The organism is Chryseobacterium sp. II3a, assembly GCF_057815135.1.
This window is the reverse complement of record NZ_JBYPZJ010000016.1, coordinates 1-48,205: the sequence shown is the minus strand read 5'-3', so window position 1 is coordinate 48,205 and position 48,205 is coordinate 1. Positions and strand designations below refer to the sequence as shown.

Below are 48,205 nucleotides of genomic sequence, written 5' to 3'. Positions count from 1 at the left end.
CTGCTGAATCCTTTAATGCCAAGATTAAAAACTTTAGATTACAGCTTAGAGGTGTAAAAGATAAAACTTTCTTTATCTTCAGATTAACCAAACTTTTTGCTTAGCCCCCAGATTTTGTGCTTGATCCGTTTTCATGGGTTGTTCATTTAGTTTTTAAATGAAAAAAGGTACAAATCATATGATTTGTACCTTTTTTTGCGGAGAGTGAGGGATTCGAACCCCCGGACCTGTTACAGTCAACAGTTTTCAAGACTGCCGCAATCGACCACTCTGCCAACTCTCCTTAAACTCCGATAGTATCGTTGTTTTTTAGTGGTGCAAATATAGGGAGTTTTTAATTTGTGGCAAAATTTTTTTTGAGAAAATTTAATATTTTTTTGAACAAGTCAACAGATAAGACTTTTCATAAGATTTAGGTTTAAGGGAATAGAGGTATTAAAGTATTTTTGACTATCATTATTTGGAAGAGAGATTATACATGGGCTTTAATTTTAATGAAATTAAACTAAAAATAGGGTGTTTGTCGATAGTTGAGTGTATTTGGATAAAAAAAGTCGTAGAATTACGACAATTTATGAATTTGTGTCCAATTCATTTGTCCGTGAGATTTATTGCTACTATATTGCATATTAAATCACTAAGTAACATGAAAAACATCAAAGAAAATTGAAAGAAAAATACTATTGCCTGTAGAATAGAAGTATTCTGCTTTCTTTCTGATTATACTTCTAAAGACAAGCAGTTTATTGACCTAAGTTTGGAATAAAGGTTTTATTCTTAAGATAGATAAAATCAAAGGGCATCAGCCCATTCGAAAAATGTTTTATGATTTTATCAATGAGATCTTTTCCAAATACGAAATAGATATTCAAAATCAATAGAGTAAGATTAATGATATAAAATAAAATCATGAAAAAAATGCACAGGAAATATCAGGTAGAGGCTGGAGATACGCCTTCAACTGTTGCTGGTAAATTGGGATTACCTGTTGCTGAACTTGTGTATTATCATAATCTTCATTGTGGAATAGTAGATGAATACATCTATGGAGATATGCTGCCTAAACAACTCAAAAATATTTTGATTCCGATAAGCTATGACCAGGAAATTCCTACTTCTTCCAAAGTTGCATACTCAAACAATAAAGTGACAAAGGCCATTGGAAGAACAACGAAGAAATATGGAATAACCCAACGTTATTTTAATCATAAAGAATTGGCGAGTGTATTGGATTTTGAAGTTGATATCACGGAAGAAGCAGATGAAGAACGTTGTATAACAACATTCAATAAACATTTTGTGAGAGTAAATAACAGCGATAACTTCCGATTGGTAGAGCAGCTGTATGATAAGATTGACCATTGTCTTTATCCGCTTATGATCGGTTGTAATAAAGATGGAAGTTTTAAAAATATTGTTAATAGTAAAGAGATTAAAGAGCGATGGATCCTATTGAGGCCAGTATTAGAGGATTATTATCAAGGAGAAACAGGCCAAGAGATTTTATCCAAAGCAGAAGAGGCGGTATGCAATACAGAGATGTATGGAGGCAGGCTTTTGAACAGCATTTTTTTCAAAATATGGCATACTCCATTGTATAGAAATTATGTAGAAGGACAAACAATAGAGTTTGAAGATCGTTATCTTATCTTTCCGAAACATACAGGGATAAAATTTAAAATGAAACTAGAGACGGATCTGAAGATTAGTGAAAGTAATAAGTTTATGATCCGTCTTACAGGAACCTGTACAGATAACAGGTCGGAACTGGAACTTTGGAATGCCCCTTCTCATGCTTTGATCAGCAGAAACCCGGATAATAAGGTAAAGGGAAGTATGGATATTCTATTTAAAATGGATGAAACAGATAAAAGGATTTTTTCAGTAACAGGTTTTATTGAATTACAAGGGAAAATTCATCATAAAAGAATTGAAATAGGAATTTATGAATTATAAATGGCCTGTTAAAGTATACAGGAATAAGGTCCTGTCTGCTGTTTGGAATTTTTCTATATTGGGTTCACCAACCATAGAATTTTTACACTAAATCAACACAAATAGAATAATATGAGTGAAAAACACTTGGTTTGTCAAGGGGCAATCTGCAAGTGCAATTTCGGGACAACCCCCGATAAACTTAAAGTAAATACCCAAAGCAGACGTTACATCAACGATAAGGACGGCAAAAAAAAATTGACCGCAACACATGTAGATATAGGCTCAACTTTCGAAAAGAATACCTTCGGAAGCTGTTCTAAAAAAAATAATAGTCCCTGTACTGCTGTGGTGACACAGTGGAGTGGATATTACGATAAAATAATTATTGAAGATAATGGCGGAATGGTTTTGCTGGAAGACAGCAAAGCAACCTGTCCCATTGGAGGTACAGATTGTATTACGATTGTCAATCATGGACAAATTGCAGAATTAGGCCCTAAAAATAAAGAGAAGTCGGATCCGGATACTTTGAATGAACTTTGTCCTATGCTTACAGAGCCCGAAAAACCAAGACATTCCTTAACTTTTAATACCAAACAAGATCATGGCCAGGATAGTAGCCAGTAATCATAAGATTGAAAACAACAGAATCGTTGTTAATTTCGATACGATCAGACAAGATTCCTTCAATCTTGAAATGGAACTTATAGAGACCCCGGCTGCTTCTAAAGCAATTTGGGCGATTTTCAGCAATGGAGAGCAATTGGATTCGGGAGATCTTACCAAAGGAAATAAAGCAGAACTTATTGTGTTGAAATCCTATGCCGGATCACATGAAAGACCTCATCTCTTTACCATTTCCACTAAAGATGAAAATGGAAATCCTATTGCTTCCATACAGCTTATAGTAGTAGCTAAGCCCAGAATTATTGAAGCAAAATGGTGGAATAGCAAAGAAGATAGGGAAGCCTATGAGGTGGGTATTAATAACAATAGTACTGCTCATATCAGTGGGGTTGGACTATTTGGACACCCTCTGAAAATAGATGTTTATTTTAAAAGAAGAGACGGCGAATCTAAACTGGTGTTTACCAGTATTTTTACTATTACAGAGCTTTATAGTATACAAGGATTTTATCTCTCACATGAAGAGTTTCTCAAAAATAAGAGTTTTTATGCTGCCCTTCTGCCTATTCTGCTTGCAGATATGCTGCCTGATACATTGGCCATTACAGGAAAAGTGAAACATAAATCTTTAGGAAAATTATATTTTATAATTTCCTATGACAATTTATTGCTATTTGATGGTGATAAGAGAAAGAAATATCTTGATGTATTTTTTGATTTCAATCTGCAGGATAAACCTGTCACCAATCTAAGTCCTGTCACAATATATGATGAAAAATACTTTACCCAGAAATATGAACCTTGTAAATATGAAAAAGTATTTTACAAATATGGAAACGCTCCGGAAGTAAAACTTTTTGATGAAAAAGAGCCCGTAAGAAAAGATCAGAATGGACAATTGGGAAACATGAAATTTCTGGTTTCTGCTATTGCTCCTCCTAAAGATAGTAAAAATATCAAAGAACTCAGTATAAGGCTTGAAAATGTAAATACCAAAGAATGTCAGCATACTGAAGAAAATATGAAGCAGACTTTCTTTTCAGAGAATGATGTTCGGGATAGGAAGACACCGCATAAAGGCCGGGTAATAGACACCCAGATATTGAAAGAAAGTCAGATAAAAGTTAAAGTGGTAAAAGAAGATGAGAACGTTACCATTTATCCCTCTTTCAATTATGAGTATGATGAAAAAAGCAGCTGGGATTTTTTAAAGAATTATTTTCTGTTTTCCAGTATGATGTCTAGTACAGATCCTGCCTATTCTACATTGAAAAGCGTATTAATGGATTGGGAGATCAGCAGTAAAGATCTTATACAATATTATAGAATACCCGTAGAAACCTGCCGCTATCATAAAAGTCTGTATTTGAAAACATTTGCGGATGTTGCATGGGGATTTCATGCATTGTTTGATGATCCATATATTCCTGAATACTATCTTTTTGGCCAGCAAAAAACAATAAAAACCGTAAAGGGGCTGAGTGAAGAATTGGATTGGATTAAAAACAGTCCTATAGCAGATCGTCTTTCAGCAACGATTATTAGCCCTGTAATTGGAACTGCTTTTATTCGTAATTTTATTCTTGATATCATAAAAGATATGGCTGATAGATACGAGTTTGGATTTACTGCTTACTATGATTTTGATAATGCAGGCAAAAAGAATTCAAAACAGATTGACTATGCAGAAAAATACCCCGCAGTATTTAAGGCTATGGTTGCTGGTGTGGTTACTTTGGAAATTCTTATTGATGTCCTGCTCATTATTCTTACGGAAGGAGCTGCACTTGCTAATTTTATTTCGAAAGCGGGAAAAGTAGCTAGTGTTGTCAATAAAGGAGCAAAGATTGCAAATGCTGGAAAAAAAGCAGGAAATATATTGACTAAGTATTCGAAAACTTTTGAAACTGCAAGAAACGTAAATATGGCAAAAAATACTCTTGAAATGATGAAAGGATCATATTTTAGAGGCTATAGATTTGCAGATGATCCCAATATTGGGGTTCAGCCAGTTATGGAAGAGCGAATAAAAATTAGTCCGCTCCTCAATATGGGAGTAAAGCAAAAGAAGAGTCTGGGAGAATTATTACTGGATAAAACTCCTGCTGGAATGACTCTTAATATGGCGAAAGCAGCAACAGGAGGATTTGGTCTAGGTGTTAGCAGAATGTTTCTTACAAAAGTGAAAGGAGGAAAGGAGGCTGTTGGCTGGTACGGAGCTATTACTTATCCTTTACATGTTGCCAACACGGCCTTGGATGGAGTGTATAAACTTTTGGCGTTTGCTACAGATACAGCGCTGAAAGAGGTTTTTGGTGCTGAAGCAGAATTTGAAAAAGATATTACAGCCCATATAGACCTTGATTTTTGGTTAAAAATTCATAATGCTGAAAAGAGCCTCAATATGGTAACTCTTGCCAAAGGTGAAAGTAAAAAAGATCATTCTTCAATCAGTGTTGCGCCTTCAGGAGCTTTTACTGTAAGGTTAAAACTTTCGGGAAGTATCACCAATCAGAATCTATTGGTAAGAGGTATGCATGTACTAACATGGAATAATAATGAAGAAAAAGAAATGCAAAATTTAAATGCAAAGGGAGCGTTTGAAGTAAATGGTAATGTTTTTATTGAAAGACGGTACTATTTTAAAGCGGATAGTAAGCCTTATCATGAAGATAAAATTGCTTTTACAGGACTAGCAGGAGAATATGAGTATACTGCTGAAGTGGTAGGACAAAGGGGTAAAGGTAAAAGTACTGTCTTGGCAAAAAAGGAACCTACTCAGTTTATGTTAATGGAGCCTTGTCAATTAGTATTTAATTCTTCAGAAATGACTAAAAATCCATCAGAAAGATAATATGAAAAAACTATTTTTAATAATAATAGCTAATACTTGTTTATTAAGTTGTGCTCAGAAAAAAGAAAATAATCAACCAACAACAATAAATAATTCTAAAAATATGTATGATATCAATCAATATATCTTTCCAGAAGCAAAGGATATTACGGAAACTAATTTTGTGGCAAAAGTAAGTTCACAAATTAAGCACTATGATAAAGAACCCATGTATTATGTTAGAATTAATAAGGAGAATTGTTTGATTGAAGTATATATTAATGATGTTTTTAATAATAGTGATTATGAATTATCAAATGTAATTACTCCTATCAGAATATATCCGGTTTTGAAATCAGGCTCACAGAAAGTTACTGTAAAAATGTATCCCGTTGGAGATTTAATTAATAAAGATTTAGGATTAGAAAATCAAGTGCCAACTACCAAATTATCAGACAAAGCAAAGGTTGATATTTCAGTAGTCATGATGGATAATAAATCTAAAAAAAGCTTTGATGATGAAAAAGTAATTACAACACAAGTAAGTCCAAAAGAAGCTGCTGGAAAAGAATTTTATGAGTTCAGCTTTACATTTAATGCCGAAGTTCCCTATGAGTTTGAAGGGTGGACAAAAGGACAGGATTTGAGAAAGCTAGATCAGGATTTGGTAAGAAAGAAAGCATTAGAATTTTATAAAATGATTGGCCAAATCCATGTAAATAATGATATAAATGCTGAATTAAAACTGGTTTATCCGTCTACAGCTAGGATTCAACAAGTATTATATAAAGACAATAATATAAAGAATATATTAGAAGAATATAGAGGGTATGTGATAGATAATTATAAGCAGCTTCCTATTACTACATATAAGATGGATTATATGGGGGATGGGAAATTATTATGCCTTATCACCGATAGCCTAGATCCTAAATTAAGAGGTGGGGGAGCATTAATGCTTGAGTATGGAGAAGACAAGAGTATTTATCAACCCGGCATTACGCTCTACCTTCCAGAAGGCAGAGACTTGGCAACACAAGGATTTATGATGTGGAAGTAAAAAGATAGATAATATGATTATATTAGTTTTATTCATTCAGGTAATGAGTATCGTATTTTTTTTCAAAATTATAATAGAAAGTGAGATAGAGTCATACAGGTATTATTGGTATAGTATTGCAGTTCTTCATTTTCTTTTTATCCTGCGTTTTATCTATGTAGAGACTCATTTTTCCTATTCGTGGTATGATCATATTATGGAATTTATTTCATTAGCGATGGCTTTATTAATTGTGATTCCAACCTCAATTTATTATCTTATTAGGCGTAATAGAAAAGAAAAGAAGAAATAGTAGCTTTATGCAGATTGGTATTTAGTTTTGCAATATCAATTTTAGAATCATAAGCAATATATATAAATACTTTATGCTCCCTCTCCAGAGGCTCAATATCCTTTAACAATTAATCAGATGTGCTGTAACACAATGAGTCACTGAGCACGGGAAAAAAATTGGGGTAAAGGGAAAGAACCTTGCTCTTGAAGAGTGTGAGTAGAAGAGTATCAAAATATTTTTAGAAACAACACCAGATCATTTTTGAGCTGGTGTTGTTATTTAAAAAAGAGTTATTTTGATTTTTCGTGAAAATATTGAGAAGCTTTCTAATTCTTCAGTGTATCTCTCTTCTTTCTTCGGAATACAAAATGGAGAATGATTACACTCATGATCATCAAAATAGAGGCAAAGAGAAAAGGTGCTCCTGGAAATTTGAATGGCGCTTCATCATGGGTGAAATAATAAAATAAATTAGTCATGATTGGAGGCCCTAAAATAGAGGTGGCACTTACTAAACTCGTTAATGCCCCCTGAAGTTCGCCTTGTTCATTCGATGGGATATTTTTGGTGATGACTGATTGCAAAGCAGGACCGCAAATTCCACCTAAACTATAGGGGATAAGGAAGATAAACATCATCCATTCCTGTGTAGCAAAAGCAAATAAAGACAATCCTACGGCATAGCCCATCAACCCATAGAAAATACTTTTATATTCCCCCAATTTAGGAGTTGTCCATCTTATTAGAATACCTTGAACCAATCCTAATAATAATCCAAGTACCCCAAGAGAAATTCCGACCATTCGTTCAGTCCAGCCAAATGTATACATGGTAAAAAAATGCCAGTTGCTCTGTACAGCATGAATTCCAATATAGATTAGAATTAAAACAATAACCAAACCGGAGATTTCGTGGTGCTTGCCCAAAAACTGGAGGGACCCGATCGGATTTGCCCGTTTCCATTCAAATTTTCTTCTCTTTTCTTTATCCAAACTTTCAGGAAGAATAAAATATCCATAAAGGAAATTTAAAATACAAAGACAGGCAGCTGCATAGAAAGGAATTCTTGACCCATAATGCCCCAGTAGCCCTCCAATAACAGGTCCGATAATGAATCCCATCCCCAGGGCAGCCCCAATCATCCCAAAGTTTTTAGCTCTGTCTTTATCTGTTGAAATATCAGCGATATAGGCGCTTGCTGTAGATATACTTGCTCCAGTAAATCCAGCAATGATTCTTCCTAAAAATAACCACCCGATAGAAGGAGCAAGCGCCAGAAAAATATAATCTACAGCAAATCCAAAAAGAGAAATTAAAATAATAGGACGTCTTCCGTACCGGTCACTGAGATTTCCTACCACGGGAGAAAATATAAACTGGGTAAAAGCATAAGCGAAACCAAGCCAGCCGCTATATTGAGCAGCTTCGCTGATGTCTCCATGAATAAGTTCTTTAATGAGCTTAGGTATTACCGGAAGAATAATTCCCCAGCCTGTAATGTCGATCAGTAAGGTTACAAATATAAACCCGATAGCCGCTTTTTTTGTTGAATTTTTCATGGTGTAAAAGTAGAATTAGATAATCTCTATTTCTTTTACACTTTGATGGTATTGATGTGCTATTTTTAATGTTGTTTTTGATCTTATTGTTGAATATTATCCTGAAATTTGTCTTTTTTGTAATATTGCATAACATATCATCTAAAGATAGGTGCTGTGCATTATCCATTCCTGAAACTTCTTGGTGAAACCCCGGTAATTCTTTTGAAAAATCTACAGAAGACACTGGAATCTTCAAAATTTAATTCATGGCCAATCTGTTTAACAGATAAATTGGTGGATTTGAGTAATGTTTTAGCATGCAGAATCATCGCATGGTCAATCCATTGCAATACTGATTTGCCTGTTTTTTGTTTCAAAAAAGTGGAGAGGTATTGTGGAGTTAAATGAAGTTTTTCTGCATAAAATTTAACACTTCGCTGCTGGGTTGCATATTTTGAAATCAAAACATAAAAATCATCAATGATTTCATGAGTGCGGTTTTTAGTAAAGCTGTTTTGATGTGCTAATCCGGAATAGGCTTCCGAAATCATACACATGAGAGCAATCACAAGATGACGTAACATTTCCGCCTTTTTGGGAGTGGAATTTTTATGATAAAAATTTTGTATCAGGGTTATCAATTCCTTTTGTAAACCTATTTCTTCAGATTGAAGCCTGATCACAGGCTGCCATCGGACCTCATTGTTCATCACAAATTCACGCAGGACTGGGAATGCTGTAATAAAGTCTAAAGACAGCCCAATCGTAACGATTTCTGCATCTTCGCTTAAGGATTTTGTGTCGATCATGAGTTTTGGCTGTAATACAGCAATATCACCTGCATTGAGTTCATATTCCTGAAAGTGGATTTGAGCTTTCATAGATCCCTTAATCATAAAGCCTAACAATAGCCCATCAAATATACGGGTATGCTTTGTATATTCCTTTTCTGGATGATTGTGTTGATGCAGAATAACAATACCTTCTATCTTTTTTGAGGGATCAATATGGTACAGATTATAGACATTGTCAGGAGTTAAGAATAAAGCCATACTCAAAGTTCGGAAAAAATGCACATTTATTATAGTAATATAGGGCTGATATTTAATGGGATATTACAAATTGTATATAATTTCCATGAAAGCATAAACAAAACCCGTTTTCAAAGGAACATGGTCTTTTGATATGTTCTATTCTTTTTTCGTGAAAAAATTGAATAAGCAGGTTTCTCTTCCTCATAGAACTTTAAAGGAGTCAGGTTGATAAAAACCTCTTTTTGATTCTTTTTGAAAATAACTATTTTTGTTCAAAAGCATTCAAAAAATAAAGATGGGAGCCAAGGAATTTATGACCAATGAAATTGAAAAACTGAACAACTTAATCAACGAAGGAATAAACAAAGAAGCAAATGTGCAGTTAAAGAAAGAATTGTCAGAACTTGTTCATTTATTGGATATTTTTCATCGTTATCAGATCAGTAAAAATACAATTGATACCATTTTTGTACTGCCGGATTCTCATAGCGGCTATTCAGATTATCGGATTATGAATGATTGTGAATCGGATGATCCAGCTCAATGGGCTGAACTGAAAATCAATGATAAAGATGTAAGGTTATCAGAAGGAGATATCATTATCAGAAAGAAATAAACTCCAATATTTTTTTAATTAAAAAAAGCCTGATAACCGAATGTAAGAACTCAACTATCAGACTTGAAAATTTATATTTCTATTATAGTTTAACCTAACAAATTTTTACGGTTATTGTCAAGAATATCAGGGATATTACCAGCAATCAGTAAGTCGAAAAACTTACCATAACCATTTTCTATTTTATATTCCAGTTCATTTTGGTAGAGTGGAAAAAGGGTATAGAGATTAATAATTCTATCATCACTGGTGATCTGCATAAAATCGTCATCAAAAGTAGCAGAAGGCAATAAAATACAGCTTGTAAACTGAGTGTTTTCGTCATATGGTTCTGAAATATCACTCCATGCCTGTAGAGAATGTCCTTCCGTTAAGAATGTATCCTGATGATGTGGAAATCTTGCCATATCTTTTATCATGCCTATGATCCAATCATTTTCTCCTTCACTTGGAAACGTTTTTTCAAATTTCAGATCTTTAGGAAGCAAGATCAAAAGTTCTGCAAAAGTATAATCTTCTTTATTTTCGATGGCATCGGGAACCTGCATTTCCAGCAGACTCATACCAGAAGTTATCAACAGATTAAAGTCTTCATCTTTAGGTTGGATAAAGTAGACATCCAGGTGAAAATCAAGAGAAAGCATCTCATGAAAAACAGTCATTTCCTCACTTTTGAAATGTTGGTCCAGATGTTTCTCCAATGCTTCAACATTTTCATGATAGTGTTTTTTATCCTGTATTTTTTTGATAAGTTCTTTGTCCATATTTATTTTCTTTGTTTTAATCTCTCTGAGTTCTGCGTTTAAAAATCGTTTTTTCTTCGGGTTTATTATTAGTATTGACTATATTTCCTTTATCATCCCATGTTACCTGTTTAACCCTTAAATGCAGTCCCCCTTTTATAACTTCCAGCTCTATATAATCATTTGTATGCTGCTGGGCAGGGATAATTAATAAATTTCCTTTCATTACAGCCTGAAAGATGCGGGGTGGTGCTTCACCGGTTCCAATATCTGTGAAAATAGCAAAATCCTTTCCTTGTTCAAAATCAATGATTAAAGAGTTTGTGAAATATTTATTTTTATACACCCAATATCCTTTAAAGGCATCCTTAGTACTTTGAAGAATTTCGTGAGTTTGTGCATTGTATATACCCATCAATAGAAATAATAAAGTATAGCACAGTCTTTTTATAACTTTCATACATTAGATTATTGGGTTGTTTCTTATAGTAACAGAAGGCATATTGTTTCTTTAAATATAATGTTATTTTTCAAATTCTACACTTCTGAAACCGTTAATTGGAAGTGTGATTATAGATAATTACGGAATGCCAAAAGTCCTATTATATTCGGAGGCCATGAAATTTTCAAAAAGAATTTGAAAGTGCTTTAAAGCAGCAAAAGTACAAATCATAAGCTTGCCAATTTTAATGATGATGATATCGCAGGTTTATATTAAATTTATGGTCATCATATAATGGGAACTAAATACCAAATCATGAAACAATTTACATTCAAATACCAGAATAGCAAAGGTGCTTTATATGTTTTGCTGTTTCTTTTTGGAATTCCTTTGGTTGTAATTTTGTTGAGTATTGCTCTTCTGGATACTATTCCATGGAGTTTATGGATCATCATTCCGCTCGGAATCGGAGCCATACTGTATTGTATAGCCCAGTTTATCAAAATATCAAGTGAAACAGATACGCTTACAGTAGATATTGAAGGTTTTACTTCAGAAAAGTATGGCCGTATTCGTTATGAAGATATACACAGCATTCCACCATATAATTTTCTGCAGGCTCCGCCACCTTCTATGCGGATCAAGCTGAAAAATGGAAAAAAGCTGGTATGGCAATTTAATCCCCGGAATCAAAAATCAGCAGATGATATTGAAACATTCATTGCATTCAGGGATGAGCTTCTCATGAATCTGGAACAGAATGCTCAACAGTCTTTTCATACCAATGAAGAAGAGATAGGGAAAAATAAACAGGAAAAAGAGTCCCATCTTGTAAAACAGCTGCAAGTCTCCAAAAATCGGAATTATAAATATATTGGCATTTCTTTGTCAGTGGTATCTGCTCTGTTAATACTGGCCCGTACCTGTGGCTCAGATATTATTCAAAACAAAAGAAATGAAGACGCAAGATCGCTCACAAGAGCCATGCTCCAAATAGAATCTGATTATGAGAAAAATCTTGAGCGGGCTCAAAAAGCAGCAGCTGATTATGCACTGAAATTTGGTCCGATAGCACTTCTTACTAATGATCCGAAAGCCTCTATAGAATTTGTTCCGGAGATAGGAGGCAATCCATATACGCCGAAAATAGAAATCATAGGCTTACGGCGTACAGAAGATAATGAAATTCTTGAAAAATATATTAAACATCCTGATAGTGTTGCCTATCACATGGCGGTTATCAATAAACCTGGAAAATTCTTTGCTGTAATGAATAAAAGTATATTCAGTAAGGATGATGAAAATGCTGTTCCTGTTTATTTGACTGTCTATAATCCACATGAGGAATTTCCACCTTCCAATTTCAAGACATCAAAAGATACTGCATTTAGACCCATTGAGTTCAGTTCTTCCATTAGTTTGCCTCTCAAGGGTGATTTTACAGATGAAATCCTTACAAATATGGACTATGCATCAGTTCGTTCAGTTCTTCAGAAATATAAGGGGACATTTTTTTATATGGCAGTAAAAGAATGGGATGGAGTATCCGCAGAAAGATTTCAAAAATTGAAAGAAATGATCATTTCTGATTTTGAAAAACATGGGATTTCAACAGAGTCATTTCTGGAACATAGGTTTAATATCAATGAAAAGTAATAGAAATTTAAAAATCTGAAACAAAATATTTATACCATGGAATTTTCGCCATTTAATAATGTTGTTAAGCTCTGTATCCAGGGGATGAGCAGAGAAGAACAAAATAATCCTCAAGAAGCAGAGAAATTATTTGAGCAAGCCTGGAATGAGGCGACAAACGATTTTGAAAAATTTCTTGCGGCGTATTATATTGCCCGAAATCAAACTATACCTTCTGATGGGTTGAAGTGGTTTGAAACAGCCTTATCACATGCTTTAAAAACAAATGATGATACTGCTAAAAGTGCTTTTTATACTCTTTATTTAAAGATGGCTGAAAGCTATGAAGCACTTTCTGATCCGGAAAAATCAAAGGAATATCAAGCGCTTGCTTTGTCAATAAAAGATAAAATTTTTGATCAAGGTCCTTTCTATCATGGTACAAAAGCCGATTTACCGATAGGAGGCCTGCTAACACCGGGCGGTAATTCCAACTATAAAGATGAATTCAGGATGAATCATATTTATTTCACAGCATTACCTAATGGTGCAGGGCTCGCTGCTGCTTTAGCAAAAGGAGATGGCGTTGAAAGAGTGTATATCGTAGAACCCACGGGGCCTTTTGAAAATGATCCGAATCTAACCGATAAAAAATTTCCAGGTAATTTGACCCGTTCTTATCGTTCAGATCTTCCCTTGAAAATTATTGGAAAAGTGACAGAATGGAGTAAACCCAACCCTGAAGAGCTTCAGAACTTCCGTGGAAAACTGAAAGATGGTAAAGGGGAAATAATCAATTAGTCGAAATACAAATATAAGAACGATGAGACATCAGTTTCATCGCTCTTTATGACTATGGTAAGTTAATTCTTTTGCCCTGTTCCGGGAAAATATATTTTAATTTTAAAGGATTGTTTTTCAATAGTTCCTGTTTGATGATCTCAGGATTGTTACCTGTAGGTTTTCTATGCGTAATCACGATATTCAGGCCTTCCAGATCTTTTTGCCCCGTTTTTTCCTTCAGATTTTCCAGTTCCTTCACCAACAGGTTAGGAGTAAGGTGGCCAAACAAAAGATTTTCAGGCTGGCTGTTTGGGAAAGAAACTTCGATCAATATGGTGTTCAATTGCTTGCTTTGTACCAATGGGGCTACATTTTTCCAGAGGTTATCCATGCGGTCAGATTTCTCGATTTTATCTGCACCGGTATCACCCAGATAAAGCAGGTAATGGTCTTCATTTCTGACAAGTGCAGCACTGCTTTTATAAGGATTAACATGGCTAAGCTCATATCCTGTTAAGAAAAAAGAGGTTTTTGGGGTTGGGATTTCTACTCCTTCCTTGAGCTCATTATAATGGTATTTTCCAAGGATGGGCTTCTGGCCCTGATCGGCAAAATTGATCCATGTATCTGTGATAAAATAATGATTCTGAAGGATTTGAATTACCGATGGGATTGCAAAAATATCTTTTTTAGAATCAGCCGGAGAGTTGATGATAAGACCAGCTAAATGATCCAAATGACCGTGAGAAATAAAATATCCTTTAATCTGATCTTTTAGAACAGTTTCTTCTGGACCGATGAGGCTTTTTTCTTGAATTGCTTTTCGGATTCCGGTGTTTACAGTTCCGGCATCAAGGCAAAGAAATGTATTATCATTAGTTGTTCCTACCAAATAAGCAGATAAATTATCTTCCTGTTCTCCGCCATAGATCCCTAATGGAATAACGTCAAAATTTTGTGCCTGGCATGCAAAATGAAACAAAAGCGCCAGTAAAGAAAATGCTGTTTTTTTCATGATATTAAAGACTAAATCCTGCCTTTATCGCAGGATGGTACAAATTTACATTATTTTTTCCCGGTTCTGCTTATCAATAGCCTGTCATTATTGAAGAAAAAGAGTTCAAGGGCAAAAGATTTAAGCTAAACAAAAAGTTGATTTGATAAGTCAGATAAAATGATAGGTTATGCATATGCTTAGAAAGAGTCAATGAAATTGATTCCATCTTTGCCTCCTTAAAAATATACAATCAGTATCATAAAACTTTGCGTTTCCTTAAAAAGTGATACAGTAATGGCTCGTTAAATAGTAACTTCCAGCTTCCAACCTCCAACTTATTACTGTATTTTTAATATCTTTAAACCCGAAAACCATCAAAATAATCAACATGAAAATAAAACCTTTCACCTTAGTTCTTGCCGTATTTTTTCAATTATTAAGTATGAGTGTCTTTTCTCAAAAAACAGCTGCGCTCAATTCTTTACTGAATAAAAAATCTGAATTTATTTTTCCACAAACCCCAGATAAAATGTCGAAGGCTTTGAATACAAAAACGATATTCTATGAAGATGCCAATGGTGAAAAATATGCCAAATGGCCAACAAAATCAGGATTAGAGCTTTATTCAGGACTTGGAAAGAATAATATTATTAATGAAATGTTTTTTGATATATCGGAACATAATGCTTTGGTCATCGGAGGATTGCCTTATGGCCTTACAATGAACAAAACAACATTAGATGAAGCAAAAAGCCAATTCAAAAAGAATGGAGCAAAAGTTCAAAAATTGGTTGCCGATAGTGAATTTTCCGGAGGATCAAAACTTATTTTCAAAAATGAAAAGCACTTCACAACATTATTTTTTGATGATAAAAATCTTTTGAAATCTTTAAGTATTACTACTGAACTGATTGATCCTGCTGCTAACTAATTAAAAATTGTTATTGACAAAATACAAAACTTTTGTAAGTTAGCTGGAGCTCAAATAAAAAACTAAAAACGATACCCATGAATGAAAAAGAGTTCAATAAATTAACTGACCAGGAATTATTAGAAAAAAAGAAAAAATCCAAATCTGATAAAATAATCAATGCTGTTCTTATAGGTTTCTTTGTTGGTGTTGCTGTGTATAGCAGTGTGAACCACGGAATCGGATTTTTTACCTTTTTCCCCTTATTTTTTGCAGGCTTCCTGGGAATTCAATGGAACAAACGTAATCAGGAATTAGAAAAAGAACTGGAATCCAGAAATTTGAAATAGAAAAATAGGATCTTATACTTTTTAATAAACTAAGCCAGAAATAATCATATTTTCTGGCTATTTTTCTGGTATATTCTAAACTTTTTTGAAAACCGATATTTTCATATACTCACTTTTATTGAATCATACTTTTATAGGTAAAAAGCCTGTCTTCTTCGTTGAACATATTGGATAACAGAACAAGATTCTGGGTTCCGTATTGCAATGCTTTTTCTTCAAGTTTTAAATGAATAGTGTCCGGAGTACCCATCACTACCTTATTCAATAAAATATTGAAAAGGTTTTGATCTTCAGTCTCATGAATAAGAGATTGCACTTCTTCAGAGGGCTTTAATGCAGCTGGTGCTAAAATATTTCTGGATTCAAGGAACTGATATACCATTCCAAATGCATTATAACGTGCCTGTTCCAGAGTCTCCGCAACAGAAACTGAGATCGCTACCTGAAATGAAGGATGTTTGTTATATCCGTACTGATTAAATTCTTTCTGATATAGGGTATGGATTTCCGTATTGGATCCGTCTGCAATGAAATCGGCCATAGAGTAGGATATACCGTATTTAGCCGCTTCTTTCGCAGAATTTTCTCCGGAACCCAACCAGGTGATCTCAGGTAATGCTGAAACATAAGTAGGTTGGGCAAAGAGATCAGTATCCTTATAATTTTGCTCTTTTAAATAATCTATAATTTCTTCCAGCTTATCATTGATACTGTTAAGAATAGGAAGTTTATGACCATTCAAAGCCAATACAGCATCCTTTAGCCCACCGGGAGCTTTTCCCAAACCCAGTATAAAACGATTGGGATAAAGTATGGCAAGCATTTTGGCCCACTCAGCAATTTTAAATGCAGAATAATTACGGAGCATAATTCCTCCGGTGCCTACCTTAATGTTTTTTGTATTGGCAAGAACTGTTGCTGCAAGGATTTCCGGACTGGAACTTCCATACGCTTCCACACCATGATGTTCTGAATACAGAATACTGTGATAGCCTTGTTTATCAGCTATTCCTGCCAATGCCAGACTGTTCTTGAGAGCCAGAGCAGCATTTCCGCCTTTAATAATGGGAGTCTGATCCAGGATACTTAATTTCAGTTCCATTGTAATGATTTATCTTGTATCAATTTAAGATAAAAAAAGAGAGACCTTCAAAAGATCTCCTGTTTTTTATAACGAATTTTATCCTTAATTTAGTTGATCTCCACAAAGAGCTCTTCCTTCGATCTTCTTACTCTATCCAGTTTTCCCCACCAGTCGGTTTCTTCATCTTTATAGCCAAGAGCCATTACAACAGTACTTTTTAAACCTTGTTCAGGTAGGCTAAGCAGTTTATCTACCGCTTCATTATTAAAGCCTTCTATTGGAGTAGCATCTATTCTAAGATCAGCTGCTGCCAAAAGTCCAAAACCTAAAGCAATATAAGTTTGTTTGGAAGCATTATTAAAATGCTGGTCTCTGGTTTGTTTTTCCAGCATGCCCAATAAGTTCAAGCGATAATCATCTGTAGCATTGTTGGGCAGTTTTCTTACCTGATTACTGAATTCAAAAAATGAATCCACTCTTTCTGTGGTATATTCATCCCACGCAGCAAAGACCAGGATATGAGAAGCTTGTACAATCTGATCCTGATGGCAAGAAATAGGCTGTAATTTTTTTCTTAATTCCTTATTTGTAATAACTAAAACTTTAAATGGCTGTAATCCTGAGCTTGAAGGGGCAAGACGGATAGCTTCCAGTATTTGCTCCATTTTATCATCTTCAATGGTTTTTCCATTATACGCTTTCGTAGCAGATCTCCAGTTTAGTGTTTCCTGTAGTGACATAAATTGTATTATTACTGATTGATGATGCAAAATTACATCAAAAGCAGTTGCTTATATATACCTGTTACCCATAGGTAACTAGTTACCTGTAAGTAACCAAGTTTCAATATTTTTGAATAATTACCTAATTTTGTGATCTAATGATTCAATATGAAAAAGGAAAGATTGGAATTGGGACCAGAGTGCAAAAACCATATCCGTGGCGTAAAGGATACTGTATATTTATTGGAAGGAAAATGGAAAACCATTATCATCAGCCATCTGTATTTTGGGGGTAAAATGCGTTTCATGGATCTGAAAAGACAACTTGAAGGTATTGCTGCTAAAACCCTTTCAAAGGAACTGAAGGATTTGGAAATGAATAATCTGGTGAGCCGAACCCAAAATAATACTATGCCTGTAACAGTAGATTATGAACTTACAGACTTTGGAAAAAGCCTGCATGATATTATTGATACTATGGCCAAATGGGGAATAGAATACAGAGAACAGCTGCTTAAAAGTTAAGCATAACTTACATTGTCAAAAATATAGAACCCTTAATATTTATAGGTAATGAGAGTTTGTTCTTTAGTTCGCTGTATTATAAAAAAGAAGACCAGGATACTATGCATATTCTGGAACTTAATGGGCGGATGTTTCCTCCTATTTATAAAAGCAAAGAAAGATGTTCTCAAAGACACTGTGCTTATATTGAATGTGATATTTTGAGAGTATTGGATTATCAAAAAACAGATTGAACAATTCACAGCTCATAAGTCATTTTAAAATAGGCAGAAAAAAGGCTGAAGCAGTTTGTAAAGTAAAGTTAAAGAAACGACAGTTCTTAGAGTTGCAGTTTTATATATTCTCAGTTAATGAGATAGTGCTTTATTGATTGTTTTTTTCAACGTAGATGGACTTACTTGAGTCAGAAGTAATGATTCACAACCATTAAAAGAAGCAAAACGTCTTACTGCTTTGGAAAAAGAAGGTAACCAAAGCTCAGGAGAAATGGCTGTATTTTCAATATGTAGATGAATGAGTTCTAATTTTTTTTCCTTTCTATGAGCTTTACAATCCACTCTTCCGATAAATGTGCTTCCAAACAAGATAGGCAGACAGAAATAACCATACTGCCTTTTTTCCTTAGGAACATAACATTCAAGACGGAAATCAAAATCAAAAATAAGTTTGATTCGGTCACGATGAATAACAGAATTGTCAAAGGGAGATAGTAACCTGATCTCTGGATTATCAATATCATTAGATTTTTCAAACAAACCACTTTGAATAAAGACAGAAGGAAGCCCTTCAATAGAGATTTTTTGTATTTCACCCTTTTCAAGCAATGACTGTAAAACCAAATTCACATTTTTTTTCAACACATCACCTTTCCGGAGATGGGTGATCTGTTTTAAAGTGGTAAAACCATACGCATTGAGCGTTGTTTTTACCAGATATTCAGCAAACTCAAATGGAGTGGGAGCTGTTGTATTAATAGATGAAGGTAATACCTTTTCTGTAAGATCATAGGTTTTCTGCATACCACTGCGCCCGCTTATCATTAGGTCTCCCTGCATAAAGAGTCTTTCAAGAGCTAATTTTGTAGGTTTCCAGTTCCACCAGCTTCCGGTTTTATGCTTTTTACTCTCAAAATCTCTTGCCATTTTGGGGCCTTCTGCGCGAATCGTATCTACTACATATTCCATGATCTTTTTATCTGCTTTATAATAATGAGAATCACTTTGCTTTACATGAAGCATTTGAGGCAATGCATAGCGAAAATCTTGCATAGGAAGGTAAGAGGCAGCATGAAACCAGTATTCAAATATTCTACGTTCCTCCACCAGTTCTTCCAGATCATTTGTCTGAAAATCAGGAATCCTTGTCCACAAAGTGTGATGATGGGCTCTCTCTATTACAGATAATGTATCAATCTGTATATATCCTAGACGCTCCATAGCAGTAAGCACAGCCTCTTTTCCGGTTCCAAAAGGAGTAGATTGTGTTAGTCCCTGGCGCTCTAATGTAATAAGCTGTAAGGTTTGTAATAAAGACATTGCTTTCATTTTCATGGAATTACAAAAGTATTTGATTCATATTTAGGAGGAATAAATGTAAATTTATACTACTTGAAATTATAGCAAATTTAAAAACTTATTACTATGAAAAAAATAATGTATCTGCTGAGTATATTATTGTGTCATTTCCTATTAAGCCAGAAAGTAAAAGAAAATCTGAAAGGATTGGATAAAGAAATCAATAAAATTTTAAATGATTACAAAGGAGTAGGTTTATCAGTAGCAATTGTAAAGAATGATGAAATAATATATACCAAAGGATATGGGTATAGGGATTATGAAAATAAACTTCCGGTGACTCCTCATACCATTTTTGGTATTGGAAGTAATACCAAGGCATTTACGTCAGCTTTAATAGGAATGCTGGAAGATGAAAAGAAACTATCTCTTCAGGATAAACCTTCCAAATATATCCCCGGTCTTACATTTCCAACAGATAGGATGAATAGTTTAATTACCATTGAAGATTTGCTGGAACATCGAAGTGGATTGGGGAGTATAGATGGTACTTATGTTTTTTTTCCTGCTGCCAAAAGAATTGATCTAATGCAGAGGCTTCCTTTTTTAAAAGAAAATGGAGAACCTAGGAATAGCTGGAAATACAGCAATTTTGGCTATCTGATGTTAGGAACCATTGCAGAACAGCTTAATAATAAAAACTGGGATGATCTGATCATGGAGAAGATATTGAATCCTTTAAAAATGAATAGCAGTAATACATCAGTGGATGAGGTTATAAAACAGAAAGACTTTTCTTATCCCTATGGACTTTACCATAACAGTATTGAAAAGGTATTATTTCAAAAACCTGATAATGATAAACCTGGAGCAGCTATTAACAGCTCTGCAGCAGATATGGGGAATTGGATCAGACTTTGGCTAAATAATGGTAGTTTTGAAAATAAAGCAATCATTTCAAAAAAGTATGTGAATAATGCAATAAGTACCAAGACAGTGATTGATGGAACACCTCCTGTGAATCCGGATCAGAAAAACTTTTTATTTGGACATGGCTATGGTTGGTTTACCCAGATTTTCAAAGGCCATTATAAAGTATGGCATGCTGGGGCAGTATCAGGTTTTAACTCCAGTGTTTTTCTATTTCCGGCAGAAAAATTTGGAATCGTTGTATTAGCGAATCAGCATAACTCGGACCTTTCCAGTACAATTGCCAATATGATTTCTATAAGGATGTTGGGATTGGACGATCATAAACCATATCTTTATGAAAAAGAATTATATGATATCATAAAGCCTGATAAGGTATTGAGTACAGCTATTAATGAAAAGAAAAAGCCAACTCATGAGCTGGATTCGTATTGTGGTGAATATTCCAATAAAGGATATGGAAATTTTATTATTTCAAGAATAGGAAATAGTTTGTATATAACTTTTCCTACATTCAAATTTATATTGGTTCATAAGCAGTATGATCTTTTCTCTTCAAAACTTACAGAAGATGTTCCTCAGCAAATGAATCCTGATTTTGACTTCAATTTCAATCTTGATGACAAAGGTAATGTGAGTGGAGTGATGATGGATATACAGGGTGGAACACTATTTAAAAAAGTGAAATGATTTAATTAAAAGTTGTCTATCATACGGTAATTATTCTAATAAAGTTGCTTTTTGAGCAGATGATTGGTATTTTTAGGAAATTAAAATTATAAATCTAATCAATCTACCATGAATACAATGACACTGAGCTTTAATGAAAAAACAATGTTGGACAGTTTACTCTACGAAGCCTCAAAATCAGATGAAGTGAAACAGTCAAAAAAGGTAAGTGGCTACATTTTTGCCGGAATGATTGCCGTAATCGGGCTGTTGATGATGCTTTTCGAACCCATATTAGGCGTAGCAATGCTTATTGTAGGCGGCCTTTTTTATCTGATTTATCCAAAATTTGCAAGCCGTTACTATAAACGTTATTATACAACCATTGCTTTGGGAAAGCAATATAAAAGTAGTGTAGCCAATACTTTTGATGTAGAATTCAATAAAGAGTATATTCTGATTAAAAATGCTCAGCTTGAGGCTAAACATGCAATAACTCATTTTGAATGGATTTCAGAGACCGGTGAAAATTTTTTTATTAAGATGAATGCAGGAAGCTATCTGATATTTCCCAAGAAACAGGTTCACGATCTTATGGAGCTAAAAAACTATTTCCATGAAATCTGTAGCAGCCAGAAAATTCCCTATCATGAAGAATTGAATTGGGAATGGAAATAGTAAAAAATAATATTTTAATGATTAAGACTCATTCTGGTTACTTTGAAAGCATAAATAGTAAAACTAAAGCTTTGCTCTCATTTCAGATCCATATTTTTCCTGTTTTAAAATATTACAATACTTTTCCCGATTCTGAATGACGTTTTCTTTCTGAAATTTTATTTTAAAGAATATATGGAATAAAACGCTCTATGAACAAGCTTCATGGAGCGTTTATTTTTAAACTCCACTTTAAAGATTCTTAATTTTTTTAAAAATTAGCATACTTAAGTATAATTGTTTGTTTTTCAATGTTTTGTGTTTTGTTATTTGATAGCGAACGTATCTGTGACGTATCTTATGATGAACTTGTAGTGTATCTGTAGCGTATAGGTTTTCTTGGGTTGTGGACAGAATAACTCTAATCTTGCATTGAAATTTTAATCGATCAATAGGTGTTTAGAAAAAGCAGTCTCGAGTTATGAAAAAGTATTCAATATACTCTATATAGCAGAAAACTTCTTTGGCTAAAACCATTGTAATACTCAATTTAAATACAATAAACACAGAATGAAAAAGTATCTACTACCATTATTTGTAATGGCTTACTCACTCAACTATTCACAGGTTGGCATCAATACACCTAATCCTCAGGGAATCTTTAATATTGATGGAAAAAAAGACAATAGTACAATAGGAAGTCCTACAGTAGGGCAGCAAGCCAATGATTTTGCTGTAATGGCTGATGGAAGTGTAGGAGTAGGAACTACATCTCCTGATCTGTCAGCAATATTAGAGCTTAATGTGAGCCAATTGGTATCAGGAAAACAGAAAGGTTTTCTGGGGCCAAGAGTAGCTTTAACGGCCTACAACGATTCCTCTACAATTCCGAATCCTGCTACCGGATTATTGGTTTATAATCTGGGAACACAATCTACATTTAGCTATGCCGGATATGTATATTGGGATGGTACTCAATGGAGACCTTTGGATGGACGTTCATTGCAGCAGGGTACTATAGGAGCTTTGCGATGTACTGATGCTAATCTTGACCCGCTAACCTATACAGCTGGTACTGCTTTTCAAGGAACAATGACTATTCCTTACACTGGTGGAAACGGCGGAATATATGCTGCACAGACCTTAGGACCGGTAAACGGACTTACCGCAACCATTACCCAAGGGAATTTTGCACAAGGATCAGGTACTTTAATCTATACCATTTCCGGAACCCCCACGGTATCTAGTCCTAATACAACGGTGTTTCCTATCTCCATCGGGGGACAGACATGTAATGCTGAAGTAGGCGGAGGCAAAAAGCTAAGCCCGGGAGAATACCAGTTTTTCACCTATGAAGTTTCGGCAACCACAACAGGCTTGCTAAGCACGATGATTTCGAATCCACCTATTTTAGGCGGAAAAGTCAGGCTTGATCTTAGTTTCTTATCAAGTTCTAATACAGGATCGGGTGGGGTGACCTATAATCCTAGATTAGTGAATGTTTCCTCTAGTAATGTTAAAATGTGGTATTCGGCATTGTCCAGTGTAGACCGTTTCCGTAGAGCCAATATTTTAGTCGCTCCTGGAGGGTATGTGGAAACGGATAACGGGATCTATCTTAACTGGGGTGATAATATGAACAGCAGTTCTACCCCTATAACTTCTACAAGCAGTACTGATGATTCTCAGGAAATAGAAACCATAGACCTGGCTATTGATGGAATTTGGTATCGATTAACCATTTTTGTGTATGTAGATAATTTAAATGATACTATTGCAGCCAATAATATCAGACGCATTCATATTACAGCACAGAGAATGTCTTCCTAATGTTTAGTTCCGGCGGGGCTCCGCCCCGCCGGAACTTTTAAATATCCTGTCTGATAAGAATAAGAACTATCAAAATATTTTTTACAGACCTAGTTGACCTATTAAAAAAAACACAAACCGATAATAAATACTGTTTCCTTTCTGGGTACTGGTATTTAAAAGAAAAAATAAATATGAATTATAAAAACATTCATATAGGAAACCTGATTAAAATTGCTGTTTCCGAGAGCAATATAGAATTATCCCGTATCTGTAATTTTTTTCACTGTACTGAAAAAGAGGTAGGTGAAATGTATACCCGCATCAGTCTGGATACTGAAATTCTACTTAAATGGAGTAAACTCTTGGAATATGATTTTTTTAGAATCTATACTCAACATTTGATTCTTTATGCTCCTACTTCTCCTAAAATTAAGAATACTCTATCCGAAGGTAAAAAAACGGGATTGCCCCAGTTTCGCAAAAATATTTATACCAGAGAAGTCATAGATTTTATTCTTGAACAAATAAAAAATGGTGAAATGACGAGGGAAGAAATTATTATACGATATAAAATTCCTAAAACAACTCTCCATAAATGGATAGGTAAATACAGCCGGTAAGTTATTGTGAAATTTTGTTGACATTGGCTGATATGGCAGTAAAAAGGTATTTTATATAGACATTGATACTGTTCCTAAAACAGTAATCCATTAATATATTGCAACAGAATATGGAAAAATATATACAACCTGATTTTAAACAGATTTACAAAGATATCATTACAATTAAATATCCTGATAAATATGATCTGTGCGAATATTTATTGTTGAAAGATGAACTTTTAGCCTTAGATATTCTGAAACTTAACACTATTATTTTTGGAGCTTCTGAAAAGAAAAACAGTCAATATCATTCTTATAAAAGAACAGATGTTCTTAGAATTCTGGATTATCAGAAAAAAAATAAACTGAATAATACTCAGCTGGCCCATCATTTTAAACTAAGCAGGAATACCATCGCAAAATGGAAAAAGATCTTTTGGGTGTAAATGACTTTGTAACAATCAAGCAGTTTTTAATATAACAGGAGAATTTTATAAATATACTTTTAATTAAAATTGACCATTTGAATAAAATATAAAAGCATTTTAATTATTTTTGTATTGAATTTCATGTTTTTTGCTCAATTCTATAAATTATGTTTCGAAAAATCTGGGATTATATAGCGAACAGACATATTGCTCCCAATACAGGTCCGCTTGAGCGTATTGAAGCTCAGAGAATGAATTTATTTGCATTTTCCATCGGAGCTGTTCTGTTGTTTAACGGCTGCAGAGATCTGATATTCGGATTGAAGATCAACTTTTTTGTTTTATCGGCGCTGGGAATATTTTATCTCTTCCTTTTCTTTTTTACAAAATTGCGGTACAATCATTTTGTGACTTTGTTTAGCCTTGAACTTTTGCTGTTGCTGGTTTTCTTCTTTTCTTCCACTACAGGTTTTGGAAATGGTCTTTCATTATATTATTTTGTCATTATGCTGGCCTCGCTGTTTATTTTTAATTCCAAAAAGACAGTATGGTATAATCTGATTGTGTATCTCTCTGTACTTATTCTTTTCAGTATCAGCCATTATTATGATTTCAGAATATTTGCCGTTGAAGGGGCAGATAATGTACTGTTTTCAGAAAACCAAAGACTGATTACCTTTTTACAGGTGTTTTTAGGAGTGAGTATCCTGGGATACTTCATACTTTCAAAACAGTTTAAAATAGTGAAACTATACCAACAGGCACTGAGAAGTGAAAAGATTATTGCTGACATGAGGGCAAAACTGAATAATAAGGACCAGATAGATCTTGAGGGCATTGTAAAGCTGGCTATGAATGATGATATTGCCTTCATTCCTAAAGTTAAACAAATGTTTCCTGATTTATATGATAACCTCATGAAACTTAATACTGATATGAGCGCAGACGAATTTAAGCTTTGTGCTTTGATTAAACTAGGTTTCACAACAAAAGATATTGCGGAGTATAATCACCTTGCAGTACGTACTATTCAAACCAGGAAAAGCAGACTCAGAAAATCATTTGGAATCTCTGCTGATGTTGATCTTTACAAATGGATTGACACAGTATAGTGTTGAATAATGATTTATAAAACTGTATCCGTATTATGATGATATTCTTTGCTAAACGAAGTGGTTTAGCGCCCGAAAATAATATTCACCAACCTTTCTCTTCAGGCCTCCTCCTTTATATTCTCATTAGAAAATGACTACTGCTCAAAGATCAAAACCACAGTGCCTATAATAATCAATAAAGCTCCAATTGCTGTTTTTAAAGTAAGAGATTCCCCAAGAAATATAACGGAAAGAACAATCGTTAAAGCAACACTTAATTTATCAACAGGAGCCACCTGGGTCACTTTACCAATCTGCAGAGCTTTAAAATAAAATATCCATGAAAGCCCCGTTGCCAGCCCGGAAACTACAAGATAAATAAGATTATGACGGGAAAGGGCAGGGATGCCTTTGTATTCACTCCGTGCTAAAACAATTCCCCATGCTACCATTAGGATAATCACACTTCTGATAGCGGTAGCAAGGTTCGAATTTACTCCTGTAATCCCTATTTTGGCAAAAATAGCAGTCAGTGAAGCAAAAAATGCTGAAAGAATTGCATATACCCACCACATACGGCCTAGTTTTAAATGATTGATTAAAATAATAACGCTCTATAATACTGAAATCTAAGCTACAAAATAATGTTGAGTTTTTCCTTGATCTAATGGCTTAATATGATTTCTATCTAATTTGTTAATCTTCCTCTTCATACTCATCATCCATATCTTCATAGGAAGTATACGACCAGTCAATATCAGGAATATCCAGTATTTTTTTAAATCTTTCTTCCATAGAGGTACCCACAAAAACAGCAGTACATTGATCCGCTTCATCAAACGAAAGACTAATGACTTCTAAATAATCGTCAGTATAAATTTTTTGTCTCTCCCAGGAAATTTCAAGAATTTCAGACCAATTTTGCTGTATAATTTTTACGGTTTCTGTATCTACAGATAAAAAAGAATTGGCATTATAGAGAAGTCCGCCAAAGGTTCCGTTATATATAGACATAGATAGAAAAAAATCTTCAAGTGTTTTTGTTTCCTGCTGCCAGTCGGATTCATAAACCGTATCATAATTTCCCCACACAGAAGGATTTTCAAGAGGAAGATCGGCTTCTTTGATTCCCCATTGTACAACCCCTTGATTCTCTTCATAGAATACAAGATATCTGTCTTTAGTAAAATAAATAGCCTCAGGACTTAGAAGCCTGTTGTACGAATTATTGACTACTTCATTTTTGCCGATAGCAAGATAATACTCACGAAGAACATCCGGAAATTTGAGATTCAGGGATTGTTCAGCTGCTGTAATTTCTGTTTCTGAAAAACCAGCAGATTCATCCTGAGATAATTGGTATAAACGTTCTATTTTTTCGAGATAATTCATGTTCATGATACATGTTTTTATTGAATAGAAGCAAATTTGCAGCTTTTTATTGACTTCATGCTGCTTTCCTCTGTTTTTATATTAGAACTGTTATCATATTCCAGGCCTTACCAGCACGCTTCATCAAATCGATTGAAAATCGATTACTCTCTTAGCTCCCTCAAAATTCATCATAATTAAAAATCAACTTTGCGTTTATGAAAAAACATTCCGTTTCAAGGAAATGATATCAATTTTGTTTATGAATGCTATACTGTAATTTTGATTTTTAAATAAAAAGTGAATAAAATTCTTTGTTTTTGTCCAGAATTAATTAATTTTATCCCAACCAAGTAAACAATCTGTTTTGAGAACAACTCTTAAACCTGTTATCGCTTAATATTAGCCTCCAAAAACCGCAGGCTAATAATTCTTTCGTTCGGGTAACTCTACCTGAACAGGTTTTCATTTAACCCTATTATTTTTATTGCATTGCCAATGAGGCAACTGTATCTGCTATTTCTATTTTGAAAATTTTATTGTTCAGAAGGGAATAGTTGAGTGTACTTCTATTCAGTATATTTTGTACAGGCTCTTGTAATGCGTGGATAATAGGGGAAAAATTACTAAAGAATATTATTAAGCACAAATTATAATGAGTATAGAGTATACTTGGGCAGTAAAAGCCCAGAACAGCCCCCTTTTGAAAAAGAAATGCAATCATTGTGACAGCGATAGGTTTTACTGTAGTGATAAATTCAGACTGAATGCCCAAAAAAAGAATATCGATATCTGGTTAATTTACCGATGCGTAAAATGCCACAACCGATACAATATGACCCTGTTTTCCAGGATAAGAACCGAATCTATCAGCAAGGAAATTTTTAACAGGTTTTCAGAAAATGATACCGATCTTGCCTGGGAATATGCCTTTTCCCATGAAACAAGAAGAAAAAATAATGCAGAAGCAGATTTAGACAGTGTGGAATATGAAATTCAGTTTGATGAGATTCCGCTGGAGCAGATGATGGCTTCAGATAGTGAAATGCTGAGTTTTAGAATCAGTTGTCCTTTTGAATTTAATCTTAGATTATCAACGGTAATCAGAGCCTGCTTAAATCTTTCATCAAACAAAATGAATCAATTGATTGACGCTGATGCTGTTTTCGTTAATGGAAGACCATTACAGAAAAAACATAAAGTTCAGAACGGAGCTGTGATCAGGATTCATAGAGATAAACTGATGAATATCCTGTACAATGAAGAAAAACAGGTTGAAGTTATTCTGAAGGAATAAATCCGAATAAAAGATGGACCACTTCCTTTGAAATGGTCCATTTATTTTATAAGTTATATGAATAGATTTATCCAGAAAACTCATCCAGCATATCCGCTGAAGGAACAAAAAATAAAGTTCCTGTCTGGGCCGTACTGAAATCCAAAATTCGGTCGTAATTCCCTGTAGGATCCCCAATGAACATATTCGTCAGCATTTTTTCTACAGTACTGAAGGTGCTGGCATAACAGATAAAATAAGTTCCCATTTCATTTGTGGAAACGTTCCCGAAAGGCATATTGTCTCTCACTACTTTGAAATCATCTCCTACATTGGCCAGAGCAATATGTGAGTTTTTAGGTTTTACCTCATCATCCATTTCAATATCCTGTTCTTTGGATCTTCCAATCACTTTCTCCTGATCTTCAACAGAAAGAGATTTCCATGCATTCATATTATGGATATATTTCTGAACAAAAAGATAACTTCCGCCTTCATATTCAGGATCTGTATCTCCAATAATGGCAAAATAATCACGGTCTTTCCCATGTGGATTTTCCGTACCATCCACAAAGCCTAAAATGGATCTGCTGTCCCAATAACGGAATCCCTGTACTTCTACAATACAGTCTGCAATTTCAGTCATGAAATCAGAAATCGTAGAAGCCATATCATACGCTAAACTTTTTTCATCAGAACGGATATGAAAATGAAGATCTCCTCTTGTACTTACCGCAGTATATTTACTGCCTTTTATCTCTTCAAATTTTTTAAATTCTTTAGGCATCGGACTGGGTAACTCAAGTTGTAGCCATGCTTCGTAGCCGATTCCCATCACACAGCTTGCTTTAGAATTCGGAAAACGGTCCAAAGCCGAATTATTCAGATTCGTAACCAAAGCACAGATTCTCTGGAATACAGATTTAATTTTTGCAGGATCTGCATCCTTTTTAAAATTCCAGACCAGAAAGTAGGTATTGTTGTTAGGATAATCAGTGACATTCTGAGAATTCATGTTTTTTTGTGTTTCGTTTGCGGGCATTTTTTACTGTTTCTAATGAATCAAATTTAATAAATGATAATCGTACCACACCACTTTATTTCTGAGATAAACAATTTATGACATTTTTTTCACAAATTACTGCAGAGACTTTTAGATTTTCTATCCGTAATCAAGCTCTAAAATGAGTATTATTGTAATAAAATAAACCGTCAATAAAATAATATGGGCCATTGGGAGATTTTTCTGCTGTTTTTGATTATTGCATTTGTATACTCGTCCGTAGGATTTGGCGGTGGTTCCAGTTATCTGGCTGTATTGGCCATGTATAGCCTGCCTTATCAGGAAATCCGTTTAACAGCATTAATCTGTAACGTTATTGTTGTAGTGGGAGGAGTATACATCTATGTTAAAAATAAACAGATCAATTGGAGAAAAGTGCTGCCCATAACGCTGGTAAGTGTTCCCATGGCTTATTTGGGAGCCATACTGAAAATAAGCCAGGAAACCTTTTTCCTGATCTTAGGAGCCACTCTTATCATAGCAGCCATCTTATTATGGATTAAAACAGACACTATAAACGAAGAAAAGATGCAGCAGGAATCAAAATCTGCAATCTTTGGAAACAGTCTTTTGGGAGGTGGAATTGGTTTTTTATCCGGGCTGGTAGGTATTGGAGGCGGAATTTTTCTTTCCCCTTTATTGAATCTGATGAAATGGGATACGCCAAGAAAAATAGCTGCTACTTCCAGTGTATTTATATTGGTGAATTCTGTGTCGGGCATTTTCGGACAATTATCGAAACTGTCTGTGGAGATGGATTATTTCAGAATTTTAAGCTTATGTCTGGCAGTTTTGATAGGCGGGCAGATAGGTTCCAGAATGTCCCTGAAATGGAATCCTCTGGTGATAAAAAGAATGACAGCAGTTCTGGTATTAGTGGCCGGAATAAATGTCCTGATGAAATATTTATAAAAACTTGTTGAAAAATAAAATGAAACTTAAAATATTAGCTTTTGGAATAACGAAAGATATTTTCGGAGCATCAGAAAAAGAATTGGAAGTTCAGGATGATTTGAACATTAGGCAATTAAAAGAAAAATTGGAAGAAGACTTCCCATCACTCATAAAGTTGAAATCCTATTTCATTGCAGTAAATGAAGAATACGCTGAGGACGATCAGATCATTGTAAATACAGACGAAATAGCAATTATTCCCCCAGTAAGTGGTGGATAATCTTTATGAATATTCAAAAAAATATTCGTGCATTCGTGGCAAAAAAACTTTGTGGAATTAAAGTCAAAAATGAAAAGAAATGATTGACATCAGAATAACAGAAGATGCATTAGATATAACAGAATGCCTTACTCTGGCTCAGGACTTGAGCAGTGGAGGCGTTGCAACATTTATAGGAACCGTCCGCAATATTACTAAAAATAAACCTGTCATCCGTTTGGAATATGAAGGTTATCAACCTATGGCGGTAAAAGAAATCAAGAAAATTATACATCAGGCTATAGAATTGTTTTCCGTGCGTAATATTGTGGTACATCATCGTATTGGAATTTTATTTCCCGGTGAGGTTGCGGTAATTATTGTGGTGAGTGATGGGCATCGGGATGCTGTTTTCGATGCGTGCCGTTATATTATTGATACCATAAAGAAAACCGTTCCTATATGGAAAAAAGAGATTTTTGAAGATGGTGAAGAATGGGTTTCAGCACACCCATAATTAAAGAACGAAAATTAGTATATTTACTATAACAGATTATTCAGATATGAAAACCAATACATTAGAAAATAAATCTGTACAGAAGATAGATATTATCAAAGTAAAAGAAAATAAGAGTTTTCCCTATTCTGATGATCTTTCTGTAGAAGAACCGCTGGAAATCCGGATTTCTTATGGTCCAAAAGACCAAAGGATTACTAAGAATATTTCTGTGACCATGAGAACTCCCGGTAATGATGCCGAACTGGCAGCCGGTTTTTTATTCACCGAAGGAATAATTTCCGGAGACCATCAGATTCAGAATATAGATCATCCACAGGCAGAATGTTCCAGAAACCGGGAAAATATCATTGAAGTGGAATTGACTGAAGATTTTACTCCCCACCTTCAAAATGCTGACAGGAATTTTTATACTACATCCAGCTGTGGAGTATGTGGAAAAGGGTCCATCGAATCTATAAAAACCGTAAGTACTTTTCAGGATATCAAACATGAAGAACGTATCTTATTATTTGATGTTTTGTATCAGTTATCTGATAATCTGAAGTCTTTTCAGAATAATTTCAGTGCTACTGGAGGAATTCATGCCTCAGGAATTTTCGATTTTAATGGACAGTTGTTGGCTTTACGGGAAGATGTAGGAAGACACAATGCACTAGATAAACTGATTGGCCATGCATTATTCACAGGACAGCTTCCTCTGAAAGATAAGATTTTAGTACTTAGTGGCAGGGCTAGCTTTGAACTTATTCAGAAGGCGGCGATGGCTGGAATTACCATAGTGGCAGCAATTGGAGCCCCATCCAGCCTTGCAGTAGATATAGCAAAAGAGTTTGATATGACGCTGTTAGGATTTCTTAGAGACAACAGATTTAATATTTATAACGAAAGCAGCTTTCACAAAATCGTTGAAAAGTAAATTTTAAAGGCCACGAATGCACGAATAAGATTAAATACATCTACAAACCTATGTATCTATGTGGTTTAAAAAAAATATTTTTACCACATAGGTGTATAGATAAAGCGAATTAATAATTAAAAAGAAACTAATGAAAATAAGAATAAAAGACAATTCCATCAGATTTCGTTTAACCCAATCCGAAGTTTCAGAATTAGGAAAAAACGGAATAGTTTCCAGTTTTACAGAATTTGTAGACCGTCCCTTTATCTATGCCATAGAAAAGACAACTGATACTACACTGTCTGCGGTATTCATTGAAAATAGAATGGTAATGAAAATGCCGGAAGCCATGGTAGAAGAGTGGATCTCTACAGATATTGTTGGATTTGACGGTCAGGTAGGGCTGGTAAAGCTTTTGGTGGAAAAAGACTTTGTATGTATAGACAATACGATGGAAGATCAAAGCGACAACTACCCGAATCCCAATCTTAAATGTTAATCACTTTACAAAATAAAAGGTTATGGAAGACAATAATAAAAAGAAAGTAGAAGAAGAAATCAGCAGAGAACCCAATGCTGAGAATCCATTCACTTTACTTGACCTTAAGCTAACACACGTAGAAAAAGCGGCTGCAGGAGTTCCAGCTGTAATGGCTGCTTTTAGTGATTTATTTGAAGAAAAAACACCAGTTCGGGGTATGAGAGCTCTGTTCAAAATGAATCAGATGGGAGGTTTCGATTGTCCAAGTTGTGCCTGGCCCGATCCTGATGATGAACGTTCTGTCCTTGGAGAATACTGTGAAAACGGAGCGAAAGCTCTTGCAGAAGAAGCTACAACTAAAAAAGTAACTCCTGAGTTTTTCAAACAGAATTCTGTATATGATCTGGCGAAATTAGATGATTATCAGATCGGAAAAATGGGAAGACTTACTGATCCGATGTATCTGGCTCCCGGAGCAACTCATTATGAACCTATCAGTTGGGATAATGCCTTCAAAAAGATCGCAGAACATTTCAATGCACTGGAATCTCCGGATCAGGCAGCTTTTTATACATCTGGTAGAACAAGTAATGAAGCCTCTTTTGTTTATCAGTTATTTGCGAAAGAATTCGGAACGAATAATATGCCTGACTGTTCCAATATGTGTCATGAAACTTCAGGTTCAGCACTCCGCCCAACCATAGGAATTGGTAAAGGAACTGTAACTCTGGAAGATTTTTATGATGCCGAAGTGATTGTAATCATTGGACAAAATCCAGGAACCAATGCCCCAAGAATGATGAGTGCTTTGGCAAAGGGAAAGAAAAATGGAGCTAAAATCATAGCGATCAATCCATTACCTGAAGCAGGGTTGATGGGATTTATTAACCCTCAGAGCGTGAGAGAAGTCCTTACCGGTGGTGTACAGCTTGCAGATCTTTATTTACCTGTAAAGATTAATGGAGATATGGCTTTATTGAAAGCCCTGGAAATCCTTTTAATTGAATTTGAAAAACAAAATCCAGGTAAAGTTTTTGATGAAGATTTCATTAAAAATAAAACAGTAGGATATGAGGACTTCATGAAGCAGTTTGACCAGTACAAATTGGAAGAACTGGCTGAACTTTCAGGAGTATCCCAGGAAGCGCTTCGCCAGGCAGCAGAAATGATGGCTTTCAAAAAGAAAATTATCGTGAGTTGGGGAATGGGGCTTACCCAGCAGCCTAATGGGGTAGATATGATCCGTGAAATACTGAATATCCTTTTACTGAAAGGCAGTATTGGTAAACCGGGAGCAGGAGTTTGTCCTGTAAGAGGTCACAGTAATGTTCAGGGAAACAGAACGATGATGATTGATGAAAAACCTACGGATGAACAGCTTGACCGTCTTGAAAATTTCTATGGTTTTAAAGTTCCCCGCAAACATGGATATGATGTAGTGCGTGCCATAAAAGCCATTCATGAAGAAAAAATAAAAGTAATGTTCTGTATGGGCGGAAATTTCCTTTCTGCAACTCCGGATACAACCTATACGGCAAATGCTTTGAGAAAACTTAATCTGTTGGTGTGCGTTTCCACTAAACTGAACCGGGGACATCTAGTTCACGGAAAAGAAGCTCTAATACTTCCCACTTACGGAAGAAGCGACAAAGATATCGTTAATGGAGAGATACAGATCATCAGCACTGAAAACTCAATGGGCGTTGTTCAGAGTTCAAAAGGAATGTTAGATGCCGTTTCAGATAATCTTATTAATGAAACTCAGATCGTATGCCGTATGGCTATGGCTACTTTAGGGGATCGTTCTGTGGTGAACTGGCAACGTTTCCATAATAGTTATGATGCCGTAAGAGATGATATTGAGCAATGTATCCCTGGTTTTACAGACTATAATGTTCGTGTCAGACAAAAAGGAGGATTCTATCTTCCCAATGCTGCAAGAGATCACCAGAGTTTTGCTAAGGAATTTGGGGGACGAGCTCCGTTTACTTTAACGGAAATCCCAGATAATACACTGGCTCATGATGAATATATGATGGCTACAACCCGTACTCACGATCAGTTTAACACAACCATTTATGGATTAGATGACCGTTATCGTGGAATTAAAAATGAGCGCCGCGTTATATTCATGAACCAAAAAGATATTGATAAAGCAGGGTTTAAAGCAGGTGATAAGGTAGATCTTTTCAACTATGATGACGGAATAGAAAGAGTTGCTCCTCTGTTTATCATTGTTTCTTATCAGATTCCTGAAAAAAATACAGTGACCTATTTTCCGGAGACCAATGTTTTAGTATCCGTAAATAATGTGGTAAAGGAAAGTAATATGCCGGCTTCCAAATATGTGAAAATCAAGATTAAAAAACACGACCCTGAAGTGTATAAAAAAGTAGATGAAATGTTATATCAGGGAGCCATTCAAAGACCATAATTATTCTTATATTGTTGTATGAAAAAAATACTGCCTGTAGCGCTGTTATTGCTTTCCGGTTGGGTATATTGTCAGTCCGGATTCAAATTGAAAGTGAGTGGGGAAGTTCCTACTCCTTTAGAACTGAGTCTGAATGATTTATCAAAGATGCCGAGAAAAGAAGCCTCTCTTAAAGATAAAGATGGAAAAACCCATATATATACTGGAGTTTCTATCCGCGATATTCTTGCAAAGGCTGGTGCTCCTTCAGGAAAGGAACTTCACGGTGAAAATATCTCAAAATATCTGCTGGCAAAATGTACAGACGGATATCAGGTTTTGTTTTCATTGGCTGAGCTGGATGCTTCCATTGCAGATAAAAATGTTATTGTAGCAGATACGATGGATGGGAAACCTTTAGCAGAGTCAAAAGGTCCGCTTCGCATCGTTGCAGAAGGCGAGAAAAAACCTGCACGCAGCTCTTATCAATTGGAATCTCTGGTAATAGGACAGATCAGAAAATAAAATTTTAAATAAAGGCTTTACAACAAACGGTATGATTATAAGGAAGAAGGAACATTGGTTTAAAATGCTTTTTGTCTGGCATGGTTCAGTTTTGCCTGGACTGTTGCCGCGTCTTTTTTTGCTTTTTATTTTATCATTGGGCGTAGTTTATCTGCGAGGGGTTATTTTTTCCTTTAAAATTCCGCTTAATCCGGCACCATTAACGCTATTCGGGTTTGTACTGGCTTTATTTTTAGGATTCAAGAATAACGCCAGCTATGATAGATTTTGGGAGGGACGTAAATTGTGGGGCGCTTTATTAAATACTGCGCGTTCCTTAACCCGCCAGGCTTTAACCTTGAAAAATAGAAAAGAAAGCAGTGTTTCTGTATCTGAATTTATCACATTATTAGGTGCTTTTATTTTCGCATTGAAACATCAGCTGAGAGGTACAGATGCTCATGAAGATCTAAAAGAAAGATTGAATGAGGATCAGTTAAAAATAGTTTCTGCTGCAAAGTATAAACCGGCTGTCATTATGCGATTCTTGGCAGAATGGGTTCAGAAAGCAAAAGAAGAAGGAAGTATAGATACCATTCAACAGACTCGTTTTGATGAAAATTTTGATAAACTTTCCGATATTGTAGGAGGGTGTGAAAGGATTGTTTCTACACCGCTTCCTTACAGTTACCGCGTTTTATTGCACCGTACCGTATATATTTACTGTTTCCTTTTGCCGTTTGGATTGGTAGATACACTAAGGTGGTTTACCCCGCTTATTGTTGTGTTTGTGGCCTATACATTCGTGGCATTTGAGGCCATAGCAGATGAAATTGAAGAACCGTTTGGTACAGAAGCCAATGATTTAGCTCTGAACAGTATGTCTGTAATGATTGATGAAACCATTCATGAAATGGCAGGAGAAGAATTTACTGTTTCTAAGAAAGAAAAACACAATATCATAGACTAATTACAGACCTATGGAATCTTTGGAAAAAACAGCTATTTATACGATAGGACACTCTACTCGTTCTTTGGAAGAATTTATGGAGATGTTGAAATCATTCAACATTGAAGTTCTTGCTGATGTACGCAGATTTGCCGGTTCAAAGAGATATCCGTGGTTCAGTAAAGAAAATCTGGAGAAAGTATTGCCTGAAAATTCTATTGAATATATCCATTTTGAAACCTTGGGTGGACGAAGAAAAGTACAGCCCAATTCAGTCAACAGCCGTTGGAAAAATGAATCTTTCCGTGGTTATGCTGATTATATGCAGTCTGAAGAATTCATTAAAGCCATTAAAAAACTTGAAACAATAGCAAGATTAAAAACAACTGCATTCATGTGCTCAGAAGCTGTATGGTGGAGCTGTCACAGATCAATGATCTCAGATTATCTAAAAGCAAAAGGATGGGACGTAGAACATATTATGAAGATTGGAAAATCAGAAGAACATCCCTACACAGCACCTGCAAGAATCAGTGACGGAAAGGTTTTCTATTCAGATGCAAGTTTATTTGACTAAAAAAAATATTGGTGGCAGATAAAACCTATGTATCTATGTGGTAAAAATATAAACCACATAGATACATAGGCTAAGAATAAAGAGAAAGAATCAATTATTTCTAAAGTGAATCTATGTTTTAAAATAAAACTTAGTGGGTGAAAATTATGGTTGTATCCCATCAATACCATTTTGTAAAGAAAACACTTCCTTTTCAGGAAACATTTTTTTAATTTTTCTCACAGCTTCCCTACTTCGTTTACCGGACTGGCAGTACATCACTATAGGGGTTGAAACCGAAGAAAGAAAAGGGATGTGCTTATCCAATTCATCCAGTGGAATATTTTTTCCACCAATATTAAACTGTTGATGTTCCTCATTTGTTCGTACATCTATAATTTCAAAGTTTTTCTGATTTGGTATAAATTCTTCATAACTTACAAGCTGAACAGTCTGTGGAAGAGCGGTGATCTGAACAGAAGTTTTTCTAAGTTTAATGACTTGGGTTCTGCCATTCATGACATCCATCATCCATAGTTTTCCGGCTAAAGTTTCTTCAGACCTGATGAGGTATTTTATAGCCTCGTTAGCCTGCATACAGCCTACAATTCCGGCCAAAGTAGGAATTACACCACCTTCTCTGCAGTTAGGAACCTGAGATTCTTCCGCATTGGGGAAAACATCGCGATAATTAGGAGAATAAGTACCATCTTTTTGTAAAACATTCCAGATGCTTACCTGACCTTCATCTTGATAAATAGCTCCATACACCAAAGGTTTTCCTGCTAAAACACAGGCATCATTCAACAGACATTTGGTTTCAAAATTATCTGTTCCCTCAATGATGAGGTCAAATTCTGAAATCAGTTCCATCACATTGGAAGAAGTGATGCGTACTTTATAGGGAATAATGGATACAGAAGGGTTTTGTTGTTGTAATCTTTTGGCTGCAACATCAACTTTATAAGCTCCTACATCTTCAGGACTGTATAAAATCTGACGATGGAGATTACTCAAAGAAACAATATCATCATCTGCAATAGCAATTGTACCGATACCGGAAGAAGTAAGATATTGGGCCGTAGGACAGCCAAGTCCACCCATACCCACAATAAGAACTTTTGCATTTTTCAACAGTTCCTGGGATGCCATACCAAATCCCGGTAAAGCCATCTGACACTGATAACGTTCAAAAGATGTACTCATAGTTTGTTTCTTTTTTTACTTTTCTTTTAGCCATGAATGCACAAATTTTTTAATGTTTACGATTCTGTTTATTTCTATTAATTTATCTATAAGAATTCTTGATTCTAATCATTACATCTGATAGTCTTATTCGTGCATTCGTGGCGTTTAATATTCCCTCGCAGATCATGCAGATGGCGCAGATTTTTCACAATCATCTGCTTAATTTGCATCATCTGCGAGATATAAAATTATATTCACAAGAATACAGTATTCAATTTTATCGCAGATAAAATCCTTGCGCCTTGAAAACACAAAGAAGAAAACAATTGGCGCCTTTGCGTTTTCCAACAAAATTAACTTTTTAGAATCCGGTGAGCTTTTTCAGCATCCTCAGGCGTATTCACATTCATTAAAGCATCTGGATTATGAGGTTTCAAAATCAATGTATCACTATTGATTAGAACCTTTCGCGGACACATATTTCCGATTCCCAGAAATTGAAGCAGCAAAGGATAGCTTTTAGGCTCCCAAATAGTGATTAAAGGTTCTGGCAATCCATCAAAAGGACTTTCATAAGTAGTTGCAGCTTTTTCAGGATCTCGTGACTGTACTAAGAATTCCAAAGATTTTGGATCCAGTAAAGGAAGATCACAAGCTACCACCAACCATGCCTTATCTCTTTGAGAACGTAGTGCTGAGAGGATTCCGCCAAAAGGTCCCATATTCAGGAATGTGTCGGTAAGAGCTTTATAATTGGGATCAAAGTTTTCCAACTGATCCTGTCTGCAGGAGATGAAAACCTCATCACAAAATGGAGCCAGAAGATCTGCCGCAAAATAACGCTGTTCTTTTCCATGCCATTGAAGAAGATCTTTAGCTTTTCCCATTCTTACACTCTTTCCACCAGCGAGAACAAGACCATTAATTTTAGGAACGGCATCAGACTCTTTTGAAATCATTTTTTCCACCTGATTTTTCTATTAATTTTATTTCTTTGATAATAATATCATGGCTTAATGCTTTGCACATGTCATAAATAGTCAGTGCTGCAACAGAGGCACCAGTAAGAGCTTCCATTTCTACTCCTGTTTTAGATTCTATGCTGGCAGTACATTCTATGACAATATCGTTTTGCTCGTTCAGTTCTATCTGTAAATTACAGTTATCAAGTCCGATGGGATGGCAAAGAGGAATGAGCTCACTCGTTTTTTTAGCTCCCATAATTCCTGCGATAATGGCAATCTGGAATACAGACCCTTTTTTTGTGTTGAAATCGTCCTGTTGTAAAGCTTCCAATACATTTTCAGGCAAAGAGATTATGGCTTGTGCAACAGCTTTTCTTTTGGTTACACATTTTCCACCAACATCTACAATAACAGGCTGTCCGTTTTTATTAAGATGAGTAAATTCTGACATATCTTCTTTTTTAACCACAGATGCGGTGTTTTTGGGCCACGAATTCAAGAATTTCTATTTACATGCTTTTTTAATTGAATAATATATTCAGCTATTTTTGCATGATCATCTATGTGCCCATGTGGTTTAATTATTTTTTTGAACCACCTAGATACATAGGCTTTTAGAAGTTATACTTTATGCATTGTATTCGTGCATTCGTGGTATTTTATACGTTATTTTAGTTATTATATTTCCATACCCGGTATACTTCTCCTTTTTTAAAGGTGTTCTTTTCCAAAGGAAGTTCCATAAAAGCATTAGTATCCGCAAGGTGGGAAAAATCTCCTGAACCATTTGTATTTACCGATTCAGCAGTGAGCTGCCCCAATTCATTTGTCCCCAATTTCACCTGAACAAAATACTGGAGCGAAAAAGGTACCTCAATATCATTCTGTAATACTGCAAACTGAGGCGGGTTTCCTGATATTTCCAAAGACTTTTCCAGCCACGGAATAAAGTATCTGTGTAGACACATAAATACCGAAACAGGATTTCCCGGAAATGCAAATACAAGTTTCTGTGTATCATTTTTGCCAAACCAAAATGGCTTTCCTGGTCTTTGTTTTATTTTGTGAAAAAGCTTTTCAATCCCCAGTTCTTCACAAACCTGAGGAAGATAATCAAATTTTCCCATAGATACACCGCCACTCATCAAAAGAACATCATATTCCTGGATGCAGCGGGAAATTTCTTTTTTAATCTCTTCATAATCATCGTTGAGGTGAAGAGTATCTGCTTCAATATGGTATTGTTTTAAAACAGACTGTATTGTAATTCCGTTTGAACGTCTTAACTGATAAGGAGAAGGAACAGATTCCGGGCTTACCATTTCATCTCCCGTAGAAATGATGATGATTTTAGGCAATTTTTTTACGGCGATAGAGGTTTTTCCAATGGAAGAAGCTATTCCAATAATGGCTGGAGTAATAATCTGATTGGCTTTTACCAGAATTTCTCCTTCTTTTTTATCTCTGCCCTTAAGGTGGATATTCTGTCCTTGTTTAATATCAATAGTAAGGGTTGCAATTCCATTATGTATTGAAATATCTTCATACCGGATAACAGTATCTACTGAACAGTCCAAAGCAGCACCGGTCATGATTTCTATACATTCCGTTTCCGACTCAATAGGTATTGAGGCTTCTCCAGCAGATTGTATCGCTTTTACAAGGAAGGAACGACTCCCTTTTTCATAGGCGGAATAACGGATGGCAATTCCATCAACAGTAGGTCGGTCAAAAGGCGGTAAATCCCGATCTGCGGTAAGATCTTCTGCCAAAACTCTTCCTAATGCCTGGTCATAAGCAATATATTCGGTTCCAAAATCATTCGTTTGGGAAAGTATAATGTCTTCTGCCTGTTGTACGGTTATCATTTCCATAGTTATCCTCCGATTGTAGCCATCGACTGATGAATAGATGAAGCGTTAAGGCTCTGCTGTTCTGCTTCCCATCCGTCTTTGGGTTTATGGTGTATGCTGTTGATTATTATATTTTTTAACTCGTTGTCAGTACTTCCTGAACGAATCATATCTTTTAAATTAATTCCTCCGCCTTCGTACAGACAGGTCCTCAATATTCCGGAAGGAGTAATGCGTATTCTGTTACAGTCTCCACAGAAAGAACGGGTATAGGCTGCAATAATGCCGATATTTCCTATAAATCCAGGGATTTTATAATTGTAAGAGGTGGAACTTTTAGGATCTGCCATTTTTTCTATAGCAGGAAAATGATCTTTGATATAGCTATAAATTTGAGGATAATTCCATTTGGGAGCAACTTCAGAATCATTATTTCCATTGAAAGGCATTTCTTCAATAAAACGGACATCTACCGGTAGGTTTTTAGTAAGTTCAACCAAAGGAATAATATCTTCAATATTCTGTTGATCCATTACCACTGTATTAATTTTTACCTTGATTTGGTGTTTCAACAAACTGTCCAGTGTATTCATCACCTTATCAAAGCTTTTACGGCGGGTGATGTTGAAAAAACGTTCCTCATCCAACGTATCAAGGCTAAGGTTAACAGATTTTACCCCGAATGATTTCAGTTGTGGGATGTATTGCTCAGTAAGAAGCCCATTGGTGGTTAAACTGATATCAGTAAGCCCATGAAGCTGTGCTATTTTTTCAATAAGGCTGATACAGTTCTTTCTGACAAAAGGTTCACCGCCAGTGATTCTGATTTTATCTACTCCAAGATCCGTAAATACAGAACATATACGGAGCATTTCCTCATCAGTCATAAGATCATTCTGTTTAATCCATGGAAGTCCATTTTCCGGCATACAGTAAGTACACCGAAGGTTGCATCTGTCCACAACGGCCAGTCTCAAATAGTTGATAGGTCTTCCGAATTTGTCTGTTAACATATGAGTATAGGAACAAGATCCTTACACAAATATACTTATTGTTTTAACGATAAACTAAAAATATCCCTATTGAAAATTAATTGTTAAAAAGTAGGGTAATACATGCTAAAAGTAAGATATGTAGAGTGATATAGCTACATTCTGTTGCTTTTTGATCACCTTTTGTATCGTCAATGATGTGAAAACAGGATATTCTTATCACGGTTTCTGATATTTCTGAAAGCAGCAGAAGACTGTATCTTTGCACACTGCTAAAAACAACAGGAAATAAAAAATGTATTGTAGGTTCATTGAAAACAATATATAAGAGATTTTCATAAATTAGTATTGAAAAGGTTGGTATGATAATAGATAAAGAGTTGATTAATAAAAATTCAGTAGAAGAAGTGTTTAACAAAGGAATTGACGTGGTTTTTCAGGATGAGATCAGTGGTGATTCACTTAATTTTTTTCCTGATAACTGTTTTACCATTATCTTATTAGATCAATGTGAGGGTGGAAAATGCACAACCGGCCTGAATCAGTATGGTTTAAAAGCTCAGCAATTATTCATCCATCTTCCTAAAAGAGAATACAAATGGGAACTGGCTCCTGATACAGTTGGAAGAAGATTGATTATTAATGATGAAATCCTTAAGACTTTTTCTCCAACTCTTAAATTCACTTTTTCCTCTTACAGCAAATATGAAATGATAGCGCCTGATGATGAAACCTATCACAGGTTCAGTCTTGAGTTCAATGCTATCAGAAAGGAAATTGCTGCTGATGTTGTATTTCCGGAACTTATCAATGCAAGAGTAAGGCTTTTAGCTCTTATTATCAATCTATGGGTAGAACATGCTTATGGAAATAAAGCCTTAAGCACTCCGGACAACCTTGCTTTCCGTTTTCATATGCTGGTGGACAAATATTATAAAACTCAAAAGAATGTGGCTTTTTATGCTGATGAGTTATGCATTACGCCTAATTATCTGGGCGTTATTTGCAGAAAACAGTATAAAATATCACCTCTTGAGTTTATCAAAGAAAGAATTATTCTTGAAGCTAAAAATCTGCTCCATAGTTCAGATAAATCCATTAAAGAGATCGCTTTTGAATTAGGGTTTCAGAACTTTTCTCACTTTTCCTATTTATTTAGGGTGAAAACCGGATCTACTCCAAAAAATTACAGAAAGAAACTGGAAGAAACAAAGCCGGATTCCGAATAAGCATTAAATAGACATCACAGTACGGAATACATGAACCGCATTCCCTGTAATTCTGATGATCTCCGGGCTATGGTTTTTTACACTTACCTCAACTTTCATCTGTCCGATTCTATTGATGGCTTCCCCTTGTCTTCCGATAAATTCAAAAGTTCCGTCAGCAACATCTACGATTTTATTCTGAATAAGATAACCACCCAAAGGTCCATTGGCATTGCCTGTAACAGGATCTTCCTGAATACCGATGGCAGGGGCAAACATCCTTCCATAGGTTAAAACGTCTTTGTCATCAGAATCAAAAGTAAATACAAAATAACCATTACAACCAATTTCTTTGCTGAGATGGGCTAAAGCAGTAAAATCAGGAGTCAGATGATTCAGTAAAGTTCTGCTGTTAATACCTATCATCACTTTAGAATGACCTGTAGAGGCAATCTGTATTGGACATTTTTCATTAAGATCTTCCTTCTTTAAGCCTAAGGCATCCACAATTCTTTGATTTATGGAAGGTTCAAAAGCAGGTTTCAAACTAAAACTTCCCTGGGTCATCGTGATTTGATAATCATGATCTGTTTTTAGAATGTCGATAGGTAAAATGCCAACCTGAGTGTTGATTTTAATAGTACAGGATTCTAACTTGTCTTCTATAGCTTTGGCATAAAGGGCTCCAATGGTGGCATGTCCACAAATAGGAACTTCTGTGGTAGGAGTAAAGTAACGTACATGATAATCAAAATCGTCGTTTTGATCAGGAGTAAGCACAAATGCTGTTTCTGAATTGTTAAGTTCCCTTGCAATGAGCTGCATTTCCTCAGCTGTCAGACTTTCAGCGTTTAGTACAACGCCTGCAGGATTTCCTTTGAATTTTTCTTTTGTAAAAGAATCAATTTGATACACGATTACTTCCTTCATCATAACTTATTAAATTCAGGATAAAGATAGGTATATGTATTTGGTTGGGAAACGCAAAGACGCTATTTTTTTTAAGGCGTTTTTAAGGCGCAAGGATTTTATCTGCGATAAAATTGAATGCTGAATAGCCAAGTATTAAAAAAAATCTGCGAAATCTGTGTGATCTGCGAGAATATATAAATCGTCATGAATACACGAATAGTTCTAAGAACAAAGGGAATAAATTAGCAAATAAGCATTAAAAATATTCGTGCATTAATGGTATTTATTTAGTCATCATTTAACCATTCAAGGAAGTTTTGAACCCGTACGCGGCTCACCACAATCTCATGGGGACATGATGGCTCAAAATCAATAGCTAAGCGGCTGTTCACCACTTTTCTAATTCCTTTAATGGCCTTAATATTAGCAATACAATTTCGGGAAACTCTGAAAAAGAGATCTTGTGTAAGTTGTCCTTCCAGTTGATCCAGAGTATAATTAATGATATATCTTTTGTTATCAAATGTATGCAGCATTACTACTTTTTCTTCACTGTAGAAGCAGGCAATATTTTTTGATTCCACGTATAGGTATCCGTCCCGGGAGTGAACAAGAAATCTGTTTTTTACCTTTTTCATCAGGGAAGATTCTACCATCCGAATGCCTATTTCTTTTTGTTCTTTGTCAAAATGAAGGTCTTCAAGCTTAATGAGAGCACGCTCAAGCTCATCTTCAGAAATAGGTTTTAAAAGATAATCTATGCTATTGACTTTAAAAGCCTGTATGGCATATTCATCGTAAGCCGTTGTAAAAATAATAGGAACCTCTACTTTAATAGGATTAAAAATTTCAAAACAGCTGCCATCTGATAAACTGATATCCATCAAAATAAAATCAGGTTTATGTTCCTGCAAAAACTCAACAGATTCCAATACACTTTCTGTTCTTCCCAATAACTGATAATCTGGCCTAAGGTTTTCTACCATTCGTTTCAGTTCAGAAAATGCCAGGCGCTCATCCTCAATAATTAAATATTTTTTCATTCTACGAAAGGTATTTTGACGATAAAATCATTCTCTTCTTCTATTATTCTGAGTTTTTTATGATAACGGTCGTATTGTGTATTCAGAAAAGATAACCCAATTCCTTCTCCTTTGGTGATATCATTCCGCAAAAATATTCTATTTCTGAAAGATATTCCGTTTTCATCCACAGAAATGTAGATCAATAGAGGATTGGCAGCAGAACTTACATTGTGTTTAAAAGCATTTTCCAAAAGAAGTTGAAAGCTGAAGGCGACCAATTTACGGTGTTCCCATTGTTCAGTAGGCTCAATTTCTATTTTAAAGCCATTTTCAAATCTTATTTCCATCAGAAACAGATATTGCCGGAAGAAATGCATTTCCTCCTGTAAAGTATTCAGGGGCTTTTTACTGACAGATAAAACCTGTCTGTAGACCTGTGATAAGGCTTTGGTATATTTATTAGCCTGTTCTTGATTTTCATAAATGAGAGAAGACAAAACATTCAGAGAATTGAATAAGAAGTGAGGATTTACCTGTGCTCTTAATGCATTATACTGATACATCAGCATATCCCGTTTAGCTTTTTCAGTAGCTTTAATCGCTTTACGTTCCGCTTGAAAGTAAAACAGCAGATCAATGACCAGAAGGATGGGCAAATTGGCAGTAATATTGAGAATAAGGCTTGTTTTATAAGAAATTGACTGTCGGATTCCCACATCCATTAGCTCCGTTACTGTGAAGCTGAAGATGATATAGAGAAGAGCACATAACAGGATATTACTTACAAACAGAGCGGAAGCATGTCTATATAAACTGTTGTGCAGTGGAGTAATCTCATTAATAAACTTAATCAAAAGATAATCCAGAAACGTCATCACCAGAACAATAGGATAGAAGATAGCAAACTGAAGCAGAAAATTATCCCATAAACTGCTTTTTGAAAGAATGCTGCTCTTCAAAATCGTATTGAAAAAAATGATTTGGTATATGGTGTATAGAGTAGTCACCAAAAAATAATAGAGCGGAAGCACATATCTTTTGGTTTTCATTTCCTGATTGGGGAATACTTCAGAAAGATCCATATGAAGTTCAGTGTATAAAATAGGTTGGTATTTCTTATTTGTGCCTTTTTGCAAAGTTATATTTTATCCCTGCAGAAACATAGAATGAAGGGTCAAAAGTTGCATTTCCCCATTTAAGAAATTGAGAAGGCTCTCTGTCACGATAACGGTCTGTACGTCCGAAGTTAGCACCAAAAGCACCGCTTACTGTCCAGTTATTGAAACTATATTCCGGTTCCATTCCCAAACTTACATAATGATGGTCGAAATATTTCTTTTGTCCTTCGATCTTGGCAAGAGACAAGAAAAACTTGGGCCGGTTAACAATACGCAGCGCGAATGCCTCATTAAATCTGTACCCTACAGAAAATTTTGGAGTATAGCTTAATTCAGCATGATATTCCATTCCACGGGCTTTTTCACTGTGGTACTGGAAGTAAGGGAAAGGAATAAGCATAGGTTTGTCAAACGCATTATTTCCAACAAGAGCAACTCCAAGTTTTATTTTAGGGCGAAGCTGCCATATAAAAGAGGAATATACATTAACCACAAGGTTATCCATATCTAACTTTTTCAGATCGGTATGGGTAGAGTAGATCCCTGCGGATGCTCCACCAATGAACATCAGTTTTTCGTTTAATGGCGTCATATACATTACCCCAAGATCTGCCGAAGCCATTTCTTTAGGCAGAGCTTCAGCTGCTATTCCATCATTACTGAATGAAGTATAGGAAGCATTAAGCGTTGCTGCCCATAGGGAAGGCTGTTGATAGTTTGATGGTTTTACACTTACAGGAATGGTAGCTGTGAAAGTAGTGGTGAGTACTGAACTTTTTCCCTCCGTCTTATCTCCGTTATCATTGATGTACTTTTGCTGAGGTAGATATTCAGATCTCAGTTCTATTTGTGCAAAAGCATAAGCTGTCTGTGTGAATGCAGCAATAATCAACCATTTTTTTCTCATTATTTTCTTTTTTTGATACCACAAAGAAACTTTAATATTTGTTCAATTTACTGTAGTTCAGTACGTTAAAAGATGTACTGTAGAATAAAATAGATGAAGTGCAGTATTTCTAAGATGAATTTTAACTGTTGGAAATGAAAATGCACTTATAAATTGGTTTTTTGTGAAATTAAGCACTTGGAATAAGATCGAAAATGCCACAAATGCACTAATAAAATCATTCGTGCATTTGTGGCAAAAATAAGCGGTACTCAATTTTATCGGAGATAAAATCTTTGCGCCTTAAAACGTGTGGAAAGGAAAAGAAAATTAGCGTCTTGGCGTTTTCCAACAAAATTCTATGTACCTATTTATGGTTAGAATTTTTTAAACCACATAGATTTCTATGTTAATAAGCAAGTATTATAAGTGTTTTTTATTGATAAAAATTCTTCTTTTGGAAAAAATGGTTGTTTTCGTTTGATTACGGCCATTATTCGATGTACTAATTTGTTTCTTATAGCATTAAGAACACTCATTTTATTTTTACCCTCTTCTACTTTTTCTCAGAAAATAGTTTTTTAATTCCTTATCTGCTCGTATACTTGCCATGGCAGATAAATGAAGCAGCTTTTTCAGTTTTTGATTCGCCATTTTCGATACACGTTCTTTTTTTACGATGGTTCCTGATTGATTTTTGAACGGAACTACTCCCGCATAACAAGCCAGATGTTTAGCGTTATCAAACGATTTGAAGTTATTGGTAATGATGATCAAATTAAGAGCACATTGAGTTCCGATTCCAGGAATGGAAATCAAAAGTTCTTTGTTTTTCTTAATCTTATCTTGGATTTCCATGAGCTCTGAAAGCTGATTTTCTATTGTTTTTATAGATGTGGTAAGAGTTTTCAGCGTTTTTGAAAAGGCTTGGGTCAATAGCTTAAACACATACACATCGTGACTTTTGGCTTCCCTTAATTGATTTTCCAAAGCCGTTTTTTGCAATAGTAAAGTATCACGGGATTTAGCCAGCACGTTCATTCGTTGTATAACT

48 protein-coding genes and 1 tRNA gene are annotated in these 48,205 nt (G+C 35.2%); 27 read left to right on the top strand and 22 right to left on the bottom strand.

Annotation, left to right across the window (positions count from 1 at the left end):
• Positions 1 to 198: 198 nt before the first annotated feature.
• Positions 199 to 283 (bottom strand) — tRNA-Ser (locus tag AC3HD6_RS23265).
• Between the two features lie 626 nt (positions 284 to 909).
• Here AC3HD6_RS23265 and AC3HD6_RS23260 point away from each other — a divergent pair.
• The 4 genes from AC3HD6_RS23260 (at position 910) to AC3HD6_RS23245 (ending at position 6,458) form a co-directional block, all read left to right on the top strand.
• Positions 910 to 1,956 (top strand): hypothetical protein, encoded by a 1,047-nt coding sequence (locus AC3HD6_RS23260; RefSeq protein WP_488898487.1) that lies wholly within the window; start codon positions 910 to 912, stop codon positions 1,954 to 1,956.
• Positions 1,957 to 2,067: 111 nt separating this feature from the next.
• A complete protein-coding gene (locus AC3HD6_RS23255) occupies positions 2,068 to 2,565 on the top strand; it encodes a DUF4280 domain-containing protein (RefSeq protein ID WP_068942947.1) in 498 nt (165 codons plus the stop codon).
• Positions 2,543 to 5,419, top strand: coding sequence for a hypothetical protein (locus AC3HD6_RS23250; RefSeq protein ID WP_488898486.1), 2,877 nt, complete (start codon positions 2,543 to 2,545; stop codon positions 5,417 to 5,419). Before AC3HD6_RS23255 ends, AC3HD6_RS23250 begins: the two co-directional genes overlap by 23 nt.
• 1 nt (position 5,420) lies before the next feature.
• Complete coding sequence (locus AC3HD6_RS23245; RefSeq protein ID WP_488898485.1) at positions 5,421 to 6,458, top strand: hypothetical protein; 1,038 nt, start codon at positions 5,421 to 5,423, stop codon at positions 6,456 to 6,458.
• 600 nt (positions 6,459 to 7,058) lie between these two features.
• On the opposite strand, the gene AC3HD6_RS23240 is transcribed toward AC3HD6_RS23245, so the two are convergent.
• Together AC3HD6_RS23240 and AC3HD6_RS23235 are read right to left on the bottom strand one after the other, a co-directional pair.
• Entirely contained in the window at positions 7,059 to 8,291 is a 1,233-nt protein-coding gene (locus tag AC3HD6_RS23240) for a TCR/Tet family MFS transporter (protein WP_488898484.1), read from the bottom strand.
• Between the two features lie 161 nt (positions 8,292 to 8,452).
• Positions 8,453 to 9,325, bottom strand: a complete 873-nt coding sequence (locus AC3HD6_RS23235; RefSeq protein ID WP_488898483.1) for an AraC family transcriptional regulator — start codon at positions 9,323 to 9,325, stop codon at positions 8,453 to 8,455.
• A 277-nt stretch (positions 9,326 to 9,602) separates the two neighbouring features.
• Between AC3HD6_RS23235 and AC3HD6_RS23230 the strand changes: the two genes are divergently transcribed.
• Positions 9,603 to 9,923 (top strand): hypothetical protein, encoded by a 321-nt coding sequence (locus tag AC3HD6_RS23230; RefSeq protein ID WP_488898482.1) that lies wholly within the window; start codon positions 9,603 to 9,605, stop codon positions 9,921 to 9,923.
• An 89-nt stretch (positions 9,924 to 10,012) separates the two neighbouring features.
• On the opposite strand, the gene AC3HD6_RS23225 is transcribed toward AC3HD6_RS23230, so the two are convergent.
• Both AC3HD6_RS23225 and AC3HD6_RS23220 read right to left on the bottom strand, forming a co-directional pair.
• A complete protein-coding gene (locus tag AC3HD6_RS23225; protein ID WP_488898481.1) occupies positions 10,013 to 10,687 on the bottom strand; it encodes a suppressor of fused domain protein in 675 nt (224 codons plus the stop codon).
• 16 nt (positions 10,688 to 10,703) lie between these two features.
• Positions 10,704 to 11,126: a DUF6705 family protein gene (locus tag AC3HD6_RS23220; protein WP_488898480.1), complete on the bottom strand. Its 423-nt coding sequence runs from the start codon at positions 11,124 to 11,126 to the stop codon at positions 10,704 to 10,706.
• A 297-nt stretch (positions 11,127 to 11,423) separates the two neighbouring features.
• Here AC3HD6_RS23220 and AC3HD6_RS23215 point away from each other — a divergent pair, with 297 nt between their 5' ends.
• Together AC3HD6_RS23215 and arr are read left to right on the top strand one after the other, a co-directional pair.
• Complete coding sequence (locus AC3HD6_RS23215) at positions 11,424 to 12,764, top strand: hypothetical protein (protein WP_488898479.1); 1,341 nt, start codon at positions 11,424 to 11,426, stop codon at positions 12,762 to 12,764.
• A 372-nt stretch (positions 12,765 to 13,136) separates the two neighbouring features.
• The gene (gene arr, locus AC3HD6_RS23210) at positions 13,137 to 13,544 is read left to right on the top strand and encodes an NAD(+)--rifampin ADP-ribosyltransferase (RefSeq protein WP_488898488.1); all 408 of its coding nucleotides are present in this window, start codon (positions 13,137 to 13,139) and stop codon (positions 13,542 to 13,544) included.
• A 52-nt stretch (positions 13,545 to 13,596) separates the two neighbouring features.
• Here the strand turns inward: arr and AC3HD6_RS23205 are convergent, their stop codons facing one another.
• Positions 13,597 to 14,541 carry an MBL fold metallo-hydrolase gene (locus AC3HD6_RS23205; RefSeq protein ID WP_488898478.1) on the bottom strand — a complete coding sequence of 315 codons (945 nt, stop codon included), beginning with the start codon at positions 14,539 to 14,541 and terminating at the stop codon, positions 13,597 to 13,599.
• A gap of 370 nt (positions 14,542 to 14,911) precedes the next feature.
• Here AC3HD6_RS23205 and AC3HD6_RS23200 point away from each other — a divergent pair, with 370 nt between their 5' ends.
• Positions 14,912 to 15,454: a hypothetical protein gene (locus AC3HD6_RS23200; protein WP_488898477.1), complete on the top strand. Its 543-nt coding sequence runs from the start codon at positions 14,912 to 14,914 to the stop codon at positions 15,452 to 15,454.
• 77 nt (positions 15,455 to 15,531) lie between these two features.
• Positions 15,532 to 15,783, top strand: coding sequence for a hypothetical protein (locus tag AC3HD6_RS23195; RefSeq protein ID WP_488898476.1), 252 nt, complete (start codon positions 15,532 to 15,534; stop codon positions 15,781 to 15,783).
• Positions 15,784 to 15,898: 115 nt separating this feature from the next.
• On the opposite strand, the gene AC3HD6_RS23190 is transcribed toward AC3HD6_RS23195, so the two are convergent.
• The gene (locus AC3HD6_RS23190) at positions 15,899 to 16,885 is read right to left on the bottom strand and encodes an MsnO8 family LLM class oxidoreductase (RefSeq protein ID WP_488898475.1); all 987 of its coding nucleotides are present in this window, start codon (positions 16,883 to 16,885) and stop codon (positions 15,899 to 15,901) included.
• A gap of 89 nt (positions 16,886 to 16,974) precedes the next feature.
• Positions 16,975 to 17,607 carry an NAD(P)H-dependent oxidoreductase gene (locus AC3HD6_RS23185; protein ID WP_488898474.1) on the bottom strand — a complete coding sequence of 211 codons (633 nt, stop codon included), beginning with the start codon at positions 17,605 to 17,607 and terminating at the stop codon, positions 16,975 to 16,977.
• 150 nt (positions 17,608 to 17,757) lie between these two features.
• Between AC3HD6_RS23185 and AC3HD6_RS23180 the strand changes: the two genes are divergently transcribed.
• The gene (locus tag AC3HD6_RS23180; RefSeq protein WP_068942960.1) at positions 17,758 to 18,114 is read left to right on the top strand and encodes a winged helix-turn-helix transcriptional regulator; all 357 of its coding nucleotides are present in this window, start codon (positions 17,758 to 17,760) and stop codon (positions 18,112 to 18,114) included.
• Between the two features lie 347 nt (positions 18,115 to 18,461).
• Here the strand turns inward: AC3HD6_RS23180 and AC3HD6_RS23175 are convergent, their stop codons facing one another.
• Entirely contained in the window at positions 18,462 to 19,649 is a 1,188-nt protein-coding gene (locus AC3HD6_RS23175) for a winged helix-turn-helix domain-containing protein (protein WP_488898473.1), read from the bottom strand.
• Positions 19,650 to 19,754: 105 nt separating this feature from the next.
• Here AC3HD6_RS23175 and AC3HD6_RS23170 point away from each other — a divergent pair, with 105 nt between their 5' ends.
• The 6 genes from AC3HD6_RS23170 (at position 19,755) to AC3HD6_RS23145 (ending at position 25,838) form a co-directional block, all read left to right on the top strand.
• Positions 19,755 to 21,248 carry a serine hydrolase gene (locus AC3HD6_RS23170; RefSeq protein WP_488898472.1) on the top strand — a complete coding sequence of 498 codons (1,494 nt, stop codon included), beginning with the start codon at positions 19,755 to 19,757 and terminating at the stop codon, positions 21,246 to 21,248.
• Positions 21,249 to 21,356: 108 nt separating this feature from the next.
• On the top strand, positions 21,357 to 21,905 hold the full coding sequence (locus AC3HD6_RS23165; RefSeq protein WP_488898471.1) for a hypothetical protein: 549 nt from the start codon (positions 21,357 to 21,359) through the stop codon (positions 21,903 to 21,905).
• Between the two features lie 549 nt (positions 21,906 to 22,454).
• Positions 22,455 to 23,714: a hypothetical protein gene (locus AC3HD6_RS23160; RefSeq protein ID WP_488898470.1), complete on the top strand. Its 1,260-nt coding sequence runs from the start codon at positions 22,455 to 22,457 to the stop codon at positions 23,712 to 23,714.
• 173 nt (positions 23,715 to 23,887) lie between these two features.
• A complete protein-coding gene (locus tag AC3HD6_RS23155) occupies positions 23,888 to 24,316 on the top strand; it encodes a transposase (RefSeq protein ID WP_488898469.1) in 429 nt (142 codons plus the stop codon).
• Positions 24,317 to 24,426: 110 nt separating this feature from the next.
• Complete coding sequence (locus AC3HD6_RS23150; RefSeq protein WP_488898468.1) at positions 24,427 to 24,744, top strand: helix-turn-helix domain-containing protein; 318 nt, start codon at positions 24,427 to 24,429, stop codon at positions 24,742 to 24,744.
• 149 nt (positions 24,745 to 24,893) lie between these two features.
• On the top strand, positions 24,894 to 25,838 hold the full coding sequence (locus AC3HD6_RS23145; protein WP_488898467.1) for a helix-turn-helix transcriptional regulator: 945 nt from the start codon (positions 24,894 to 24,896) through the stop codon (positions 25,836 to 25,838).
• 137 nt (positions 25,839 to 25,975) lie between these two features.
• Here AC3HD6_RS23145 and AC3HD6_RS23140 read toward each other — a convergent pair whose 3' ends face one another.
• Both AC3HD6_RS23140 and AC3HD6_RS23135 read right to left on the bottom strand, forming a co-directional pair.
• Positions 25,976 to 26,395 (bottom strand): EamA family transporter, encoded by a 420-nt coding sequence (locus tag AC3HD6_RS23140; protein WP_488898466.1) that lies wholly within the window; start codon positions 26,393 to 26,395, stop codon positions 25,976 to 25,978.
• A 121-nt stretch (positions 26,396 to 26,516) separates the two neighbouring features.
• Positions 26,517 to 27,218 (bottom strand): SMI1/KNR4 family protein, encoded by a 702-nt coding sequence (locus AC3HD6_RS23135; RefSeq protein ID WP_488898465.1) that lies wholly within the window; start codon positions 27,216 to 27,218, stop codon positions 26,517 to 26,519.
• 628 nt (positions 27,219 to 27,846) lie between these two features.
• Here AC3HD6_RS23135 and AC3HD6_RS23130 point away from each other — a divergent pair.
• Complete coding sequence (locus AC3HD6_RS23130) at positions 27,847 to 28,488, top strand: DUF1062 domain-containing protein (RefSeq protein ID WP_488898464.1); 642 nt, start codon at positions 27,847 to 27,849, stop codon at positions 28,486 to 28,488.
• 67 nt (positions 28,489 to 28,555) lie between these two features.
• On the opposite strand, the gene AC3HD6_RS23125 is transcribed toward AC3HD6_RS23130, so the two are convergent.
• Positions 28,556 to 29,482: a Dyp-type peroxidase gene (locus AC3HD6_RS23125; protein ID WP_488898463.1), complete on the bottom strand. Its 927-nt coding sequence runs from the start codon at positions 29,480 to 29,482 to the stop codon at positions 28,556 to 28,558.
• Between the two features lie 210 nt (positions 29,483 to 29,692).
• On the opposite strand from AC3HD6_RS23125, the gene AC3HD6_RS23120 reads away from it, so the two are divergent.
• The 9 genes from AC3HD6_RS23120 (at position 29,693) to AC3HD6_RS23080 (ending at position 37,025) form a co-directional block, all read left to right on the top strand.
• Entirely contained in the window at positions 29,693 to 30,442 is a 750-nt protein-coding gene (locus AC3HD6_RS23120; protein WP_488898462.1) for a sulfite exporter TauE/SafE family protein, read from the top strand.
• Between the two features lie 19 nt (positions 30,443 to 30,461).
• The gene (locus tag AC3HD6_RS23115; protein ID WP_488898461.1) at positions 30,462 to 30,704 is read left to right on the top strand and encodes a MoaD/ThiS family protein; all 243 of its coding nucleotides are present in this window, start codon (positions 30,462 to 30,464) and stop codon (positions 30,702 to 30,704) included.
• Between the two features lie 79 nt (positions 30,705 to 30,783).
• The gene (locus AC3HD6_RS23110; RefSeq protein ID WP_488898460.1) at positions 30,784 to 31,200 is read left to right on the top strand and encodes a molybdenum cofactor biosynthesis protein MoaE; all 417 of its coding nucleotides are present in this window, start codon (positions 30,784 to 30,786) and stop codon (positions 31,198 to 31,200) included.
• A 46-nt stretch (positions 31,201 to 31,246) separates the two neighbouring features.
• The gene (gene fdhD / locus AC3HD6_RS23105) at positions 31,247 to 32,119 is read left to right on the top strand and encodes a formate dehydrogenase accessory sulfurtransferase FdhD (RefSeq protein WP_488898459.1); all 873 of its coding nucleotides are present in this window, start codon (positions 31,247 to 31,249) and stop codon (positions 32,117 to 32,119) included.
• A gap of 130 nt (positions 32,120 to 32,249) precedes the next feature.
• Positions 32,250 to 32,600 carry a DUF7009 family protein gene (locus tag AC3HD6_RS23100; RefSeq protein ID WP_488898458.1) on the top strand — a complete coding sequence of 117 codons (351 nt, stop codon included), beginning with the start codon at positions 32,250 to 32,252 and terminating at the stop codon, positions 32,598 to 32,600.
• Between the two features lie 22 nt (positions 32,601 to 32,622).
• Positions 32,623 to 35,016: an FdhF/YdeP family oxidoreductase gene (locus AC3HD6_RS23095; protein WP_488898457.1), complete on the top strand. Its 2,394-nt coding sequence runs from the start codon at positions 32,623 to 32,625 to the stop codon at positions 35,014 to 35,016.
• A gap of 18 nt (positions 35,017 to 35,034) precedes the next feature.
• A complete protein-coding gene (locus AC3HD6_RS23090) occupies positions 35,035 to 35,520 on the top strand; it encodes a molybdopterin-dependent oxidoreductase (protein WP_488898456.1) in 486 nt (161 codons plus the stop codon).
• 31 nt (positions 35,521 to 35,551) lie between these two features.
• Positions 35,552 to 36,469: a bestrophin family protein gene (locus tag AC3HD6_RS23085; protein ID WP_488898455.1), complete on the top strand. Its 918-nt coding sequence runs from the start codon at positions 35,552 to 35,554 to the stop codon at positions 36,467 to 36,469.
• A 10-nt stretch (positions 36,470 to 36,479) separates the two neighbouring features.
• Positions 36,480 to 37,025, top strand: a complete 546-nt coding sequence (locus tag AC3HD6_RS23080; RefSeq protein ID WP_488898454.1) for a DUF488 domain-containing protein — start codon at positions 36,480 to 36,482, stop codon at positions 37,023 to 37,025.
• A gap of 144 nt (positions 37,026 to 37,169) precedes the next feature.
• Here AC3HD6_RS23080 and AC3HD6_RS23075 read toward each other — a convergent pair whose 3' ends face one another.
• The 5 genes from AC3HD6_RS23075 to moaA form a co-directional block, all read right to left on the bottom strand.
• The gene (locus tag AC3HD6_RS23075; RefSeq protein ID WP_488898453.1) at positions 37,170 to 38,210 is read right to left on the bottom strand and encodes a ThiF family adenylyltransferase; all 1,041 of its coding nucleotides are present in this window, start codon (positions 38,208 to 38,210) and stop codon (positions 37,170 to 37,172) included.
• A gap of 335 nt (positions 38,211 to 38,545) precedes the next feature.
• Positions 38,546 to 39,151: an NTP transferase domain-containing protein gene (locus AC3HD6_RS23070; RefSeq protein ID WP_488898452.1), complete on the bottom strand. Its 606-nt coding sequence runs from the start codon at positions 39,149 to 39,151 to the stop codon at positions 38,546 to 38,548.
• Positions 39,132 to 39,608, bottom strand: a complete 477-nt coding sequence (moaC, locus tag AC3HD6_RS23065) for a cyclic pyranopterin monophosphate synthase MoaC (protein ID WP_488898451.1) — start codon at positions 39,606 to 39,608, stop codon at positions 39,132 to 39,134. The genes AC3HD6_RS23070 and moaC overlap by 20 nt, the downstream gene beginning before the upstream one ends.
• A gap of 220 nt (positions 39,609 to 39,828) precedes the next feature.
• Positions 39,829 to 41,031, bottom strand: a complete 1,203-nt coding sequence (locus tag AC3HD6_RS23060; RefSeq protein WP_488898450.1) for a molybdopterin molybdotransferase MoeA — start codon at positions 41,029 to 41,031, stop codon at positions 39,829 to 39,831.
• Between the two features lie 2 nt (positions 41,032 to 41,033).
• Entirely contained in the window at positions 41,034 to 42,023 is a 990-nt protein-coding gene (gene moaA / locus AC3HD6_RS23055) for a GTP 3',8-cyclase MoaA (RefSeq protein WP_488898449.1), read from the bottom strand.
• Positions 42,024 to 42,364: 341 nt separating this feature from the next.
• On the opposite strand from moaA, the gene AC3HD6_RS23050 reads away from it, so the two are divergent.
• Positions 42,365 to 43,231, top strand: coding sequence for a helix-turn-helix domain-containing protein (locus AC3HD6_RS23050; protein ID WP_488898448.1), 867 nt, complete (start codon positions 42,365 to 42,367; stop codon positions 43,229 to 43,231).
• A 3-nt stretch (positions 43,232 to 43,234) separates the two neighbouring features.
• Here AC3HD6_RS23050 and AC3HD6_RS23045 read toward each other — a convergent pair whose 3' ends face one another.
• The 5 genes from AC3HD6_RS23045 to AC3HD6_RS23025 form a co-directional block, all read right to left on the bottom strand.
• Positions 43,235 to 44,143 (bottom strand): PhzF family isomerase, encoded by a 909-nt coding sequence (locus tag AC3HD6_RS23045; protein ID WP_488898447.1) that lies wholly within the window; start codon positions 44,141 to 44,143, stop codon positions 43,235 to 43,237.
• A gap of 266 nt (positions 44,144 to 44,409) precedes the next feature.
• Entirely contained in the window at positions 44,410 to 45,165 is a 756-nt protein-coding gene (locus AC3HD6_RS23040) for a LytR/AlgR family response regulator transcription factor (RefSeq protein ID WP_488898446.1), read from the bottom strand.
• Positions 45,162 to 46,283 carry a sensor histidine kinase gene (locus AC3HD6_RS23035; RefSeq protein WP_488898445.1) on the bottom strand — a complete coding sequence of 374 codons (1,122 nt, stop codon included), beginning with the start codon at positions 46,281 to 46,283 and terminating at the stop codon, positions 45,162 to 45,164. Before AC3HD6_RS23035 ends, AC3HD6_RS23040 begins: the two co-directional genes overlap by 4 nt.
• Positions 46,264 to 47,172, bottom strand: coding sequence for a DUF6268 family outer membrane beta-barrel protein (locus AC3HD6_RS23030; protein ID WP_488898444.1), 909 nt, complete (start codon positions 47,170 to 47,172; stop codon positions 46,264 to 46,266). The genes AC3HD6_RS23035 and AC3HD6_RS23030 overlap by 20 nt, the downstream gene beginning before the upstream one ends.
• Before the next feature lie 525 nt (positions 47,173 to 47,697).
• On the bottom strand, positions 47,698 to 48,205 hold a 508-nt coding region (locus tag AC3HD6_RS23025), incomplete at its 5' end, for a transposase (RefSeq protein ID WP_488898443.1).

Coding starts and splice junctions, on each gene's coding strand:
- AC3HD6_RS23080 (WP_488898454.1), top strand. CDS start 36,480: ATGGAATCTTTGGAAAAAACAGCTATTTATACGATAGGACACTCTACT.
- AC3HD6_RS23245 (WP_488898485.1), top strand. CDS start 5,421: ATGAAAAAACTATTTTTAATAATAATAGCTAATACTTGTTTATTAAGT.
- AC3HD6_RS23120 (WP_488898462.1), top strand. CDS start 29,693: ATGGGCCATTGGGAGATTTTTCTGCTGTTTTTGATTATTGCATTTGTA.
- AC3HD6_RS23100 (WP_488898458.1), top strand. CDS start 32,250: ATGAAAATAAGAATAAAAGACAATTCCATCAGATTTCGTTTAACCCAA.
- AC3HD6_RS23205 (WP_488898478.1), bottom strand. CDS start 14,541: ATGAAAAAAACAGCATTTTCTTTACTGGCGCTTTTGTTTCATTTTGCA.
- AC3HD6_RS23075 (WP_488898453.1), bottom strand. CDS start 38,210: ATGAGTACATCTTTTGAACGTTATCAGTGTCAGATGGCTTTACCGGGA.
- AC3HD6_RS23175 (WP_488898473.1), bottom strand. CDS start 19,649: ATGTCTTTATTACAAACCTTACAGCTTATTACATTAGAGCGCCAGGGA.
- AC3HD6_RS23190 (WP_488898475.1), bottom strand. CDS start 16,885: ATGGAACTGAAATTAAGTATCCTGGATCAGACTCCCATTATTAAAGGC.
- AC3HD6_RS23060 (WP_488898450.1), bottom strand. CDS start 41,031: ATGGAAATGATAACCGTACAACAGGCAGAAGACATTATACTTTCCCAA.
- moaC (WP_488898451.1), bottom strand. CDS start 39,608: ATGTCAGAATTTACTCATCTTAATAAAAACGGACAGCCTGTTATTGTA.
- fdhD (WP_488898459.1), top strand. CDS start 31,247: ATGAAAACCAATACATTAGAAAATAAATCTGTACAGAAGATAGATATT.
- AC3HD6_RS23090 (WP_488898456.1), top strand. CDS start 35,035: ATGAAAAAAATACTGCCTGTAGCGCTGTTATTGCTTTCCGGTTGGGTA.
- AC3HD6_RS23230 (WP_488898482.1), top strand. CDS start 9,603: ATGGGAGCCAAGGAATTTATGACCAATGAAATTGAAAAACTGAACAAC.
- AC3HD6_RS23200 (WP_488898477.1), top strand. CDS start 14,912: ATGAAAATAAAACCTTTCACCTTAGTTCTTGCCGTATTTTTTCAATTA.
- AC3HD6_RS23135 (WP_488898465.1), bottom strand. CDS start 27,218: ATGAACATGAATTATCTCGAAAAAATAGAACGTTTATACCAATTATCT.
- AC3HD6_RS23115 (WP_488898461.1), top strand. CDS start 30,462: ATGAAACTTAAAATATTAGCTTTTGGAATAACGAAAGATATTTTCGGA.
- AC3HD6_RS23140 (WP_488898466.1), bottom strand. CDS start 26,395: ATGTGGTGGGTATATGCAATTCTTTCAGCATTTTTTGCTTCACTGACT.
- AC3HD6_RS23165 (WP_488898471.1), top strand. CDS start 21,357: ATGAATACAATGACACTGAGCTTTAATGAAAAAACAATGTTGGACAGT.
- AC3HD6_RS23050 (WP_488898448.1), top strand. CDS start 42,365: ATGATAATAGATAAAGAGTTGATTAATAAAAATTCAGTAGAAGAAGTG.
- AC3HD6_RS23225 (WP_488898481.1), bottom strand. CDS start 10,687: ATGGACAAAGAACTTATCAAAAAAATACAGGATAAAAAACACTATCAT.
- moaA (WP_488898449.1), bottom strand. CDS start 42,023: ATGTTAACAGACAAATTCGGAAGACCTATCAACTATTTGAGACTGGCC.
- AC3HD6_RS23250 (WP_488898486.1), top strand. CDS start 2,543: ATGGCCAGGATAGTAGCCAGTAATCATAAGATTGAAAACAACAGAATC.
- AC3HD6_RS23160 (WP_488898470.1), top strand. CDS start 22,455: ATGAAAAAGTATCTACTACCATTATTTGTAATGGCTTACTCACTCAAC.
- AC3HD6_RS23110 (WP_488898460.1), top strand. CDS start 30,784: ATGATTGACATCAGAATAACAGAAGATGCATTAGATATAACAGAATGC.
- AC3HD6_RS23150 (WP_488898468.1), top strand. CDS start 24,427: ATGGAAAAATATATACAACCTGATTTTAAACAGATTTACAAAGATATC.
- AC3HD6_RS23070 (WP_488898452.1), bottom strand. CDS start 39,151: ATGATTTCAAAAGAGTCTGATGCCGTTCCTAAAATTAATGGTCTTGTT.
- AC3HD6_RS23095 (WP_488898457.1), top strand. CDS start 32,623: ATGGAAGACAATAATAAAAAGAAAGTAGAAGAAGAAATCAGCAGAGAA.
- AC3HD6_RS23085 (WP_488898455.1), top strand. CDS start 35,552: ATGATTATAAGGAAGAAGGAACATTGGTTTAAAATGCTTTTTGTCTGG.
- AC3HD6_RS23260 (WP_488898487.1), top strand. CDS start 910: ATGAAAAAAATGCACAGGAAATATCAGGTAGAGGCTGGAGATACGCCT.
- AC3HD6_RS23030 (WP_488898444.1), bottom strand. CDS start 47,172: ATGAGAAAAAAATGGTTGATTATTGCTGCATTCACACAGACAGCTTAT.
- AC3HD6_RS23195 (WP_488898476.1), top strand. CDS start 15,532: ATGAATGAAAAAGAGTTCAATAAATTAACTGACCAGGAATTATTAGAA.
- AC3HD6_RS23255 (WP_068942947.1), top strand. CDS start 2,068: ATGAGTGAAAAACACTTGGTTTGTCAAGGGGCAATCTGCAAGTGCAAT.
- AC3HD6_RS23155 (WP_488898469.1), top strand. CDS start 23,888: ATGAATTATAAAAACATTCATATAGGAAACCTGATTAAAATTGCTGTT.
- AC3HD6_RS23185 (WP_488898474.1), bottom strand. CDS start 17,607: ATGTCACTACAGGAAACACTAAACTGGAGATCTGCTACGAAAGCGTAT.
- AC3HD6_RS23170 (WP_488898472.1), top strand. CDS start 19,755: ATGAAAAAAATAATGTATCTGCTGAGTATATTATTGTGTCATTTCCTA.
- AC3HD6_RS23125 (WP_488898463.1), bottom strand. CDS start 29,482: ATGAATTCTCAGAATGTCACTGATTATCCTAACAACAATACCTACTTT.
- AC3HD6_RS23215 (WP_488898479.1), top strand. CDS start 11,424: ATGAAACAATTTACATTCAAATACCAGAATAGCAAAGGTGCTTTATAT.
- AC3HD6_RS23235 (WP_488898483.1), bottom strand. CDS start 9,325: ATGGCTTTATTCTTAACTCCTGACAATGTCTATAATCTGTACCATATT.
- AC3HD6_RS23180 (WP_068942960.1), top strand. CDS start 17,758: ATGAAAAAGGAAAGATTGGAATTGGGACCAGAGTGCAAAAACCATATC.
- AC3HD6_RS23130 (WP_488898464.1), top strand. CDS start 27,847: ATGAGTATAGAGTATACTTGGGCAGTAAAAGCCCAGAACAGCCCCCTT.
- AC3HD6_RS23045 (WP_488898447.1), bottom strand. CDS start 44,143: ATGATGAAGGAAGTAATCGTGTATCAAATTGATTCTTTTACAAAAGAA.
- AC3HD6_RS23040 (WP_488898446.1), bottom strand. CDS start 45,165: ATGAAAAAATATTTAATTATTGAGGATGAGCGCCTGGCATTTTCTGAA.
- AC3HD6_RS23220 (WP_488898480.1), bottom strand. CDS start 11,126: ATGAAAGTTATAAAAAGACTGTGCTATACTTTATTATTTCTATTGATG.
- AC3HD6_RS23240 (WP_488898484.1), bottom strand. CDS start 8,291: ATGAAAAATTCAACAAAAAAAGCGGCTATCGGGTTTATATTTGTAACC.
- AC3HD6_RS23145 (WP_488898467.1), top strand. CDS start 24,894: ATGTTTCGAAAAATCTGGGATTATATAGCGAACAGACATATTGCTCCC.